Annotated in this window: 56 protein-coding genes (1 of these 56 cut by a window edge); 22 read left to right on the forward strand and 34 right to left on the reverse strand. The window is 59.4% G+C overall.

The genetic code is table 11. From position 1 onward, the window contains the following. Positions 1-194 (forward strand): hypothetical protein (locus OJ996_RS19745; protein ID WP_264515390.1); only part of this gene is annotated, 194 nt, incomplete at its 5' end. 346 nt (positions 195-540) lie between these two features. Here OJ996_RS19745 and OJ996_RS19750 read toward each other — a convergent pair. Continuing rightward, the gene (locus OJ996_RS19750; protein ID WP_264515391.1) at positions 541-2,970 is read right to left on the reverse strand and encodes an autotransporter outer membrane beta-barrel domain-containing protein; all 2,430 of its coding nucleotides are present in this window, start codon (positions 2,968-2,970) and stop codon (positions 541-543) included. 254 nt (positions 2,971-3,224) lie between these two features. Then, a complete protein-coding gene (locus tag OJ996_RS19755; RefSeq protein ID WP_264515392.1) occupies positions 3,225-3,797 on the reverse strand; it encodes a hypothetical protein in 573 nt (190 codons plus the stop codon). A 185-nt stretch (positions 3,798-3,982) separates the two neighbouring features. Here OJ996_RS19755 and OJ996_RS19760 point away from each other — a divergent pair, with 185 nt between their 5' ends. Both OJ996_RS19760 and OJ996_RS26440 read left to right on the forward strand, forming a co-directional pair. Next, complete coding sequence (locus OJ996_RS19760; RefSeq protein ID WP_264515393.1) at positions 3,983-4,633, forward strand: ATPase; 651 nt, start codon at positions 3,983-3,985, stop codon at positions 4,631-4,633. A 900-nt stretch (positions 4,634-5,533) separates the two neighbouring features. Then, positions 5,534-5,839, forward strand: a complete 306-nt coding sequence (locus OJ996_RS26440) for a WYL domain-containing protein (RefSeq protein ID WP_345783796.1) — start codon at positions 5,534-5,536, stop codon at positions 5,837-5,839. A gap of 82 nt (positions 5,840-5,921) precedes the next feature. Here OJ996_RS26440 and OJ996_RS19765 read toward each other — a convergent pair whose 3' ends face one another. From OJ996_RS19765 to OJ996_RS19775, 3 genes are all read right to left on the reverse strand, one after another. Next, entirely contained in the window at positions 5,922-6,428 is a 507-nt protein-coding gene (locus OJ996_RS19765) for a hypothetical protein (RefSeq protein ID WP_264515394.1), read from the reverse strand. Positions 6,429-6,978: 550 nt separating this feature from the next. Further along, complete coding sequence (locus OJ996_RS19770) at positions 6,979-7,188, reverse strand: hypothetical protein (RefSeq protein WP_264515395.1); 210 nt, start codon at positions 7,186-7,188, stop codon at positions 6,979-6,981. A 6-nt stretch (positions 7,189-7,194) separates the two neighbouring features. Further along, positions 7,195-7,419: a hypothetical protein gene (locus OJ996_RS19775; RefSeq protein ID WP_264515396.1), complete on the reverse strand. Its 225-nt coding sequence runs from the start codon at positions 7,417-7,419 to the stop codon at positions 7,195-7,197. Between the two features lie 131 nt (positions 7,420-7,550). Here OJ996_RS19775 and OJ996_RS19780 point away from each other — a divergent pair, with 131 nt between their 5' ends. Further along, entirely contained in the window at positions 7,551-7,910 is a 360-nt protein-coding gene (locus tag OJ996_RS19780; protein ID WP_264515397.1) for a hypothetical protein, read from the forward strand. 172 nt (positions 7,911-8,082) lie between these two features. After that, positions 8,083-8,442, forward strand: coding sequence for a hypothetical protein (locus OJ996_RS19785; protein WP_264515398.1), 360 nt, complete (start codon positions 8,083-8,085; stop codon positions 8,440-8,442). 78 nt (positions 8,443-8,520) lie between these two features. Here the strand turns inward: OJ996_RS19785 and OJ996_RS19790 are convergent, their stop codons facing one another. From OJ996_RS19790 to OJ996_RS19805, 4 genes are all read right to left on the reverse strand, one after another. After that, entirely contained in the window at positions 8,521-8,982 is a 462-nt protein-coding gene (locus OJ996_RS19790; protein WP_264515399.1) for a type II toxin-antitoxin system VapC family toxin, read from the reverse strand. An 82-nt stretch (positions 8,983-9,064) separates the two neighbouring features. Continuing rightward, positions 9,065-9,904 (reverse strand): hypothetical protein, encoded by an 840-nt coding sequence (locus tag OJ996_RS19795; protein ID WP_264515400.1) that lies wholly within the window; start codon positions 9,902-9,904, stop codon positions 9,065-9,067. Positions 9,905-10,191: 287 nt separating this feature from the next. After that, the gene (locus OJ996_RS19800) at positions 10,192-10,464 is read right to left on the reverse strand and encodes a hypothetical protein (RefSeq protein WP_264515401.1); all 273 of its coding nucleotides are present in this window, start codon (positions 10,462-10,464) and stop codon (positions 10,192-10,194) included. 282 nt (positions 10,465-10,746) lie between these two features. Then, on the reverse strand, positions 10,747-11,187 hold the full coding sequence (locus OJ996_RS19805; protein WP_264515402.1) for a cytochrome C oxidase subunit IV family protein: 441 nt from the start codon (positions 11,185-11,187) through the stop codon (positions 10,747-10,749). A 485-nt stretch (positions 11,188-11,672) separates the two neighbouring features. Between OJ996_RS19805 and ku the strand changes: the two genes are divergently transcribed. Then, complete coding sequence (ku, locus tag OJ996_RS19810) at positions 11,673-12,557, forward strand: non-homologous end joining protein Ku (protein WP_264515403.1); 885 nt, start codon at positions 11,673-11,675, stop codon at positions 12,555-12,557. A 208-nt stretch (positions 12,558-12,765) separates the two neighbouring features. On the opposite strand, the gene OJ996_RS19815 is transcribed toward ku, so the two are convergent. Further along, positions 12,766-15,909: a DNA polymerase III subunit alpha gene (locus OJ996_RS19815; RefSeq protein ID WP_264515404.1), complete on the reverse strand. Its 3,144-nt coding sequence runs from the start codon at positions 15,907-15,909 to the stop codon at positions 12,766-12,768. Between the two features lie 572 nt (positions 15,910-16,481). On the opposite strand from OJ996_RS19815, the gene OJ996_RS19820 reads away from it, so the two are divergent. After that, positions 16,482-17,318, forward strand: coding sequence for a hypothetical protein (locus OJ996_RS19820; RefSeq protein WP_264515405.1), 837 nt, complete (start codon positions 16,482-16,484; stop codon positions 17,316-17,318). 16 nt (positions 17,319-17,334) lie between these two features. Here OJ996_RS19820 and OJ996_RS19825 read toward each other — a convergent pair whose 3' ends face one another. Continuing rightward, positions 17,335-17,763, reverse strand: a complete 429-nt coding sequence (locus tag OJ996_RS19825) for a hypothetical protein (protein ID WP_264515406.1) — start codon at positions 17,761-17,763, stop codon at positions 17,335-17,337. 231 nt (positions 17,764-17,994) lie between these two features. Here OJ996_RS19825 and OJ996_RS26445 point away from each other — a divergent pair, with 231 nt between their 5' ends. Next, complete coding sequence (locus OJ996_RS26445) at positions 17,995-18,297, forward strand: DUF4326 domain-containing protein (RefSeq protein ID WP_345783797.1); 303 nt, start codon at positions 17,995-17,997, stop codon at positions 18,295-18,297. A 10-nt stretch (positions 18,298-18,307) separates the two neighbouring features. Here the strand turns inward: OJ996_RS26445 and OJ996_RS19830 are convergent, their stop codons facing one another. From OJ996_RS19830 to OJ996_RS19850, 5 genes are all read right to left on the reverse strand, one after another. Then, a complete protein-coding gene (locus OJ996_RS19830; protein ID WP_264515407.1) occupies positions 18,308-18,706 on the reverse strand; it encodes a hypothetical protein in 399 nt (132 codons plus the stop codon). Positions 18,707-18,718: 12 nt separating this feature from the next. Then, complete coding sequence (locus OJ996_RS19835; protein WP_264515408.1) at positions 18,719-19,024, reverse strand: hypothetical protein; 306 nt, start codon at positions 19,022-19,024, stop codon at positions 18,719-18,721. Between the two features lies 1 nt (position 19,025). Next, the gene (locus OJ996_RS19840; protein WP_264515409.1) at positions 19,026-19,271 is read right to left on the reverse strand and encodes a DUF433 domain-containing protein; all 246 of its coding nucleotides are present in this window, start codon (positions 19,269-19,271) and stop codon (positions 19,026-19,028) included. 21 nt (positions 19,272-19,292) lie between these two features. Next, positions 19,293-21,638, reverse strand: coding sequence for a DNA ligase D (gene ligD, locus OJ996_RS19845; protein ID WP_264515411.1), 2,346 nt, complete (start codon positions 21,636-21,638; stop codon positions 19,293-19,295). Between the two features lie 438 nt (positions 21,639-22,076). Further along, positions 22,077-22,757: an SOS response-associated peptidase family protein gene (locus OJ996_RS19850; RefSeq protein WP_264515413.1), complete on the reverse strand. Its 681-nt coding sequence runs from the start codon at positions 22,755-22,757 to the stop codon at positions 22,077-22,079. A gap of 105 nt (positions 22,758-22,862) precedes the next feature. Between OJ996_RS19850 and OJ996_RS19855 the strand changes: the two genes are divergently transcribed. Next, positions 22,863-23,165, forward strand: coding sequence for a hypothetical protein (locus OJ996_RS19855; RefSeq protein WP_264515414.1), 303 nt, complete (start codon positions 22,863-22,865; stop codon positions 23,163-23,165). Between the two features lie 8 nt (positions 23,166-23,173). On the opposite strand, the gene OJ996_RS19860 is transcribed toward OJ996_RS19855, so the two are convergent. Continuing rightward, positions 23,174-23,434: a hypothetical protein gene (locus OJ996_RS19860; protein ID WP_264515415.1), complete on the reverse strand. Its 261-nt coding sequence runs from the start codon at positions 23,432-23,434 to the stop codon at positions 23,174-23,176. A 1,054-nt stretch (positions 23,435-24,488) separates the two neighbouring features. On the opposite strand from OJ996_RS19860, the gene OJ996_RS19865 reads away from it, so the two are divergent. Beyond that, positions 24,489-25,625, forward strand: coding sequence for a PQQ-dependent sugar dehydrogenase (locus OJ996_RS19865; RefSeq protein WP_264515416.1), 1,137 nt, complete (start codon positions 24,489-24,491; stop codon positions 25,623-25,625). A 1,469-nt stretch (positions 25,626-27,094) separates the two neighbouring features. Further along, entirely contained in the window at positions 27,095-27,532 is a 438-nt protein-coding gene (locus tag OJ996_RS19870; RefSeq protein WP_264515417.1) for a DUF2383 domain-containing protein, read from the forward strand. A gap of 302 nt (positions 27,533-27,834) precedes the next feature. Here the strand turns inward: OJ996_RS19870 and OJ996_RS19875 are convergent, their stop codons facing one another. Together OJ996_RS19875 and OJ996_RS19880 are read right to left on the reverse strand one after the other, a co-directional pair. Next, positions 27,835-28,719, reverse strand: a complete 885-nt coding sequence (locus OJ996_RS19875) for a glucose 1-dehydrogenase (RefSeq protein ID WP_264515418.1) — start codon at positions 28,717-28,719, stop codon at positions 27,835-27,837. A gap of 93 nt (positions 28,720-28,812) precedes the next feature. Then, on the reverse strand, positions 28,813-30,651 hold the full coding sequence (locus OJ996_RS19880; RefSeq protein ID WP_264515419.1) for an alpha-amylase family glycosyl hydrolase: 1,839 nt from the start codon (positions 30,649-30,651) through the stop codon (positions 28,813-28,815). Positions 30,652-30,884: 233 nt separating this feature from the next. On the opposite strand from OJ996_RS19880, the gene OJ996_RS19885 reads away from it, so the two are divergent. The 4 genes from OJ996_RS19885 to OJ996_RS19900 are packed head-to-tail and all read left to right on the forward strand — an operon-like array spanning position 30,885 to position 33,150. Then, positions 30,885-31,382: a DUF892 family protein gene (locus tag OJ996_RS19885; RefSeq protein ID WP_264515420.1), complete on the forward strand. Its 498-nt coding sequence runs from the start codon at positions 30,885-30,887 to the stop codon at positions 31,380-31,382. Beyond that, complete coding sequence (locus OJ996_RS19890) at positions 31,379-31,999, forward strand: DUF6766 family protein (RefSeq protein ID WP_264515421.1); 621 nt, start codon at positions 31,379-31,381, stop codon at positions 31,997-31,999. Before OJ996_RS19885 ends, OJ996_RS19890 begins: the two co-directional genes overlap by 4 nt. Before the next feature lie 12 nt (positions 32,000-32,011). Then, positions 32,012-32,548 carry a hypothetical protein gene (locus tag OJ996_RS19895; protein ID WP_264515422.1) on the forward strand — a complete coding sequence of 179 codons (537 nt, stop codon included), beginning with the start codon at positions 32,012-32,014 and terminating at the stop codon, positions 32,546-32,548. 47 nt (positions 32,549-32,595) lie between these two features. Then, positions 32,596-33,150 (forward strand): cysteine hydrolase family protein, encoded by a 555-nt coding sequence (locus tag OJ996_RS19900; protein WP_264515423.1) that lies wholly within the window; start codon positions 32,596-32,598, stop codon positions 33,148-33,150. Here the strand turns inward: OJ996_RS19900 and OJ996_RS19905 are convergent, their stop codons facing one another. After that, positions 33,151-35,904: a PAS domain S-box protein gene (locus OJ996_RS19905; protein WP_264515424.1), complete on the reverse strand. Its 2,754-nt coding sequence runs from the start codon at positions 35,902-35,904 to the stop codon at positions 33,151-33,153. Between the two features lie 706 nt (positions 35,905-36,610). On the opposite strand from OJ996_RS19905, the gene OJ996_RS26645 reads away from it, so the two are divergent. The 3 genes from OJ996_RS26645 (at position 36,611) to OJ996_RS19920 (ending at position 39,550) form a co-directional block, all read left to right on the forward strand. Further along, a complete protein-coding gene (locus OJ996_RS26645; protein WP_264515425.1) occupies positions 36,611-36,778 on the forward strand; it encodes a hypothetical protein in 168 nt (55 codons plus the stop codon). 85 nt (positions 36,779-36,863) lie between these two features. Next, a complete protein-coding gene (locus tag OJ996_RS19915) occupies positions 36,864-37,556 on the forward strand; it encodes a response regulator transcription factor (protein WP_264515426.1) in 693 nt (230 codons plus the stop codon). Positions 37,557-37,861: 305 nt separating this feature from the next. Then, a complete protein-coding gene (locus tag OJ996_RS19920; RefSeq protein WP_264515427.1) occupies positions 37,862-39,550 on the forward strand; it encodes a 4-alpha-glucanotransferase in 1,689 nt (562 codons plus the stop codon). A 319-nt stretch (positions 39,551-39,869) separates the two neighbouring features. On the opposite strand, the gene OJ996_RS19925 is transcribed toward OJ996_RS19920, so the two are convergent. Then, entirely contained in the window at positions 39,870-40,697 is an 828-nt protein-coding gene (locus OJ996_RS19925; protein WP_264515428.1) for an SDR family NAD(P)-dependent oxidoreductase, read from the reverse strand. Between the two features lie 36 nt (positions 40,698-40,733). On the opposite strand from OJ996_RS19925, the gene OJ996_RS19930 reads away from it, so the two are divergent. Next, positions 40,734-40,943, forward strand: a complete 210-nt coding sequence (locus tag OJ996_RS19930; protein WP_264515429.1) for a hypothetical protein — start codon at positions 40,734-40,736, stop codon at positions 40,941-40,943. 148 nt (positions 40,944-41,091) lie between these two features. Here OJ996_RS19930 and OJ996_RS19935 read toward each other — a convergent pair whose 3' ends face one another. Continuing rightward, positions 41,092-41,388, reverse strand: coding sequence for a hypothetical protein (locus tag OJ996_RS19935; RefSeq protein WP_264515430.1), 297 nt, complete (start codon positions 41,386-41,388; stop codon positions 41,092-41,094). A gap of 609 nt (positions 41,389-41,997) precedes the next feature. Continuing rightward, positions 41,998-42,288 (reverse strand): hypothetical protein, encoded by a 291-nt coding sequence (locus OJ996_RS19940; protein ID WP_264515431.1) that lies wholly within the window; start codon positions 42,286-42,288, stop codon positions 41,998-42,000. 140 nt (positions 42,289-42,428) lie between these two features. Between OJ996_RS19940 and OJ996_RS19945 the strand changes: the two genes are divergently transcribed. Continuing rightward, positions 42,429-42,620: a hypothetical protein gene (locus tag OJ996_RS19945; protein WP_264515432.1), complete on the forward strand. Its 192-nt coding sequence runs from the start codon at positions 42,429-42,431 to the stop codon at positions 42,618-42,620. A gap of 204 nt (positions 42,621-42,824) precedes the next feature. Here the strand turns inward: OJ996_RS19945 and OJ996_RS19950 are convergent, their stop codons facing one another. The 4 genes from OJ996_RS19950 to OJ996_RS19965 form a co-directional block, all read right to left on the reverse strand. After that, complete coding sequence (locus OJ996_RS19950; RefSeq protein WP_264515433.1) at positions 42,825-43,490, reverse strand: EF-hand domain-containing protein; 666 nt, start codon at positions 43,488-43,490, stop codon at positions 42,825-42,827. Positions 43,491-43,712: 222 nt separating this feature from the next. After that, positions 43,713-44,315: a GAF domain-containing protein gene (locus tag OJ996_RS19955; RefSeq protein WP_264515434.1), complete on the reverse strand. Its 603-nt coding sequence runs from the start codon at positions 44,313-44,315 to the stop codon at positions 43,713-43,715. A gap of 158 nt (positions 44,316-44,473) precedes the next feature. Further along, a complete protein-coding gene (locus OJ996_RS19960) occupies positions 44,474-44,944 on the reverse strand; it encodes a GNAT family N-acetyltransferase (RefSeq protein ID WP_264515435.1) in 471 nt (156 codons plus the stop codon). A gap of 22 nt (positions 44,945-44,966) precedes the next feature. Then, positions 44,967-46,856, reverse strand: a complete 1,890-nt coding sequence (locus OJ996_RS19965; protein WP_319800705.1) for an FAD/NAD(P)-binding protein — start codon at positions 46,854-46,856, stop codon at positions 44,967-44,969. Positions 46,857-46,944: 88 nt separating this feature from the next. On the opposite strand from OJ996_RS19965, the gene OJ996_RS19970 reads away from it, so the two are divergent. Further along, positions 46,945-47,487 (forward strand): MOSC domain-containing protein, encoded by a 543-nt coding sequence (locus OJ996_RS19970; protein WP_264515437.1) that lies wholly within the window; start codon positions 46,945-46,947, stop codon positions 47,485-47,487. A gap of 53 nt (positions 47,488-47,540) precedes the next feature. Here the strand turns inward: OJ996_RS19970 and OJ996_RS19975 are convergent, their stop codons facing one another. From OJ996_RS19975 to OJ996_RS20000, 6 genes are all read right to left on the reverse strand, one after another. Continuing rightward, a complete protein-coding gene (locus tag OJ996_RS19975; RefSeq protein WP_264515438.1) occupies positions 47,541-47,897 on the reverse strand; it encodes a hypothetical protein in 357 nt (118 codons plus the stop codon). 9 nt (positions 47,898-47,906) lie between these two features. Further along, on the reverse strand, positions 47,907-48,470 hold the full coding sequence (locus OJ996_RS19980; RefSeq protein WP_264515439.1) for an HD domain-containing protein: 564 nt from the start codon (positions 48,468-48,470) through the stop codon (positions 47,907-47,909). Then, complete coding sequence (locus OJ996_RS19985; protein WP_264515440.1) at positions 48,470-49,669, reverse strand: zinc-dependent alcohol dehydrogenase; 1,200 nt, start codon at positions 49,667-49,669, stop codon at positions 48,470-48,472. Before OJ996_RS19985 ends, OJ996_RS19980 begins: the two co-directional genes overlap by 1 nt. Before the next feature lie 22 nt (positions 49,670-49,691). Further along, the gene (locus tag OJ996_RS19990) at positions 49,692-50,474 is read right to left on the reverse strand and encodes an alpha/beta hydrolase (protein ID WP_264515441.1); all 783 of its coding nucleotides are present in this window, start codon (positions 50,472-50,474) and stop codon (positions 49,692-49,694) included. Positions 50,475-50,490: 16 nt separating this feature from the next. After that, entirely contained in the window at positions 50,491-52,593 is a 2,103-nt protein-coding gene (locus OJ996_RS19995; protein WP_264515442.1) for a catalase, read from the reverse strand. Between the two features lie 598 nt (positions 52,594-53,191). After that, the gene (locus OJ996_RS20000) at positions 53,192-54,475 is read right to left on the reverse strand and encodes a site-specific integrase (RefSeq protein ID WP_264515443.1); all 1,284 of its coding nucleotides are present in this window, start codon (positions 54,473-54,475) and stop codon (positions 53,192-53,194) included. A gap of 319 nt (positions 54,476-54,794) precedes the next feature. On the opposite strand from OJ996_RS20000, the gene OJ996_RS20005 reads away from it, so the two are divergent. Next, the gene (locus OJ996_RS20005) at positions 54,795-56,003 is read left to right on the forward strand and encodes an OmpA family protein (RefSeq protein ID WP_264515444.1); all 1,209 of its coding nucleotides are present in this window, start codon (positions 54,795-54,797) and stop codon (positions 56,001-56,003) included. A 47-nt stretch (positions 56,004-56,050) separates the two neighbouring features. Here OJ996_RS20005 and OJ996_RS20010 read toward each other — a convergent pair whose 3' ends face one another. After that, positions 56,051-56,590, reverse strand: the 3' portion of a protein-coding gene (locus OJ996_RS20010) for a LamG-like jellyroll fold domain-containing protein (RefSeq protein WP_264515445.1). 4,428 nt of this gene lie beyond the right edge of the window; the window shows 540 of its 4,968 coding nt (coding positions 4,429-4,968); the start codon falls outside the window, past its right edge; it ends in the stop codon at positions 56,051-56,053.

A 56,590-nucleotide genomic window follows, 5' to 3' on the forward strand; every position in this document is an offset into this window, starting at 1 on the left:
GGTGGTTTGTTTTCTCCGGCCCGCTCGCCCCGCCGGTTCGCGTGCGAGCCGGTTCATCCGAAGAACCTCGCGTAGAGGTCCCATGTGCAGAAAAATATCCAAGTTTTCCGCCCGTCAAGAGGCAGGCGAAAAAAATTCTCAGAGTGGTGGAGATGTTGATGCGCCAGCTAGCGATTAGCGAGGACGATTCCTGAATGGCGACCAGTCTTCATCGCTTTCCACGTGCACCCGACGCCGGGCACAGAGTTTGAGAAGTTCGTGCGGCGGTCTTCGGCCCAATGATGACGAAGGGAAGGACACGTGGGCTTTCGAGCTCTAATCTTTAGGTCTGAGTACCACTCTGCCCCGGGGAGCTTCGCAGGGAACGCACGACCGATTGAGGCCAAGCGCCTTCTAACGCCGTGCTGTACAACTTGGCGTCTTGCTTCTCGCGGGAATGGGGTGACGAGGCAACTTATAATGACAAAGGCACCCGGGCATTTCCCGGGTGCCTTGCAAATACTAGCCTCCTTCTCTACCGGAGAAGAATCAGAGTTCTAATCAAATCTCGCTCACCGAGAGTCGGGCGAAATGCCTCGGTGAGGTCATGGGGATCTCAGCCGAAATGGCCGAAGCGTCGTTAACGATGTATGTGGTGACCGGAGTCCAAAAATCGGGAGCCGCCCCTAGGGTAGTGGACTCCTCAATCGCATAGGCAACGTCCCCATTCGCTACAGCGATATCGCGTTTGGCGAAGCTGATAACGCCATCAACCAACGTTCCGGGGGATGCGTCCGGAGCAGTGGGATCCAAGCCCGCGATGGCATACTCCAGGAGATTGCTGAGGCCATCCTGATCTGGGTCTGCGCCAGGAAGCTTCTCCGCCTCGCTGAGTCCGGGAAACTGGTCCATGAACGCCGTGTAGCCACCTCCCCCTGATTTTGTCAGCTTGATCTCCTTCGCGGTTGTGTCGTGTTGGAGGATGTATCCGGCGGGTACGTTCAAGCTAGAGACATCACCACCAAATGAACCGGTATAAGTAACGAGGGTATACGACGTTGCGGTCGGCTCGGAAAGAACATTGAAGGTTACATTGTCAGGCGCGAAGCCGACGTCGCCAGAGATGTCTACCCGATCGGCATTAGCGCCGGAGATATCCACGTGGAGCTTTCCGCCTGACGAGAAGGAGAGATTGCCGGTAATTCCTAGATCTCCAACAGCTGTGGTTAGACCGGCAGTGAGTGTACCCCGTCCGCCAATTTGAATGCCGTTGCTGGAGGAAATGGCGCCGCTGCCACCCAAAAGCCCGGTGGCGTTCGTATTATCAACACCATCTGCGTTCCCGTTGCCGACACGTATTGGGTTCGTCCCGTTGCTCTTGCTGAGTGTTCCGTCAACGATCAGGGAGCCGCTGGAACCCTCGTTTCTCCCAACAAAGAACTGCCCGGCAGCAGCCGAGGTGTCTGTGAGAGTCGCACCGGCACCGATGATGAGAGTCCCGCTACCGGATTCGCCGACACTGATATCGGACCCGGTGTGCACCGCGATTCCGCCGGCAAGGTTATAGGTTCCAGAATGGCCGGCAGCAAGGCCGACAACCAAAGCTCCGCCCACCTCGACTGCTCCTCCGCTTTGGTTCAGAGTGGCGCTGCCGGTTCCTGCGCTCGTGGTGGAGTCACCGCCCAGAAACAAACCTCCACGCACAGTAAAAATGCCATCACCCACCGTGATGAGCCCAGTTCCGTTATTCACGCCGGCCCGTATCCCGCTAACGTTGGTGATCCCATCATTGTGGTTGAAATTACCGGTGCCCTCCGCGCCGATCACAAGATTCGAGGAACTGGTAATTTGGTAGATGCCGCCGTTGACGTTGACGGTGCCGTTTCCAGTGGAATTCTGCCCAAGCCAGTCCCAATTGCCCGATGAATTGTGGTAGAGTGCGTCGGTCTGGACATCCACCACACCAGTACCATTGAAGCCAATTCGCATGTCGCCCACGTTTCCTCCATCCTCGCGGCGGAACTCCCCGCCGGATGCGATCGTTAAGGTGCCGATACCAGTGCCATTTCGACCTAGGAACAAATCTGACCTAGCCTCGATCGTGTTCGTGCGGGAAAAGATCGCTGAGTTCTCCACGGTCATCGCGCCCGTCCCCGTGAAGCCGATGGTGAACTCTCCATCGGACATGTCCATCCGGGCTGACTCACCATTTAGATGCAGCAGGCCTTTCGCGCCGCCGCCGGCTCCTACCTCCACATTACCCCGCGCGTTTACTTGCCCACCCGGATTCACGGTGAGTGAACTTTGAAGGTCGGATGTCGATTGCCCAATCCGTATGTGAGGGTTCAAGACCGCGGTGGCCCCGTTCCAAGTCTTCTGATCCCCTTCAAGGACCCCGTCGGAATTAATGGTGACGACACCAACAGTCCCGGTGCTGGGGGCGAGGTTCATTGAAAACGCTCCGCCGTTGGGCGAAAGATCCACGCGGTCGCGGAGATTAAGCACGGCGCTGCCGTCAGCCCCGACAGAGTCGCCAACCTTGATGGTGCCGTTGCCATTGGTTTCGACGCCGACCTGAAGGTTAGTGCCGCCACCTGTGGAATCAGTTACGTGGAAGCGTCCATCGTTAATGTTCAGGGTCCCGGCGCTCTTGTGGCCGATCCTAACCCACCAGCCGCCTTCAGCTTGGCTGAGAACACCCCCATTAATATTGACGGCGTTGCCGTTGCCTACACCGAAGTCGTTCGAACCATCTAGGCCGGCAAATGGAGCACCATTGGTGTAGATGACCGTATGGCCGGAAAGGATGTTTGCAGTATCCCCGACGCCGGTCTGAGGGACGACTCCACCAACCCAAGTTGTGGTGGCATTCCAGTTACCCGAAGTGGACGAGTCAATTGGCACAGCGGTGGCAATACCCAAGGGCAGGAAAATCAGGGCAAATGATGACTGCCGCGATAACGAAGAACGTAAAGTGTTGGCGGGGTTCATGGGGTTCATAGGAACAAGCTACTTGGAGCCGGCCTTACCCGGCGTCAACGGGAAAGGTAGTCACGGCGGCACGGCCTCGATGTATTGGCAATTAACAATTTCGGTGGGTGCTTTGCGTGGAGTCGTTGCGACGCGATCCGCGCAGAATTCGAAGCGTCCTAAATGGAGTTTCCCCCGAAATTCCGGGACGGGTTTCAAGACGCGGGCAAAAGAAGCCCCAGCCCCATCGGTGCCGGGGCGATCATTGAGGCGGATCAGGTTGACGGAGCTTCGCGCCAGGCTTCCCGGATCGCTGCCAAGGAAGCTTGGACGGCTGCGGGATTTGCCGAAGGTTCATCCTCTGCAAGCTCCTCACCCACCACCTGCGGGAGTTCGCGGGTAAGAAGTGTCACGGTGGGAGCACAGCCCTTCAGCCCTTCTTGGGCAATCGCCTGGAGTTCCGAATGTCCGGCGCTCAAGGCCAACGTGAGCAGCATTCCATAGGCAGTCGCTGCGGTCGTCTGCGCTACGATGTCGTCCCGAACCATGCGGGAGACGGAGTGCTCGCGCACCTTCCCGTAGAGACCTGCTAGCACTCCCGTCGCTGTCGTCACACTCTCCTTCAACGCGGCGCCGAGAGCACCTCCCTCGCTCTTTGAAATTGACTTGAGGGTCTCGATCCGTCGCTCGCTCGCAGTGGCTATCCCATCGAGCAGCGCGGTGAGAACTGGCCGGCGTGTTACCCGGTCATCGTCGAGCTGCCCCCGAATCGCTTTGGAGATGTCGGTTTCCAATCCGATCATGTCGTTCACATACTGGCGGATACTGTCTTGGTGCTTCGTGCTCATCGCCAAACTCGATCGCAGAGGGCGTGCCGCGGTCACGATCGTGCTGCAAAGCCTGTTCTTCCAATCCTGCATGTGCATGATGCATCTCGCTTGCACTTGGACAGGGCATTTTTCCGCCGCCCCGGTGTTCGATCCTCTCGGGCAAACAGCCTTTCCTCAGCTCCTCTCTCTGATAAAGCTCCCGCGTGTCCTCGCCCACGCTCTACCTCTTCGGCGGCCCCAATGGATCGGGGAAAACCACGTATGCCCGGGCGTTCCTTACCTCACAGTTTGAGCACCCGCTTCGCTTCCTGAACGCCGATGAGATGGCCCGAGGCCTATCGCCCCTGTCGCCTGAGTCCGTGGCGCTGAAAGCCGGGAAGCTTCTGCTCCGAGAGATCGACGAGTGCATCGCGGCCGGCACTTCGTTCGGGCTTGAATCTACCCTGAGCGGGTCTGCTCAAGTTCGAATCCTTCAGCGCGCCAAAGCGAGGGGCTATCTGGTCGAGCTCCACTTCTTTGCCCTCCCGTCACCGGAATTGTCTATCGCCCGGATAGCCCAGCGTGTCGAAAAAGGTGGCCACCATGTTCCCGACGACGATGTCATGCGCCGCTACCCGCGGAGCCTGGGAAATCTCGCGCGCATCTACGAACCTCTCTCCGATCACTGCTTCCGCTGGAATAACGTCGCCGTTCCCGCCGCCCTTGAACCCGCACAATCGAGAACCGTGGATGCGTTTTCGGAACCTGCGACCGCGGCCGCTCGGGTGATGGCTTCAGACCTTTTGGCCGAGCAAAAGAGATGGCGTCTCCCTCTCCTCACTTGGAGAGGCGGTGCACTCTCGGAATTGACGTGAAGTCGACGGCTCTCAGGCCCGCAGTGCGGCCGTGTTGCGGTGATGTTGAAAGCCTACCCAATGATCCATTGCCAAAGCGCGCTTCCGCCGAGGATGGCCGCAGCTACCAGCCAAGAACCTGCGACCATCTTCAGACCGAGGCTGGCCTGAGGAGGATTTTCCGAACCGTATGCCTTGGACGCATTCATAGACCTACCTAACCAGCCAACTGGCAAGCTGCCACAAGGCCATCTACGTAGGGTAGCACTCTTCGCGCGCAAAATCGCGGAAGGCTGAGAAAACTGCTCTCCATTTCACTGGGCGCCCCAATGGATATCGACAACATCCGCAAAGGGGACCCGAGTGACCAAGCCGCCAGAGACATCGTTGTGTCACGAATCGCAGAATAACGCGGGAGGGGACCTCCTCAGCTCCACCTCCCGCGGCCGTGCGTTGACACAGCACTGTTTGTTAGAACGGTTTTTGCTGCTGGCAACTGAGCATGATGCGCAGTTATACGCCTCCATTCTCAAATTCGGACTCGATCTAAGCAACACACCTAAGAGTGTCGAAACAGTTTGCGCTAATGGAACTCGCGAGGCATGGTGCGAACTTTAGTTTCTTGCACGTTCTGCTCCTCTTCCTCTGAGCCCGTTCTCCCTGGCGCTCTCACCGGTAGCGGCCCACCTCTTGCCAATGCCGTTATGGAATCCACTGTGACAGGCGTACTACGTACGTCGCCTGAATGCTGCTTACCGGGGGCCTGGATACTCCCGGAGTCGGTGCCGGACTGGGAATGAAGCGTGAAGCCGCGTGTGGTCACGTGCTACGGCTTGAAGAAGAGGGAGATCGTCTTTCGCCTGGTGGGCCGTGTCGGCGGCCACCATCTCACCGCGTGGCGGCGGGTTGATAGTTTGAATGATGAAGCTACATGGAAAAGTTAATGCACCGGGCACGCTGGGCCTTGTCCGTGCGGCCGTAGAAGCAAGCCGGGAGCTCACCATTGGATATCAGGGTGAGATCCTCACGGTGCAGCCGCACGCCCTCCTTCAAGCCCCCAAGACCCATGCCTACGTCTTGGTTGCTTGGGATCCTCAGGCAGGCGATTGGGGTTACTTCCGGTTCGCTCTGATCCGTGGATTAAAATTCGAGTCCCGCGCCTTCGTGCCGAAGGGTAGGATTCCGCGGGCGGTCCCTCGCGGCTCCACCATGAAGAGGGCCAACTGATTTCGGGCCGGGCCCCCTCAACGAAGCCCGGCCCGTCCGGAGCAACTGGGCGCTACACTGCCGTCCCTTCCATATTGGAAGGTTAGAAAGAACCAGTCCTGCCGGGAAGCTTGCGGGTCGGGCTGCCCCTAGGAAGCCCGACCCGCTGGCAAGCCGCCCAAGCCATACGGGCGACGATTCTTGATATCCAGCTCGCGCCCGGTTTCAAGAATCGGAGCGTACGAGGATCTCTTATTTTTCCGGCCGGCGGCGGGACTTCCCACCCGTTGCGCTGGAGGATCCATTCGTAGTGGTCTTCCCAATAGCTCTTGGCGCGCTCCGGGATTCGAGGACTGAGCCCGCGGGCCCACGCCAGCCGCTTCAGCACGTAGCGCCGAACCCGCTCATCCGGCTCCCTGATCCATTTGCCGCACCGGGTTTGATACTCTTCGCCGATCTCGATGTTCCACCACGGGACCTCCCAGCGCTGACCGTTCACTTCGACCACGAGCCGCTGGGGCTCGGGCTGGTCCACGATCCGGTACCGGACCCTATCGGGCAGCCCGTCGGGAAGCGGATAGTTTTGGCGCGCGCAGGTCCACTCGTCCATGCCGGGGAGCGGGTGAATCGGTCGCGTGCCTGCCATCCGGGACGGTAGCAACGAGATCGAGACTCGCAACGGACAGCGCGGTCATCCCAGACTGAGCCCGTGAAGCTCGCTCTGCATCGCTCCGTCACCTTCTGGTCCGGCCTCCTCGTGATGGGGTTCATCTGCTGGGCGTGGTGGGATTCGCACGGCCACCTCTCATGGGTGCGCGGTAGGGAAGGAGGAATTTTGAGTCGCGCCGCGCTGGTTCAAGCGGACTGGGGTGACGACTCATATTCGGGGCTCTCGGGGATAGGTCGCAAAGTGCTGAGAGATCCACCGGGCAGGATTGAGCATTTTACAGCGCCTGCGCTTATAAACGGCTCCAACGCTTATTTAGACGTGCGTGAGTATGGAACCGTTCGCGAGTTGGCGGTGGTCTTTGCGCAAAGCAGGTCACCGGGGACTTGGACTCTGATTGCCCCCTTTTGGCTCATCCTTCTCTCTTTCGCCCTCCCATGGTCCGCCCTGCTGCTCTGGCGGGTGAGGCGGAGGAGGCCAGCCTACCGGCGGCTCAGGCTCGCCCCTTGATGAGGGAGGAGTCGCTGACATCCAGCACTGCCATCTGGTCCTCCTCTACCCACGAGGATCCGTTCTCCCGCTTCACGAGGTAGAGAAGGGTGCCCCCGCTGATCACCTGATCGAGCACCACTCCGCGCTTACCCTCGTTGACCCCTGACGTAATCCGCACGGGATCATTCTTTTGGTATTTCGGAAGAGTCACGGCCACCTAGCGCACTTGGTTTCCGATGATGCGGGAAATCTCGGCTGTCAGCTTCTCACGATCATTCGTCTTCAGGTTTTCATAGGCCTCGTCGAGCGCTTCCTCCACAGCCGAGCGGACCAAGCCAGGGTGATCTTCAATAAACTTGTCGACCACGTACCGTCGCTCGTGATCCTGCTGAAGGGCGACGCGCTGGCGATCCTGCGAGGTGTTACCTTGGGTATCACTCATACTACCTTAAGCTCGCACCTCTGGCCGGCAGCACGATTTGATAGAACTAGGCACCGACTCCTGAAGGAGTTTAAGCGAATTACTCAATTGGACCGCCTTGTAACACACTTGGGGGGGAGCTACCCTCCTCCATGGGTACGCTTAAGGAGGCCGAGGGACTCGCGGAGCTGGGTCTTTACGCAGAGGCGTGGGATGCCCTTGATAGCCTCCCTGCGGTAGAGCGCGTAATGCCGTCCGCCCTGAGAGTCCGGATTGACTGCTGTCCTCATCTGAACGCTTGGAGCGATGGCATGCAGATCGCGAAATTCCTTCGCCATGGAACTGACATCAACCGATTGGCCTCAGCAAACTTCTACCTTGAACTGGCAAGGTTCTGCGTCGAACACGATGAGCTGGCCGCCGCGAAAAAGGCTGTGCACGATTTCGCTGCAACACTCCCGGATGCCCAAAAGCATCTGATGAACGATCCGCTCGTGAAGCTCCTACTTTGAACTGCGGACCGGGGGTTTGACCCCCTAGATTGAAACCACTCGCCCTAAGGCCCCCGGTCCACGGGGATAAGATGGACCTCGCCGTCTCAGAAGCAACGCCGGGCGTCTAAGCGCGCCGCCTAGGTGATTTCCGTTGCGATCGCTGGAGCTTACGCGTTGGTGCCCGTCTCCCATGACGACTATCACCGAGGCCGAAGGATTTGTGGAACTGTCGATGTGGGAGGATGCTTGGGAGATCCTCGAATCCCTTCCTCATGCTCGAGGCAACGGGTTCAAAGCGCTTCGCCTCCGAGTGAAGTGCTGCGAGCACTTGGGCCGGTGGTCCCTGGGCTTCCACATCGCCGTAATGCTGGGGGAAGGGCCGGCACGAGACCGCCACCACGCTGCACGGTTCCTGCATCTTCTGGCCACGCGGAGGGCTGCGGACGACGATCTAGATGGTGCGGTTCTCGCCTTGGTGACCGCAGCGTCCATGTGCCCCGCCTACCGCCGGAGTCTGTTGGAGGACTCTGATCTATCCGAGTTCCTTTAAAGGCCCCCGGCCCGCGGCTGCAGGGTAGCAGAGGGGTCAAGGGAGAGGATCGCGAAGTTGCCGAGAGAATTTAGATCATCAGAGCTTCTCCAAACCAGGAAGCACCGCTTGATTTGGGTCAGCTTCTGGCTCCACTGGCTTTGGAGCCTCCGGCTTCTTAATGACCAACTTATCCAATAAAGGGTGTCCACTAAGATTCAGGAGGGAGCACTTGTCTTTGTCCACCTTTCCGCCATCGAACGTGTGGATTTCATCAACTCCCAGGATCATTGCTGTCGCCACATGGATAGCATCGGGGACCGAGATTTTGAAAGCTGGCTCAGCCTTGTGGAGGTCCGCCCGCAGTCGACGGGCTTTCGTCATCACCTTAAGCTCAGCCCCATAAAGGCTGTGGTGAGATGCGTTGAACGACCGCTGAAATCGGTCCTCTAGATCCTTATCGTCAATGCAGGAGGTTACCTCAAGCAACGTGATGGTGGACGTTACTATGATCGCATTCCGGCTCTCGGCGGCCTCAGCAAGCTCGATGATGTCTGGCAACCATTTGATGTTTGCCGCATTTCGGTGAGAGTCTGGATATAGCCGTGTGATGTAGACACAAGAGTCCCAATAGTATTTGGGCTTACCAATCATCGTCGATATCGTGCGGGGAGGTTCCGTCGATGAAGCTTTCAGGGCTTCCGACCAAGGTGCTGAATTTGACTACGGATGAGGGGTGCAGTTCCTCGATCTCCGATAGCTCCATCATGTATGGGAAGTCGGATTTTTCCCGGTAATGCATAAAACCCGAAATGCGGACATACTTGTCCGCCAACTCCAGAATCTTCTTCCGAAAGAGGAGATTGAAGGTGCACCGAATCTTCTTAGGTCCGATGGGGGGGTAGACATAGCACGAGTAGGGCCCTGACCCATGGACGTTCAGCGCCTCCAGTTGGCCGTCAAGGGTGCCATGTGATACCAGTTCGCTGTTGATCAGCTTGGATACGTTAGATGAGAACTGCTGATCCAAGTCGAGCTGCGTATCTCCGTAGATCACGGACGACCGCGCGATGCCATTCGACGAAGATGGCGCTACTGCCTTAAGCGATACGAGCACTTGAGGGTCAACCTCATCTGAGACGCCAGCCTTATCCTTGATAGACCGAAGTTCACTCATCAAGCGTCGTGGTCTGTTTTCGACCTTGGGTGGCTTATAGGTCGGCAGGGCCTGATTCTTCGGGAGCTTCTTCTCGCGTCGCGGCAGTGCGACTGGCTCAAGCTCGATTGTTGCGGGACTCGAATGGCTGAGATTGACGACTCGGTAATAGACCTCTGGACGTCCACCTGGACTTTCCATCTGATCGAACTGATGGAGGATCTTCTTCCATTCCTCTAGTGCCTTCAGAAATTCACTCAGGCGCAGGTGCCCTTCCTCTTCGGGAAGACCCTCCAGCCGGATGAGAATGTTTCTGCGCGAGTCCATGGGTTAAAGGACTATACGTCGGAACACTATGATCTCAATCGATCCGGCACGAGTCATTGGGAGGTGGCACCAGCCTAGCGTGACTGTCAAGCCACCCAAAATCGGTCAACACTTCCTCTGCATCTCCCGCGCCACCCTTCAAGAAAACCAGTTGCGCGACGGGCATCCGGCATTACAGGTGCGGCGGTCGCCAAACCGAACCGGCGATACTCCTCCCCTCCACACTTAGACCCCGCCCGGCACGCCGGTCCCGGGGTCATTTCTTTTCCATCTACCCGCGCCACCCCTCAGAACCGCGAGCACCACAGCGCCCCGTGTGCCAGATGGAAGGCGTTAAGTGGCTTGGGCACTTCGATGCGGACCTCGACCGGCCTGACCTCCTTGTCCTCCCCGTTCCAGTCCCACTCGTGGCGCATGAAGTTCACCAGCATGTCGCGGGCGATCCGCTCGGAATCGTTGGGCGGCGTCTGGCCGTTGTACGCTGAAGGGTGAAGCTCGACCACCATATCGAGCGCGAAGTCATCGCGGATTCCGATTTTCAAGTAGTGTCTGGGGTTCATGGGAGTGAACGCCCGGATCGCTACGACCGAAAAAATGCGCCGTCAAGAGGGGCATGGTAAGGGTATTACTTAGGGCTCCTCAATTGACCGCCGGGCGCTCACCTTCATAGCCTTTCTTCAATTCATTCTCTGGGGAGAGAAGAATTACTGGACCAGCAGTCCAGGAACGGCGGCCCGCCTGAGAAACGGGTCGCCGTTCGAGTTCCAAGGCTTTTCCATCTCCCTCGCCACCCCTTCGAGGATGCGGCCCTGAGCTTCGATCGCCTCGGTCTGCATCTCTACTCAGGGTCCAAACGTCCCGGGTCCCTTGGTCGCATCTGTCTGCGGAAACGGGCCGCGAGAAATCGAGATCCCTCCGGGATCATTTCCGCGAGTACCGTGGAAGAAGTTGGGATCCCGAATGGTGTCGGCCTCGGCGAGCAGAGTGAACGCCACCAATCCGACGCAATGGACCGAGGCGAGAATCGCGAAAAAATAGATCAACTTCCGCTCATGGTTCAGATGCATGAACACCAATGCCACGAGTGACGATTTGAAGGTGGCGATCAGCAGCCCAAGCACCAAGTCCGCGGTGTCGAATCCGTGGCGACCGAAATCTAGTGCAGGAATGGTGGCAACAGCGACCGTGGCCAGCGTCCCACAGAAGAGAACAAGGCCGATGAGTAGATACAGTCGCATCGATCGGCGGATAGCGGAAGGGTCGAAGGAAGTATCGGCGTCCATTAGATTAGGCATATCACTTCGCAGATCCCGTTCCCGGCTCTGGCGCCCCTCCCTGCATTCCCCGGCGATGCCAGCGATTGCATTAACGTAAACGAGGATGCAGAGGGCACTCGCTAACCCGAGATCCTACACTCCATGGAGCCACGGAAGACCGCCGCGGATTTCTACACGCGGCGGCCTTCCAAGATGAGGGAGTGGCACCTCGCCGCACCAGCGTTCTCGCGTTGCGGTTTACTGAGCGGCGCTGACCGAGGTAGCGCCTCCGACTGTCCATGCAACACCTGGCGAATAGGCGATTTGCTTATGTACATAACGAAGGGGGCATTTTAAAAATATTAGCCGAAGTCGCGGGCTCGAATCGCAAAAAACCTCCTGCCGTTGCAGAATGCGGGCATCATTATTTAACCAATCCGTAAGACTTGAGCTCGGGACCGCAGAAGCGTGATCGATATACCTTAGGTACAATTCGCGCGGGCGTAGTCATCATGGCACGATCAATCTGGAAAGGGGCAATCGCTTTCGGCCTGGTCAATATCCCCGTTGGCCTTACCAGTGCCGAAGAGGGATCGGAGGGTGTGAGTCTGAATCTGGTGGACAAGCGAAACAACGCGCGGATCCGCTACGAGAAGGTAAACGCGGAGACAGGTGAGCCGGTGCCATCTGACCAGATTGTGAAGGGCGTTGAGGTGGAAGAGGGGCACTTCATCCTTTTCGATGACAAGGAATTGGAGGGCATCCAGCCGAAGCTCACCAAGACGATCGAGATCGAGCAGTTCGTGAAGCTGAAGGAGATCGAGCCGCTGCTGTTCGAGAAACCCTATTATCTGGAGCCAGAGAAGCGTGGGAAGAAGGCCTACGCGCTCCTACGCCAGACCCTCTTGGAGACGGGGATGGCGGGAATCGCTCGGGTTGTGGTTCGGACCAAGCAATACCTCACTGCAATGTTCGTCCGCGGCGACGCTATCGTGCTCGAGATGATGCGCTTTCCCCAAGAGATCAGGCCGGCGGACAAGCTCGATCTCCCGGAATCCACGGAGACGGAGTATCAACCGAGCAAGAAGGAGTTGGATCTCGCCAAACATCTGGTGGCGAACATGACCGAGGATTGGAACCCGGCTGAACACCACGACGAGTATCAAGCCGAGCTGCAGCGCTACATCGATGAGAAGATCGCGACCGGCGGAGTTGCCCGTGTTAAGGGTGGGGAACGCGATCGCGAAGGCCCGGTTGCCACCAACACTATCGACCTTGCCACCTACCTCGAGCAGAGCATCAAGGGGAGCAGATCCGTGGCTAACGGTCCGCCCAAGCCTGCGGCGAAGAAGGCCGCGAAGAAAGCGGCCAAGAAGATGGCGAAGAAATCGGCGTAGCCATAAGGGACCACGACTACGAAAGAGCGGACGAGGATGACCGGCTGCACTTCATCCAGTGCTCGGTCTGCGGCAAATGGATCGACGTTCGCGATCTCGCAGAGGTGATGGAGCATTATGAGCATGAGCCACCCCTGAGTGTTCAGGACCCTGTTGGTTCGATAGAACGGTGAAAGGCCTGAGTAACACGCGCTGCGAGCGACAGGAATCAGTGGAAGTCGTGGCTGGTTGAGGCGCTCAAGCTTTCCCGACCCTGTAGCGTCCGAACTGCGGTGACATAGAGTGTCGCTTGATCCCCTTCCCCTTGCTGCACCCGTCCTTCCGCGAGGATGAATGACTCCGCCACGATCACCATCCGATAGGCTCGGAAGGTCTTCACGTTGACAAATAGGTTCGCGATGCCCGTTTCGTCCTCGAGCGAGATGAAGCAGTGGCCGTGTGCTGTGCCCGGGCGCTGGCGGCAGATGGCCATGCCGGCGATGCGCACGGGGAACCCATGGGGAAGGCGGCGGAGATCGCACGCTCGCACGACATCCTCGCCGGCGTGTGCCTTCCGCCAGAGCTTCATGGGGTGGGGCCCGGTGGAAGCTCCTTGGGTTACGAAGTCGGCCGCCAAGAGTTCCGCGGTTTCCATCCGGGCCAGCATCGTCTCCCCTGGTTCGTCCGGAATGAGGTCGTGGTGAAGCTTGAGCTCGGATTGCCAGAGTGCATTGCGGCGGTGCTCGACCTCGGGGAGATCGTTCAAGGACCCGGCTTTAGCCAGCAGGCGCCGCTCCTTATCGTTAGGCCTACATCGCGCGAGGAAGTCGGAGAGCGAGGCGAAGACGTCTCCAGCACGCTCTGCGGCGATCCTCTCGAGGGTGTCCTTGGTCATGCCCTTGATCCGATGAAGCCCCAGGCGGATCTCCCTATCACTCACCACCTCCGTCGCGATACCACTCTCCACCACCGATACGGGCCGGATCTGTAGCCCTCGCCGTTTGGCGTCCTGGATAAGGGTGTGGACCGAATAGAACCCCATTGGCTGATTGTTGATGAGCCCCGTGTAGAACTCCGCGGGGTGATGCACCTTCAGCCAGCAGCTCGAGTAGGCGATCAGGCCAAAGGAAATCGCATGGCTTTCCGGGAAGCCGTAGAGCGCGAAGGCTCCGATGCTCTGGACGATCTTCTCCTGGGCGGCCGGATCGAGGCCGCGCTCGGCCATCCCGCTCCGCAGCTTTGCCACCACGCGCTGCATCTTCTCCTGCGAGCGCTTCGAGCCCATCGCCCGGCGAAGCTCGTCGGCCTCAGCACCGGTGAAGCCCGCCACCTCCATCGCGATCCGGAGAATCTGCTCCTGGAATAGAATGACCCCGAGCGTGCGCTTGAGGATCGGCTCGCAGAGCGGGTGGATGTGATCGATGGCCTCCTTTCCGTTGCGGCGGTTCAGGTAGGGGTGGCGCATCTCGCCGACGATGGGGCCGGGCCGGATGATCGCGACCTCGACGGCGACATCGTAGAAGCAGCGCGGCCGCAGAATGGGTAAGGTCGCCATCTGGGCCCGGCTCTCGATCTGGAAGGTCCCCACGGTATCAGCGCAGCACATGAGGTCGTAGACCGCGGCGTCATCGTGCGGGATCTTCGCGAGATCGACCGGTCGTCCTCGCCGGCTGCAGATGGCGATGGCGTCCTCCATGGCCGCCAGCATGCCCAACCCGAGGAGATCGATCTTCACGATACCGAGGTCCTCGCAGTCGTCCTTGTCCCACTGTACGACGTGGCGGCCCGGCATGGTTGCCGGCTCCATTGGCACGACGCTATCGAGGCCGCGATCGCACACGATGATTCCTCCGGAGTGCTGGCCCAAGTGCCGCGGCTTGCCGAGGACCATGTTAAAGAGCATCGACAGCGCCGGGAGCCGTGGATGCGAGGGCGGCAGCAAGCGGCCCATCGCCTCCTCGAAATCGAACTCCCGGTCCGCGTGCTCGTCGTCCACCTGACCGTCGGCGCGGTAGCCGCTGCTCTGCTGGGAGAAGCGGTCTGCAATCGAAGGGGGGAAGCCAAGCACCTTGCTCATTTCCCGGAAAGCGCTCTTCGGGCGGTAGGTAATGACGTTGGCGGTCATGGCAGCGCCGTGGCGACCATACTTCCGGAAGACGTGCTGGATCACGTCCTCGCGGCGATCCCCGGACGGGAAGTCGATGTCGATATCCGGCCATGCCTGCCGGTTCTCGGAGAGGAAGCGCTCGAAGAGCAAGCCGCTGGCGATCGGATCGAAGGCAGTGATGCCGAGGCAGAAGCAAACCGCACTATTGGCGGCGGATCCCCGGCCTTGGCAAAGGATACCCTTGCCCCGCGCATACTCGACGATCTCGCGCACGATCAGGAAGTAACCGGAGAAGCCGAGCCGCTGAATCATCGCAATCTCGTGCTCGAGCTGGTCCTTCACCTTCCGCGGTATGCGCCCCGCGTAGCGCCGGAAGGCTCCCTCGTAAGTGAAGCGGCGAAGCATGGTCCCCTGCTCCGCCTGGGAGAGCGGAAAGCCACGGCCGTCCGGGAAGTCAGGGAAGCGATAGCCGAGGTTCTCGAGTGTAAAATCGATGCGATCGAGGAGACGCCGGCCGTTGTCGATCGCCGCGGGTAGGTCCCGGAACAATTCCACCATGGTTCCCGGCCTCCGGATGTGCCGGTCGGCATTCGGCTCAAGGAGCAAGCCGGCGCCGTCGAGTGAGGTATGATTTCGCAGGCAGGTGAACGCATCGGCCAGCAGGCGATCGCGGCGCGTCGCGAAGAGCGGCGAATTGGTGGCCAGCAGTGGAAGCCTGAGATGCCCGGCGAGCTGGATCAGGTGCCGGTTGAGGCGGGCATCGTCGCGCAGCCCGTGGCGCTGGATCTCGACGAAGACGTTCCGGGCACCGTAGATGGCCACCAGCCTCTCCGCCGCCGCGAGCGCGGCCTTGGTGTCGTCTTGGAGGAGCGGGCGAACTACGGGCCCGTCCCGGCCGCCGGTGAGTGCGATCAAATCGCCGGAGGCCGCCCCGAACTCGATGGCGGACTCCCCGAAGTGGATCCGGGTAAGCTGCCGGCTGAGGCTCTGATAGCCCTTTCGGCTGGCGCAAAGGACCGGGAACGCCCCCCCGCCCGCTTCGTCAGCCTCCAGAGAGGCCCCGACCAGCGCACGGATCCCGCATTCCTTCGCCGCGGCGTGGGCTCGCGCCGATCCGTAGAAGCCCGCGTGATCCGGGATAGCGATCGCCGGGTAGCCGAGCTCCGCCGCTTTCATGACCATTTCCTCCGGCTGGCTGGCGCCATGTAGGAAGGAGAAGGCGGACAGAGCGTGAAACTCGCAAAAAAAGGGACCGGAATCGAGCACGGCGGAGCACCGTGCGCGGAAATTCTAAAATGTTCAAGTGAACACTGCTTCCGCGGAGTCGGATCACTCCTACTTTTTTCACCTCTGACCGCAAATGCCTACGAGCAATCCAATAAGAATGCCGGCTCCCACGGCAGCGGCGACGGCTCCATAGGGGTTCTCTTGGATTGCCACGGCGAAGCAATCCCGATGCTGCAGAGGCTGGCGAGCCGCGGTGGGTTCCGGCTGTACCCGCTCGGATCTGGCTCGTTCCAATGCGTCCTCGGGGTTCTCGCGCTCGATGTTGAGGGATGCGCCGGAGAGTGGGTTGCCTGCGGCACGAGGGCCCGGATGAGACCCGGGAGATTGAGGTTCAGATTCCATGTAGTCGCCCTTGCACACGGGATGCCACCCGCCACTGCCGAAGGAATGGAAGAATGTTCGGTGCGAGGCTTACTCGCAGGCTGTGCAGTTGGCATCTGCCAAGGGCGAAATGCAAGGGGCGGTCCCGGGTAGCGACGGTGCCCACCTCGGCCTGAATCGCGTGGCACATTGAACTTGCTCCGCCTCGGCTCGAAAACATCCTTCCATTCATGGGCTGGCAGGAAGATCTCGCGGAAGGCGAGAAGTGTCTCGATCAGGAACTGTGGAAGGAAGCTTACCGGATTGCGGAGAAGCTCAACCGTGACCTGACAGTCCTCCCGAGCGTCCGGATGTTCTGCTTCATGTTCAAGTCCGCCTGCATGGTTCGCGCCACGGCTTGGGCCGACGCGCTTGCCAAGAAGATGGCAGTGATGAGCGAGGACCGGGCGAAGTTCACTGCCGCATCCTGGTATCATACGCTTGCGGCCGAGGCATGGGCGGGCGGGCGTCAGGAGGATGCGTATGCCTACTTGGACGAGTGTCTCGCCATTGCCCCGGGTCACCGGGCGACGTTCCTCGCCGATCCTCGACTCGGGGAGATGTTGCCGGGATTCGATAATCACGAGAAGGGATTGAATCCTCTCGCCGTCAACCCACCTCCGCCGAAGCCGGATTACGGGCCCGTGCCCCCGCTCGCGATTAAGGCATACACGAAAGCTGCCGAGCTCGTGAAACGGAAGAGATACCCGGAAGCGTGGGAGATCATGGGCCGGCTCCGCGTGAACGATTTCCACCGGCGCGAGCCGCTTATCTTGGCGTTCCATATCGCGTGCGGGATGCAAAACGGACAGCTCGCCCTGGGCCTCTGCGAGTTGCTGCGCCGGGGAGACGCGCATGAGCGTGAGCTGGCGGCCGACTTTTACCGGCGCCAGGCAATCGCCGCGATCGAAGCGGGCAAGAGGGACACTGCGGGGTGGATCCTCAAGGATGCACTGAAGGGGATGGCCGATTTCCGAGATTATTTCTCCGAGGACCCGCGGCTCGCCGTCTTAATCGCATCCCTGTGATCCGCGGGGCCGGTTGTCAGAATCTCACCACCTTGAGGCCGAACCGGGTCCGGAATATCTCGGGAAAGCGTTCGTCGTCTCGCAACGCTTCGAGTTTGCGAGGGTCGGCAGTAATTGCAGCGGAGGCCAGTTTGATTGCCTCTGTTTCACGGCCACGCTTGAGAGCTTCTGCCGCCAGGGTTTGGAAGGCATCCGCAGCGGATATCCGGTCGTCCTCATTTCCGTCCTTCATGGGCACGGCAAGCTTCAAAGCCCGCTGCCAAAGTCCGAGCGCCAGGGTGGCGCGTAGTTCCGCGCGGCACCCGGCTCTTCTTTCCCTGACTTCCGCCGGCAAGGCCTCAATAAGCCGCAGCCCTTCATGGTACATTCCGAGGTCCAGAAGATCGATCGCATGCGCGAGCGACGCGCGCGGCCCTTGGGATTCAATCGTTGCGGAGGAGCTCATGGTGTTAGATCGGTTAGAGCAGTACCGTTAGGCCGCAAGAGGTATTCTCGCAGCAACCTCAGCATTTCTCCGGAAATGGGTCGCCCATATTGACGGGGTTGCACGGGGTGCTTCGTTCGGCGCGTCATGAGCAAGGGCGCCAGCCTGACACTGCGCGTTCCTTCCCGGCACGGAGGGCGCTCTCGACAAGACTCGGGGGCGTCCTCCTTCGCCGCCTCACAGCCCTTCGCCATGGTACCGACTCGCCTTCAACTCAGCCGCCGGAAAGGCTTCCGGTTGCAAGAGGCGTCCACCCTGATGAACGGGCTTCCGGCCGCAAAGGTTGCCCGTCCCGGGCCTTGGGGTAACCCGTTCAAGGTGGGGATTGATGGCGATGCGACCGAGTGCGTCCGGAGATTTGAAGAAATCACCCGCCGGCGGCTTGAGACAGAGCCCGGCTTTCTCGCCCCGCTCCGGGGCAAGAACTTGGCGTGCTTCTGCTCCCTTCAAGCCCCTTGTCATGCCGACGTGCTTCTTGAGCTTGCCAACCGATAGGGGCGGCCGCCTACTCGGGGATCCACTCCAGTTCTCCGAGATCCAGCTCCAAGTCGCTCAGGTATCCGGAGAGATCTGTGCCCTCTTTCTTCGGAAATAAAGCTTTGACCCGGACGTAACCGGACAGATTGCCTCGTCGCGTTTCCGCTTCCTTCTCTTCCGCGCCCTCCGCTTGGATTGCTTCCACGAAGTTCCCTTGGACGAGCGCGGAACCTTCCTCATCGACCACGCTCAAGTCGGAAAGGGATAGATCGAGAATGCTGCAGTCGATCACTTCCCCGAAGACCGCTTCGTCTCCAAGACGGATCATCTTTCCGCTCCGGGATTTCACTGCGGCGCGGTTCACGTGGTCCTCGAACTCCTGGGATTCGAGATGCTCCAGCAAGGGCCGTTCAATTTCATCCGACATATGATTCAGGAATTAGGGGTGCAAGGGTTGCCGCTCCGAGCCATCGGGATCATCGCCCTCCAATTCCGGCAATCCGAGTGCCTCCCGAAGATCTCTCTCCAAGAAGACCGCAGCGTCATTGCCATCGAGAGGCGTTACAATCCCGTCGAAGATCAGCGGCTCTTCAGGAGGAATTTCGACTTCAAGGACACACCGGGCGGAGGGACTTTGCATCCACACAATCTCGACCGGGCAGGCCGGCGGCCATTCGCTCGCGAACGATGCGGCAAGCGTGTGCTGCGGCCCCACGAGGGTCCGGGAATTGAGGGTGATTCTCATGTCACTGGATGGGTAGATCGGGCTGCTCTTCGACGCCCAAGGCCTTCTCCACTGCCGCGACGAGGGCCTCGCGCGATTCCGACGGTGCGATCGATTGCGCCGCCTCGTCGAGGACCGCTTCCACGTCTTCCCGCGTGAGTTGAGGGTGATTGCGGACGATCTGGTCGATGAAGTACCGGCGCTCGTGTTCCTCGGAGAGGGCAACGGTGCGGCGGTCTTGGGGCGTGTTTCCTTTTTCGTCACTCATGGTGGTGTTGGTGGGGTAAAGTCAGGCGAGGCCGAATTCCTTGATATGGGCCTTGGTGATGCGCTGCCGCTTGAAGGCGGTCCATTCCGCGGGGGCCTGCGGCGGTTCATCGATTGTGAAACCGGCGGGAGTCACCTGATGCAGATCGTCCCATGAAACAGGCATCGATATCGGAGCCCGCGGCCTGGCCCGCAATCCCCATGGAGCGATGCAAGTGGCTCCACGTCCGTTGCGCAGATAATCGATGAAGATCTTACCCTTCCGGCGGCTCTTCGAGATGACAGTCGTGAACTTCGGGGGATTGAAGGCGGCGACGGCTATCGAAACCTGCTTGGTGAACTCTTTCATCAGGTCCCATCCGTAAAAAGGTCTTATGGCCAGTTGGATGTGCAGCCCCTTGCCACCTGATGTTTTCACCATCGGCTCTAGCCCCCGCGCGTGAAGAAAATCACGAAGTAAGAATGCTGCCCCCATGACCTCGGGCCACTCCACCGACGAATCCGGGTCCAAGTCCCAGATCAGGAAGTCCGGCTTGTCGCCCTCCGGATAGGCTGCCCCCCAAGGATGGAGCTCGAGCACACCGAACTGAGCCAAGGATACGAGGCCCTTGACGTCTTTGACGAAGATTGTCTCGGTGCCATCCGAGAGCGTTTTGGCGTAGACGTTTGGCGGCTGTCCTTTGTCGAATGACTTCTGGAAAAACAGCTGCCTCCCCACACCTTCCGGCGCCCGGAGAAGTGCGAGAGGACGGTTTGTCAAAAACGGGAGGATCAGTTCGCCGGCGCGCTCGAAATACTCCGCTACCTGAAACTTGGTGACGCCGTCGCCGGGAAACACGACGCGGTCCGGGTGAGTGATCGTGATGCCATGCACCGTTGAACCCCTCGAATCTGCCCGGGCCTTTTGGACGCCTTCGAGATGCACCTCCTTCGCACTCTTGTCCTCGCGCAACGCGATGAAGCTGGCCTGCCTCACCGAGCCATCGCGGGTGATCTCGGCGTACTCCACCTCTGCAACAAGCTGCGGACGAATCCAGACGACGTTGCGCTCGTCGAACTTGAATGCCGGAGTATCGGTGCGGAGCCGCTCCAGCTTCCGGAGCAGTTGCCGGCGGCTTTCGTCGGAGAAGCCGGTGCCCACCTTACCGCGGGCAACGAGCTTTCCGTTCTCCACCGTGCCAAGAACCAGGGACGAAAAGGCCGGGAGGGAGCTCTTCGGAGGAAGATATCCGCAGACAATGAACTCCTGCCGTGGCCGGCATTTGCTCTTGGTCCACTCGCGCATGTCCGGAGCATAGGGCTGGGTGAGCTTCTTCGAGATGATTCCCTCGAGGTCCAGCCTGCAAGCTTCCCTGAAAAGATCGGCCCCGGAATCGGACGTCCAGACCTTCGAACGCCGGATTGATCCGGTTTCACCGATCGGGAGTTTGGATAGCCAAGTGAGACGCTCGGAGAGCGGGAGCGGCCGGAGATTGAGGCCGTCGAAATGGAGGATATCGAAGGCGACGAAACAAATCTCCACGCCCGGCTTGTAGCGGGCGCGGACACCGAGCGCTTCCTGCAACAGGCCGAAGCTGGACCGGCCCTTCTCATCGAACACCACCGCTTCGCCATCGAGTGCGAAGTCGTTCGTCGACAAGGCATCCAATCGCTTGGCCAAGGTCCCGAACTTGTCCGTCCAATCGTGGCCGTTGCGGGTGAAGATCTGGAGCTTGCCCGCCGCCTTCACCGCCTGGATGCGGTAGCCGTCGAGCTTCAGCTCGTGGATCCACTCGCTTCCGGAGGGAACGGTGGGTACGACCTTGGCGAGTTGGAAGGGGACGAACTTGGCCTTCTCACGCTCCAGCTCGACTGCAGCTTCAAAGGGGGCCGCGTCGGAGATCTTCCTCAAAAGCCAGTTCGGCTCTTCCGTGCGGATCAAGAGATACTCTCCGTGCAGGCGCGTGCCCCGGAGGAAGAACTTGAGTTTTCCCTTCTCGAAATCCTTGCGCCATGAGCGCCCTTCCGGCTCCCACTCGCCTTTGTCCCAAATTTTCACGGTCCCCGCGCCGTAGTTGCCTTTGGGGATTTCACCCTCGAAGGATCCGTATTCGAGCGGGTGATCTTCCACATGCACCGCGAGCCGCTTGGCCTTGGGTTCCTCCGGGATTCCCTTCGGGACCGCCCAGCTCACCAGCACCCCGTCGATCTCGAGGCGGAAGTCGAAATGATGATGGCTCGCGTGATGTTCCTGAATGACGAAGGAAGCGCCGGCTTTGCGACCAACCTTGCCCGCAGGCTCCGGAGTCGCGCCGAACCTCCGCTTGTCCTTGTACTTTCCCAGCTTGGACCTCGTGGTAGCCACGCCGTCTCCATTCGCAGGAATCATTCCCGAGCGTCCGAACGGGGAATTCCGCCTCGCGTCACGATTGTCCGTTGCGGGTCTGCAACCAGACCATGCCAAATGCAAACGATTGGGTCGCAGGTGGCACATCAGCTTGAAGCCGGGGGCTCATCGGTGGATGATGCCTCGGTGGAGCGCGGCGAACTATCGGAATGCGAGATCGGAGATTGGGTCTCCATCATGACCGCCCCCGAAAACTGGGAGCTATCGAACAGCCCATGCTCCTGGGTGTCCGCCGAGGGCGCGGTCTGGCATTTTGGATGGACTGAAGCTCCGACAATCGACCAGGAAGGGGACGATGGCGAAGTCGGATCGGCCTTCGTTTGGATGCGATTCGATCCCGCGGGGCCTCCGCCACCCGTCAGGGGAGAGCGCCCCACGCGAAGAGGACTGGACGATTCATCTGCGGCCGACTGGTGGAAATCAGAGTAGCTCGCCTTGGTCCGGGTCAGGTTTCCTGCCACGTGACTTCGGTGCCTTCGATGCCGGCGGTTTCGAAGCCTTCTTCGCAGCGTTAGCCTGCTTGATGAAGTTCTCCGCTTCGCTCCATTCAAGAGGCTCCGCGGAAGGACCGAAGGCGTGGAGGCTTCCCTCGAGGTACGGCCGGAGTTGTTGCTCCGTGAGCACGGCGGGCATCCGGTCGTGCACCGGCTCGATGGCGGTAGTCGGCTCGGTGGTGATCATCGAGAACCATCGCCCCCAATCCTCTTTCTCTCCCCATATGCCCGCAATCCACATCCCGCGCTTCCCTGGTCTCCGGAACCGGAGCGGGACGGCATTCCCGAGCGGGCCCGTCGTCCATTCGTAGAAAGCCGCGGCAGGAATGATACAGCGTCGCTCCTTGAACGCCTGGCTCCAGAGGGCAATCTTGAGCTTGTCCTCTCTGGTGTTTCCCACCCAAAGCGGCTTCTTCGCTCCCCAAGGGGTGTGCCGGAATCCCCATTTCAGAAGCTCCGCCCTTCCGTGCGGCATGATTACCGGTGCCATCAGCGTGGGCCGGATGATTTGGTAGGCCCCCTCATCGAACATCGAAGCCTCGAACGCATCGGCCACCAGCCAATCGACGTCGAAATCCGTCGTCCCGATCTCGTAGGCAGTGCACATGGCGGAAAGCTAGCATCAGGGTCAAGGAACGGCGCCGCTTGACTCGGTCCGGCCAGGGGCGAGGGATAACGCATGGATTTCCCAGACGGATTCGATCCCCTCGGGGTGAAAGTGCTCACCTTGAATGGGTGCTATTTCGGGGACATGGACGCGGCCGTGGAGCGTTTTGCCGGGTTGTTCCCCAATGCGGAGCATCGTTACATGCTCTTCGAGGATTTCCCGGATATGTGCATCGCCCGGATCGAACCGGACCCGGGCGTTTCGGAACCCGATCACGCCCGGCTCCTGAAGCAACTTGAAGCGGTGGTCGCTGACCTTAGAGGATACCCTATCGAAGGAGGAGAGCTAGGCCCGCCTATTGGGGAATGGAAACCCCGGAACGCGGACGCGTGGAAACAAGACGACTAGCGCCCAGTTCAATACCGGTCCTCCGCTGTAGCCGGACCAATCACGACCCGTCCCTCTCTGACCTCGATCATCCTCTTTACTGCGGCAGCCATTTGGTCATGCGTCGCATCGGTGCCCATCATCTCCAGCGCGTCGTCGAGGACCGGTGCCACCGAGCGAAACCGGATGTGGCGGTTCTCCGCCATGAAGCGATCAAGGAAAGCACCGAGGAAGCCGAGGGCTGAAACGCGATTCGCACTCCGTGCACTGCTAGAAATCAGAATGTTCATGGCGGGCCCTGTCGCAATTGCCATGCCTCGGCTCTAAATCGTCGGTTCAGGGGATTTTTTGGGAGTTCTGGTGGCAAAATTCACCCCGCTATTTGCAGGTCGCGCGATCCCGAGGCGCATTCCGCCATAAATACGTCCAGTTAGAGCTGGTATATTCTCTGCGAAGAGCGCGGGCATGTTCAAGATCCCCTTACTGCATATCGTCTCCGATCCAAGCCTGTGGATTCCTGTCGCATTGGTCGCGACCTTCGTTCCAGCGACGTTTGCCCTGCGCTCATGCGACGAAGTCGGGGAGGCCTCATCCGCCGCAGCGTATGTGGCAGAGCCTTCCACCTCTACCCCTACCCCCGACCTCCCCCAAAAATGAAGCTCGCCCGACCCGACTTGGAGGCCGAAACGGTGAGCGTCGGCGGCACCGCGAGGACCTCTCCTCATGAATGTCTGCCCGGTGACTGGATCTTCGCCGAACTTGTCCCCGAATGGGGGCCAAGCGGCATCGCTACCTATGTCCATCCTACCCCGGGCACAAGTTCAAGCGCTTCGCGCGGCGTCTGCGGCCAGATGATGACGAAGAAAAGGACGCGTGGGTTCTCAAGCCCTAGGACCCAAATCGGAGGTTATGACCCGCGGGACACACTCCTCTCGACTACGGCAAAGGCTGAGGCATCTCACGATGGGTGGTTATCGCAACAATATCTAAAGCCGCGAACTAAATCATGAAAACGGCATGTAGGCATTGCCCCAGTGCCCTGCAAATCTCAAAGTGCCCCCCGTCCGAAACGACCTGAAAGTCCATGAAGATGCCTTGTCAAGATTGACCTGTCGCCGACACTGCTCGCATCGTCGCTGGCCAGATCGCCGGGCCCTGCTTGCCCTTATTGAAGCTAGGCTGTTCGGCGCGGATGGAAGGAAGTTCAAAATCGGCACCTTCGCAGGCAGTGCAGATCGAAGCACCACGGTGCATGCTGCGCGACTCGGATTGGCTACGTGCAATCATTCTCTTAGTAGAATGCCTTAGCTGATGTGACTACAGAGATGGCATCGAACCGGTAAAGTGAGCAATTCATCGATGATTATTACCCCACCTACCACCCTAGCCGTTACCCTTGTTTTAGCGCTCCCCGTCTTCTCCGAGGAGCCGACTACATCGACGATCACTGGCAACATCTTCAGGCCTGTCCAACTAACGGCAACCGATGAGAGGATTGCCGGGCTGAAAATTGCCGACGGTTTCAAGCTTTCGGTATTCGCACGCGATCTCGACAAACCTCGAATGATGGCCGCTGACTCCCAAGGCCGTGTCTACGTCACACGCCGCGGCGAGAAGGGAGATATTCTCCTACTCGAAGACCCAGACAAGGATGGGGCGGCCGAGGCGCCTCGCAAGGTTCTTGAGCTGCCACACGTCCACGGGATTGCCATCAAGGGTAGCACGGTCTTTCTAGCGACGATCAGGGAAGTGTACTCAGCTCCGCTATCCGACGACGGAGGAATCGGACAACTGAAGCTCCTCTACGAGGGGTTGCCGGACGCCGGACAGCACCCGAACCGGACTTTGGACTTCAGCCCGGATGGCGAACTGTTTCTGTCGGTGGGAAGCGCAGCGAACGCGGCTGCGGAACCCAACAAGGAGAGCGCCACGATGCTCTGGATCGATCTTGAAGGGAAGACGCGGGATATCTTCGCAAGCGGACTTCGAAACACCATCGGATTCGATTGGCATCCCGTGACAGGAAAGTTCTATGGGATGGATCACGGCATCGATTATCTAGGAGACGACGCGCAAAAGGAGGAGCTGAACGAGCTGAAGAAGGGCAAGAAATACGGGTGGCCTTTCGTTTATGAAGATGGGAAGGCGAACTTGGAGGACGATCCGAAGGAAACCACCGGAATGAATTGGGATGAATATGCGGAGCTTTGCGAGCCCAGTGTCCTGACCGCCACCGCTCACAGCGCGCCCATGGCGCTCCTGTTTCCATCCGCAACGAACTTCCCGAAGGCATTCCACGGTGATGCCTTGGTTACCTTTCACGGGTCGTGGAACCGATCCAAACCGAGCGGCTACTCCGTAATGCGTTTACGCTTCAAAGACGGAGCACCGGACAAGTTTGAAGATTTCCTGACAGGGTTTGTCCGTGGCGACGGGCAGTTCGGTCGTCCCTGCGGACTCCTGGAGTTGAAAGACGGATAGGTCTTGCTGAGCGACGACGGCGGCGGCGTAATTTACCGGATTACAAGCGAAGGCGACGCGGCATCGGCGGAATAATGCCCAACGATTACTATAAAGACCACCGACCTTTCAGAGCAAGAGAGGCTGGAAGAGCCGAAGTCACTGCGGATCAGTGATGAACTAACGCTTACGCAAAACATACCCATTTTGTCGGAGGATCTGCAGGGAGGGATTTAAATTTGTTGATGAGACCGGGGACTGCCCTCGCGTCCCAATGGAATGCGATCGAACGGTTTATTAGGGTTCCATGCTCGAATTGGGGTTCGGAACAATGGTCTCTGATTCGGTCGCTTCGGCACAACTCTGTTCGTGCAATCTGCCCGCGCTTGAAACTGCGCATCTAATCCCCTTGTTAGATCCGGATGTTAAGCGAGCTTCGACACGTTCTTTCCCCGGATCAAAGGACTCGCTGGCACCGTATCCCCCATGGTGCCAGCGGGTTCAACCCTAGCAGATGTCGCTTCCTTAAAGGGCGACCGGTGACCAAAGACTCGCCTCCCCAGGAAGCCCTCGACACCCCGGCCGCAGATCGCTCATGACAGCCTGCAAGCGCCCTGAGTCTCCCGCGTCATCTATAAGAATTTAAGCGTTTTCGTGGCATGTCGGCATCATCGGCTAGCTCCCAAATCGCTCCGCCACCCACGTCGATGTGCAAAGCGGCCACCGGCGGTTGGGCCGGTGACCGCTCGCGACGGCCGGAGAGTCCCCCCGGATATCGCCGGCCTGTCGTGACTATCCCGATAGGGACCATCCCCTCCGATTTAACCGCTCCGGTAGGCGATTCAAGTCCATTTGATTAAGCAGATTTCGTATTCTCTCTTTGTTGCCTTTCGACTCACGAGCCCATAACCATCAACGGTCTTTTCTCGTGGGACCGGAAACCTACTTTCAATCCCTTTGAAGGGCAAAAGTGGTGTAGTGCAAGCTGGTTGCCACGGGGCGGGCCGGTCCCGTTGGGGGTGTCCGGCCCGCTTCTCCTCCATCAATCGCTGCACCTTTCCCTATCCCTCGCCTCCAACCCTGCGCTCCATGCCCGGCCATCGGCCTTCGGCACCCTAAACGCCGCGCAAAAGTAGCCAGGGAGCAGCCATCATCAGATGGCCACCGATGATCAAGATCACGGCAACTGCTAACCGGCGCGACCACAGGCGGAGCAAGAATCGGCTGGAACGAGTTGGCATAGCTTCCCCGGAGACGTCGGGGGAACGATTTTTCTAACAGTGATATGTTTCTCCGCTAGGTTCATCTCTTCGCTCTTTCAGCGTTAACGGTTCCTGAGCTCCTATCAGTGCAGCTTGCCACCCCACGTATCGCATCCTGCATCTGGAGCAATCCGTTTCTTCGTTCTGGAGCCTGTTGCTTGCTGGCCCTCCTCCTGCTCATCACCCGGACTCCGGATTCCCCGGGCCTAATACGAAACGATCAAGTCAATGAACTCCACCGAAGACTGCATCGACACCTTCAATAGCCTGCTCCGTGGCGAACTCTCCGCCGTTGAGAACTACAACCAAGCTATCGAGAAGTTCACCAACGAGCCGGAACTAGGCGACTTGCAGGCCATTAAGGCGGATCACCAGGAAGCCGTCGGCATCCTTCGTCAGCATGTCTCCCATATGGGCGGCACTCCGGCCGAGGACTCGGGCGCATGGGGCACCTTCGCGAGGGCCGTCGAAGGCGGAGCGAAGCTGCTTGGCGAATCGCTGGCCCTTTCCGCTCTCATCGCCGGCGAGGAGCACGGCATCTCCGAATATCAGGAAGCACTCGAGCAGCAGGGGGCGATGGAAGAAATCAAAGAGCCCATCCGCTCCAAGCTGCTCCCCGCGCTCGAAAAGCACATCAACGCTCTCAAGCGCCTGCAGCACCTCTGATTTCCCTCCATTTCATGGGTAGGTGGCGGTAAGGTCCGTCTTATCGGCCGAACCGGCCACCGAACTCTCCCCTGAGATTACCGCGTACCAGGTGGGGAGGCAGTACAACGCAATCTCGGCATCCTCCGGGGGGACCAGGCCCGCCATCGGATCTGGCCCTCCAAATAACGAAAGGCCTGATGTAGCGACGCATCCTGATAACGAGCCGCGAATTCCAACTAGAAATCGCAGAATGCGTACGCTGCCACGCTGGCGACCCGTCCGCCGGCCCCAGCTTGGGGCAAGATCCTATCTGAGCAACCCTACCCGTTAATGATCTCTCCCCCATTGGGATGGAGAACTTGACCGGTGATGTAGCTAGCGGCGTCGCTAGCCAAGAAGACGAAACACTCGGCGCATTCCCAAGGTTCCCCAGCACGACCCAGCGGGCTGTCCGATCCAAAAGTCGCCACCTCATCCGCTGGAAACGTTGCCGGGATTAATGGGGTCCAGATCGGGCCTGGTGCCACCGCATTCACCCTTATTTTCTCTTTAGCGAGTTGCCCGGCCAACGACCTGGTGAAGCTTACGATTGCTCCCTTGGTCGCCGAGTAATCTAGCAATTTCGGGCTTCCGCGATAAGCCGTTACCGATGTGGTATTAATGATTGCCGCTGCACGTGATTTCATAAGCTCCGGGAGAGCCGCGGCGGTTAAGTGGAACATGGCAAAAATGTTCGTGCGGAACGTCCTCTCCAATTGGTCTTCGGTGATGTCCGCAATGGATTCCTGAGGATGCTGCTCCGCGGCATTGTTAACCAAGATGTCCAGCTTGCCGAAGGTCTGAAGGGTGACAGCGATCGCCTCTCGGCAAGCTTCCCGCTGACCGATGTCAGCTTTGTGGAGAAGGCATCGTTGTCCCTTTTCATGGATCAAAGCAGCGGTGGCACGGGCGTCCTCATCCTCTTCCAAGTAGATGATCGCAATGTCCGCGCCCTCACGCGCGAATGCCACCGCCGTCGCCCTTCCGATACCGGAGTCGCCTCCCGTGATGATCGCGACGCGGCCAGCCAAGCGCCCGCTGCCCCGTAGTTCCGGGTTCTCGAAGACCGGCGATGGATTCATCTCACCCTCACGTCCTGGCTGCTTGGCCTGCTCCTGCTCGGGACGCTGAGGGTGCTCGTGTTCACCTTTGGATTTGTTGCTCATCTGTTCGGCCGAAATTGCGTTGAAGATTCCTGAAGTGGATTCGTGGCCATTAATTGCATCTACCGTGCCGATGGCTTCCTGAGCTTCGGATGCTTAGCTCCTTTCCCAGTTGTCTCGCCATTTGGCGCAGCGGTTGGCGAGAATGAGGCGACGGCGGACGAGGAGATTTTCGCGGCAAGGGGCAGCATCGCGCTCCGGGGGGAGGATGACGTACTTGTAGCCTGCAACCTTGCCGGCGGAGGCTTTGAAGACGAGTTCGCCGAACCATGTGTTGTTGTTGATACATTCGAGCTCAATGCCTTCATTGAGGTCCCATGAGCCCAGTTCCTCGCAATCGCCGATGACGAGGACGCGGTCGCCCGGGTTGGTGGGGGCACCGTTGAGAAGGAGGCGGACCTTGGTGTCGCCCTGCAGGGTCTGCTCGGGGCGGGAGATCACGATGGCGGATTCCTTGCCCAGTTCGAGGGTGGCCTTGCCATCCTGCGTGACGACGCGGGCATCGCCGAGTAGACAGCGATACTCGCCGTCTGGCAGAGCCAGATTCTCTAGTTCCAGAGTGCGGGCCTCGCCCTTGTTCAAGATGACGAGGCAGCAGGATGATCGATAGGAACGCTCGAACACGTAGGTGTTTTCGTCGATCCAGCGAGGCCGTTGGCCGCCGAACTGTATCGCTTCGTTCTGGCGTCGTTCCGCGGCGAGGATGCCGATGATGCGAGTGGCCTCAGTGAGCTCCCAGCGTTCCATCATCGGGCGGTTGTAGGGGTCATTGCCGCCATCGGTGTCGTTATGGAGGTACTGCTCGCAACCGTAGTAGAGGCAAGGAATGCCACGGGAGAGGAGGAGTAGCACCAGGGCGAGTTCCAACTGCCGATCCGAAACTCCGAGCGACTGGAGGCGAGGCATATCGTGGTTCTCGAAGAAGGTGACCAGCTCGGTGGCGCAGGAGTATTTGCCGTCGCATTCCAGAACACGGCTCAGGGCATTGAAGCCACGCCCATCCTGCGCCGCGAAGCAATCGCGGATGGCGTGGCAGAGACCAAAGTCGAGAATCGACATGCCGGAGCGGTTGGAGAACTCTACCGAGAGCTCGTCCTCTGGGTCACTGTTGATCCATTCCCCGAATCGGAAAACCTCCGGATTCGCTGCATCGGTGTCTGCACTGAATTCCTGCCAGAACCAGAGCGGCATGTGCTTCACGGTGTCGATTCGGAGGCCATCCACCCCCTTGCCGAGCCAGAGCCTCACCGCTTCCTTGATGTAGTTGCGGAAGAGAATGTTATTTTCATTGAAGGTAGCCAGCCCCCCGATCTCCTTGTTCTGAAGCTGCCATTCGTCACACCAATCGGTGACCTCACCGTAATGGTGATACCAATGGTCCACGTCATTGTCGAAGTCCGCGACCAGCTTGCCGTCGTCATAGAGCTTCCCCTTCCCTGCCGCAGTCTGCGGCGAGCTGTGGTTGCAGACGAAATCGAGAATGAACTTCATCTCCTGGTCATGCATGCGCGCCAAGAGTGCATCAAAGACTGTGTCGTTGCGCGTGAAGATGCGTTTCTCCTCGGGGTGATTCATCCAGCGCGGGTTGATGCGCTTGAAGTCGCTGGTCCAGTAGCCGTGGATGGGAGCGCGCGGCTCGGAATCGCCATTCGTCATTGACTCCACCTGCTCGAAAAGCGGGGTGCTCCACAACGCCCCGATGCCGAAAGAGCGGAGGTAGTCCAGCTTGTCGAGCAGTCCTTGGAGGTCGCCGCCCCAATACTTGTTCCACTGCTTGCGTTCGGGATCTAGCATGCCGTCGTTTTCGCGGGGCTTGTCCGGTGAGCCCTCGTGGAATCGATCGAGGACAATGAAGTAGATGGTCTGGGCGCGGAACTCAGCATCCGAGCCGGTAAGCACTTCAAGTTCGCTGGTATCCGGGGTGCTGGTTGACATGGCTTCGGGAAACTCGAGGGCTCGCTATCGCAGGTGCCGTACCGCGGGATGAAGCCCATATCTTGTTAGATCGGGTCCGGGCGTGAGGGCTGTCAGCCAGTGCGAGTTGCACGTCCAAGGTGCTTGCTGCACGCGCTGGCGTCCTTTCCCGCCCCATTCCATACCCGAGGGTCTAGGCCTCCGGGACGTGGGCCGTTTGGTATTGCCGCTGCGAAGGGACTCCACCGCAGGCCATGAAGATTCAAAGCAGTGAAGACGTCCTAAAAGACCAGCTCAACGATCTCCATAGCTGCGAAACTCAAGCAGACGAGAGTTGGCCGGACCTGGCCAAGGCGGCCACGAACGAGGCTTTGCGCTCGAACCTGCTCCAAACCAAGGAGGCGGCGGCAAGGCACCTGCAAACGCTGGCTTTCGTCTCCGAATTGGTAGGTCACCAACCTTCAGGGGACCCGTGCAAAGCGATGCAGGGATTAATCGAGGGAGGCGACGAGCATCTTGCGATCGCCGAAGCCGCAGCGACCCGCGACCTGCTGCTGGTCGCCCACTGCAATCGGATCCTGCACTATGAAGTCGCCGCCTTCGGTTTTGCTTCGGCCTTGGCCCGCTCGGTTGGTTACCGAGAAGCCGCTGAAGCATTGTGCGTAGTCTTCTCGGAGAAACTGGCCCAATCAGCGGAACTCGCGCATGTGGCAGCCGCCGAGTTCGGAATCAACCTGGGAGGTAGCGCATGAGGCGCGCACTCAGGGACCATGGGCTAAGCCTTACCCTCGGGTTCCTGTTTCTCCTATTCTGGGCCTGCCAAGCGGTGGCCGGGCACGCGGTCTTCAACGAAGATCTAGAAACGCACGGGCAGGCAGCGATCTCGCTGACGGCGTATCTCGCCAGCGGCCACTTCTGGCAAGCTACGGGCGAAAACTGGGAAAGCGAGTTCCTCCAGATGGGGGCCTATGTGATCCTGACCGCTTACCTCTTCCAGCGGGGATCAGCCGAATCCAATGATCCCGACCAAGCCGACAAGATCGCCAAGGAGCGGCAAAGCAAGCCCGCCCCTTGGTTGTACAGGAACTCCCTATCACTGGCTTTCCTCGGCCTATTCCTCGTGTCCTTCGGCATCCACGCCGCAGGAGGCTGGAAAGAATTCAATGCCGAGAGGGTCGAGCACGGCGAAGAACCCGAACCCTTCGCGGCGTTCCTAGGCGACGCCGAATTTTGGTTCCAGTCGTTCCAGAACTGGCAGAGCGAGTTCCTCGCGGTGCTCTCGATCGTTATTCTCAGCATCTTCCTGCGCCAGAACGGGTCTCCGGAAAGCAAGAAGGTGAACGACCCCGACTCCAAAACCGGCACCTAGCCTTCAATCATTATGGACGACAAACTAAGCCGTTATCTCAACGATCATCTGGCCGGATCCGCCGGAGCCGTGGACCTCATCGAAGCCATCGCCAAGGCGTGCGAAGAAGACGAGGACATCGGCTTCTACCGCGAACTCGGTCGCAAAGTTGAACAGGACCGGAAGGTGCTGCATGAGCTAATCCTGGCCACGGGCAAGAAGAGCAGCAGGGTGCTCGAAACAGCGGGAAAGATCACCGCCAAGGCCGGACGTCTCAAGCTGATGTGGGAGGGTCTGGAGCCGGGTGATCTGGGACTTTTCGAAGCGCTGGAGATGCTGGTGCTGGGCATCCAAGGCAAACGCATCCTCTGGGTGGTATTGCGGGAACTCCAGCCGTGGACCCCGGAATGGGAAGATATCGACTTCGCAGCCTTGGAGGCGGAAGCGATCGCGCAGCGGGACGCGGTCGAGGAACGGCGGGTGACCGCCGCCATGGATGCGCTACTGAGCCCGGAGCGGCGCGCCGCCAAGCTTCCAGAGATGGAGACGCAGGTTCTATCCTCCCGATGACAAGCGGGCGGATGCAAGCGCGGTGATCCGTGCGATGTTTCAATGCCATGAAGATTCCAAGTCGCCATGCGCTTCTCCTGATCGACGTGATCAACGACATGGCCTTCCCGGAGAGCGAGGCCCTGCTCAAGCATGCCCTGCCAGCGGCCAAGAAGATCGCCGCGCTGCGCAAGCGGCTGAAGAAAGCCGGGGTGCCAGTGATCTACGTGAACGACAACTTCGGGCACTGGCAATGCGACTTCCAATCGCAGATCAAGCGCTGCAGCTCGCCCGAATCTCCGGGGAGGGAGGTCGCGAAGCTGCTGCTGCCGGAGGATGACGATTACTTCGTGCTCAAGCCGATGCACTCGGGATTCTACTCCACCTCCCTGGACGTACTGCTGCGTTTCCTCCAAGCGGAGACCCTCATTCTCGCGGGTTTCGCCGCGGATATCTGCGTGCTGTATACGGCAAACGACGCCTATATGCGCGACTTCGCGCTGGTGGTGCCGACGGACTGCGTGGCCTCCGAAGATGCGAAGGGCACGCGGCAAGCGTTGGATCACATGAAGAACCGGCTGAAGGCGCGGGTGATGGAGTCCCGCTACCTGCACTGCGGATGATCAAAGTGCAGGCAAGGGCAGCCCAGCACGAATGGTGGTACCGGCGCCGGGGGCTGACTCGATTGCGAGCGAGCCGCCGAGCGAGTTCAAGCGCTCGCGCATGCCCAGCAATCCCAAGCGACCTTTTCCACTGACGGGCTCGAAGCCGCGGCCATTGTCCGAGATCATGAGCAGGACTTCCCCGTCTGCGTCAAGATGCAGGTCCACCTTGGTAGCCGAGGCGTGGCGCGTGACATTGGCCAGGGCCTCTTGGACGACACGATACAATGCGATTTCAGCATCGGGCGGGAGACGCAGGTCGCTCCAAGTGCCGGTGTGCAGGTGCGAAGCGATCCCGGTTTTATTGCTCCAATCCTGAAGATAGTGCCGAAGCGCGACTTCCAAGCCGAGATGGTCTAGCTCGGAAGGCCGTAGCTCCCAAGCCCGACGGTGAACCGCCCGGATCAGTTCATCCACGCGGCCCATGAGTGACTCGAAGACATCCTTTTGCACCAGTTCGGGGTGCTCGTCGGTGAGTTGCCTGCGCAAGTTATCGATCTCCATGCGCATGGTCACCATGTGCTGGGACAGGTCATCATGCAGATCGCGGGAAAGCCGGGCCCTCTCTTCCTCCTGAGAACTGACCAAGCGGGACAGCAAGGTGCCGCGCTCCTCCTCCAAGCGCTCCCGCTGGCTGACCTCCCGCTGGAGGTCCTGCATCGCTTCGCGCAGTTCACGGGTGCGATCCTGAACGCGGGTTTCCAAGAGATCGTGGGCGGCTTGGAGTTCCTGGGCCTGGATCTTGCGCTCGGTGATATCGGTGGCGGTGCCAAACCAGCCGATGACGAGTCCCTGATCGTCGAAGTGGGGAACATTCCGGACAATGAACCAGCGGTAGCTGCCATCGCAGGCGCGCAAGCGCACCTCCGCATCGAGGATCCGGCCTCCCTGCAGCGCGGAGTTCCATTCCTGAAGCAAGGCTTCCGCATCATCCGGATGAATGAAGGCCTGCCAGCCGGAGCCGAGAGATGCGGCGGGATCGGCAGCGGTGTAGTCGAACCAGCGGCGGTTAAAATAGGCGGCATCGCCGGCCGGAGTATTCGACCAGACGATCTGCGGCATGGAATCGGCAAGGAGGCGGAAACGTTGCTCGCTGTCGCGAACCGCGGCTTGGGCGACGCGTTGCTCGGTGAGATCGCGAGCGACCTTTACGTAGCCCTTCACCAGATCTCCTTCTTCCAATGGTGACATCACCCCGGAAACCCAGAAGCGGCGACCGTCTTTTCGCAGGTGCCAGCGTTCGTCGGCGGCATGGCCTTTCGTTCTCGCAATGACAAACTCGGCCTGCGGGATGCCCGCCGCCTGATCCTCGGGAGTGAAAATCATGCCGACATGGCGACCAAGGACCTCTTCCGGCCCGTAGCCAAAGATGTGCCGCGCGCCCGTGTTCCACCCGGTGATGAGGCCTTCGACATCGGTGGTGATGATCGCGTAGTCCCGGACGCTATCCATCACCAAGCGGAGATTTACCTCGGAAGCCAAGAGATCGGCCTCCATTTTCCGGCGCTCGGTAAGGTCGACCGTGACGGCAAGGATGGAAACCTCCTCACGACCCGGGACCTGCAGCGCGGAGAAAGAGCTATTCGCCCAGACGATCCTCCCATCCGGCCGGACATAGCGCTTATCGATCGAGACAGGATGGCCGGTTTCCAAGACGCTGCGGAAGCCGGCGAGGGTTTCGCCAACGTCATCGGGATAAGTCACATCCGCCGGGCGCAGGTGCATCAGATCCTCCCGGGAGCGGCCCAAGAGATCGCAGAGGCGGTTGTTCACCCGCAGGAAGGAGCCCTCCGCGGAGACTTCGGCAATGCCGACCGGAGCTTCCGCAAAGATGGCGGCGAGCTGGGCCTGCGATGCCCTAAGATCTTCCTCGGAGCGGGCGCGCTCGATGCAATCAGAGGCGATCCATGCAAGCAGGTCAAGGTGGCGGAGCTCGTGCTCCTCGTAAGTGCGCGCCTCCGTGGCGTAGGTGGAGAGCAGTCCCAACAGGCGACCTTGGCTGGAAATAATCGGGATGGCCTGCACTGCCCGGATATCCTGCGAGAGAAGCAAGCGGATCTCGTCCGAGTGAGCCGTCTCCTGCTCTGCGGCGAGATCGCCGAGAAAGTAGTGCCGTCCACCTGCAAGCTCCGCTTGGCAGGCGGGAGCCAAGGTGATGGCCCCCAAGCCGGAGAGCAGGGGCGCGGCGAGGCCGGAATGAGCGGCGAGGTCCAAGCGGCCGCCCGGGTCCAAGAGGCGGATGCAGCCGCCCGTCATGCGGGAGATGAAGAGCGTGGCCTCGAGGATCTCCGTCAGCATCTCCCCCAGTCTACGGCTCCGCATCAGCCTGCGGTTCAGGTCGTGGAGGCGCTTCATGCCTTCGAGATCGGCCAAGGCCTTATCCAACTGATCCGGAGGTTCCGCGGAAGAGGAGAGCGGGACGAAGAGAATGCGACAGAGTATGCGGGAGGGATCCGGCACGCGCCGGGCCACGATGAGGTGACGCCGTGGCGGCAAGCCGATGCTGCTCTCAAAAGCGACAGAAGGCTCATCGGCAAGAATGGGTCTCAAGCGCTGCAACCACTCTTCGTCCCCATGCGCGGGCAGCGACTGCGATAGCAGGGTGCCCCGGGCGAGTTGCTGCCCCTCCGCTCCGGAGGGAAGGACATTGCAACTGATGACCCGCCAATCCCCGCCGGGCATCTCCGGGGTGGTGACTGCCTCGCAAAGGAGCACGCTCAGAACTCCGATAGGAAGCCAATGCTCCCCCTCCATTCCCGACTCCATAGGGGTCCGAACAGGGTGGCCCCGATCTGGGAGAGAAGTCACTCGACCCTACCCTAGACCATAAGGGGGGCCGCGCCAAACCAGAATGTAGCACGCGGATCAGGAAGTTAAGCACCCGCGAGGCGGAAACAGAAATGGCGGGCGGGCCGGCGACAGAAGGAAGTGATACGGAGAGCCATGAGCCTGAGCCTGTCAGGCATATTGGGGGGCGTCTCTAAGGGAAGTCTACAGCCAGATCTAAGCGAAAACCTTAGGCTCTCGATTCGAGCTTTGAAAATGAAGGTGAAAGACGGGGAACAAACCCTGCAAGCATTGCAGGAAACGTGTTCGCTTAGAAAAAGTAAGCGATCCGCTTAGTTGAGATGATGGGATTCGCTTACGTGCCGCAGGTTGCCTCGGGGGTTATGAGGCCCTCAAATGCTACCCAGCCCCATCTCGACCGCCTGAAAGGTTAAGGTTGAGTCCCGCCTCGCTCATCCAGTCCGCTCCAAAACCTCTTCTCTACCCAATGCACGTCCTACCTTACGCCAATCTGGAGGACGTTCGCTATGCGATCCGCCATCGCTGTTTAATCTCCTTCTCCTACAAGCGGGAGCGGATAACAGCCGAACCTCACTTGTTGGGAAACTTTCAGAAGACACATGCCTTAATTCTCGTGGCATGGAAAACGGAGCCGGAGGAAGGCTGGGATCACTACCGTTACGCTCAGATCCGCGACTTCGAGGTGCTCAGGGAACGTTTCTACCATTTCAGGACCGGCTTTACCCCCCATGACCGGAAGATCGTGGGCATCGACACGATGGTGAGCGGTTACCCGCGCTAAGGGCTTTCACGCGACGGCGACGATCCTTGCAAGGCTGCTCCTGCGCGGCTATGGATGAAGATTCGCGCCGGAGCGAGCACTGATCATGAATACGATTTATCTCGTCGACGATCACCCGATGCTCCGCGGGGGATTGAGCCATATCGTCCAGCAGGACGGCCGCTTCCAGATCTGCGGAGAGGCCTCCACCGCGATGCAGGCGATGAATGAGATCCCGCAACTGCGCCCGGACGTGGTGGTGATGGACATCACTCTTCCGGACAAGAGCGGGCTGGAACTCATCAAGGACCTGCTGGCACTGCACCCGACCCTGCGGGTGCTGGTCTTCTCAATGCACGACGAAATGCTGTATGCGGAGAGGGTGATCCGCGCAGGAGGCAAGGGCTATCTGGTGAAGGGATCCGACAGCGAGCAATTCACGCAAGCGCTACGCGAAGTGATCGGCGGCGGGATCTACCTCAGCGAGCGAGTCTCAGCACATATCCTGAACCGGATGTCGGTAGGGCATAACCGGGAGCCAGCCTTCGGCCCGGCGACGCTGACCGATCGCGAGCTGGAGATCTTCCAAATGCTCGGGCAGGGCCTAGGGACGCCGCAGATCGCGGCGAAGCTACACATCAGCCCCCGCACAGTGGATGCACATCGGAACAATATCCGGATGAAGCTCTCCCTGCCGGATGCGGCGGCAGTGCTGCGGGAAGCGGTGATCTGGGTGGAGTCGGGGGGGCTCGAAGGTTCCACGGCTGAGTCGTCCAGAAGTAGCAAGTCTGGGGAATGAAGTCTGCCTCAGAATACGATGGTGCTAGTAGCACGCATCGAGCTTCTTCCGTTTAAGAGCAGACCGACGTTCCTCCGGGGCGGAGCGGAATTGGGCGGACTGGTCGCGCGCCGCAGGATGCAGAATGAGGATGGGTTAGCGGCAACCTGCAAGAATGAGGGGCTTCCGAGTTTCGCTGCGCCCCGCAGATACCGTTGGCGCGGTTCATGCGAGGTCCGGAGTTCGCGCAACACCATGCAGAGCCTCGAGATAAAGGGCGTGCGCCTGCCCCCGCCGAAAGACTTTCCCAAGCCATGAACCAGACGATGCTCAATCGACGACGTGCCGGCCTCCTCGTGCCGGTGTATGCGCTGCGCCGGGACGGCGACTACGGCATCGGTGATACTGCTGCGGTGAAGGAGGCAATCGATTTCTGCGCGGATCACGGATTCAGCGTGCTGCAGATCCTTCCAGTGCACGAGACGATCGGCGATCATAGCCCATACAATCCGATCAGCTCGCGCGCCCTCGCGCCGGCGCTGCTAACGATCGCTCCGGAGGAGGTGCCCGGCCTCAGCGAGGAGATGATGGCGCAGGCAGCACCGGAGGCGTGGCTGACCCAGCTGCGGGAAGGCAAGGTGCGGCAAGAAGCGGTGCACCCGTTGAAGGCCCAGATCCTTCTGGCGGCCTCGTATCAATTCAACGCGCAGGGTGAGGTCGCGCTGCGGGAGGAATTCGAATGCTTCCTCAAGGCGCAGGCCTCCTGGTTGGACGCATACGCACTCTTCCGGCTGCTGGTGCGGGAATATGAGGGAAATACGCACTGGGATGATTGGCGACCGGAGCACCGCTCCTACGAGGCGGCGCAGAGCTGGCTGTCGCAGCATCCGGCGCGGGAGGATCTCGAAGAGCTCCGGAGAGGCTTCTCCTTCATCCAGTGGGTGGGCTACCGCCAATGGAAGGCAGTGCGCCGACATGCAGACGCACGCGGGATTCTGGTGATGGGTGAGATGTCCTTCGGCGTCGGCCAAAGCAGTGCGGATGTGTGGGCGAATTCCACACTCTTCGACACGGAATGGAGCATGGGAACACGGCCGCTGGCACACTTCGACACGACGAAGGATGCGGAGCGGTGGGGGCAGAACTGGGGGCTGCCGCCGTATCGATGGGAAAACCATCGCTCCAGCGGGTTTGCTTGGCTGCGAGGGCGCGTGGAATGGGAGAAGGAGTTCTTCCACGCATGCCGGATCGATCATCTACGGGGCTATTTCCGTGCTTACATGTTCCCGTGGCGTGGCGGGGCGGCCCATGTCGAGTTCTCCGCGCTGACCGAAGAGGAAGCGGCGGAGAAGACGGGCGGGCTGCTGCCGCGCTTCGTGCCCGGACCGGACGAAGATCCGTTGACGGCGGGGATGAACGAGCTGCAAGGGCGGGAGGTGATCGGCCAGATCATCGATGCGGCCGGAGAGATGGATCTGGTGGCGGAGATCATGGGCGAGATGCCCGATTACATGCGTCGTACGCTGGACGAACTCGAGTTGGCGAACCTTTCTTTTCCACAACTGCTGAGAAGGGCAGACGAACGGGTGATCGCTCCAGAAGCTTTTCGAGAGTTCAGCCTGGCCACCTATGCGAACCACGATAACGCGCCGCTCGCTTCGCTATTCCACCAGCTTTCGACGGAATCGAGGGACGATCCCGAGGGAAAATCGGCGGAGGACCTGGAAGCGCTTTTGACCTTCGCGGGTCTGCACGAGCACGGCCCGGAAACCTTGGATGATGTGAGTCTAGCAGCGCTGCAAGCGGCGCTCTTCCAGACCCGGGCGAGACTGGCGATACTGATGTGCAGCGATCTCTTGGGAATCCCGCTGAGATTCAACCTGCCGGGGAGCTATGGCCGCGGAACCTGGAGCGACCGCTTGGAGATGCCTCTGAGAAGCTATGCGCTTCATCCGGTATACGGGCCGAGAATCCGCGCGGCGGTGACTCATGCTAGCGAGAGCAGACGGGTGTAAAACGAAGGATCTCACGGCGGTATCTCTGGGTACTGAACTGCCGGAGAACCGCCGTGAGCCTCGGGGGGATGGTGCAAATGGATTACGGGATATTACTTCTTAGCTTCCTTGACGACGCTATGGATGGCATCGTGAAGCCAATCATCCTCTTGCTGGAGGGCTAGATGGAGTCCCACTTACCGCAAGACGCTGCGGATCTCAGTAAGTGAATATTCAGGATGGCGGACCTGAAACGAAGTTAAGAACGCAGCTTCCGCGCCGGAAGGGGCTGTTTCCGGCGGCGTTTCGTGAAGTGGTGAGGAGTCACTCATTGCAGAGATCAGGTTTGGTTCTCTTTGTCACCACGGGCGCGGGTTTGCTTCTCCGGCGGAACCTCTTGATACATGGCTTCGTTCAGCTTTGCCTGGGCGTGCTCGGTGAGCACGCGCCGGCCGGCCACGAGCGCCTTGTTCATCGCGCCGGGTATCACAAGGAGTTCACCTTCCATCACGCCTGAATAGCCTGCCTTGGCAACCTCCTGGGGTGCCATGAGATTACCCTTTTGGAATCCGACAACGCCGATCATGTCGGCCTTCGGGAAGAAGTCGGTATCCGTGGGGCCGGGGCAGAGAGCAGTAACTGATACCCCGGTGCCTTCCAGTTCGACCGACAGGCCCTCGCTATAGGAGAGCACAAAAGCCTTGGTGGAATGATACACGTTCAGCATCGGACCAGGCTCGAATCCGGCGACGGGCGCCGTATTCAGGATTCTCCCGCTCCCTTTCGCCAGCATCGGAGGGAGGAATAGCTTCGTCATGCGCAAAATCGCCTCGATGTTGAGACGGACCATCGAGATATCCTTGTGCAAAGGAATCTCCCAGCTTTTGCCTCGGAAGCCGTGGCCCGCATTGTTGACGAGAATGTCGACCTCGGTGCCCTCGCGTTGCAGTCGATAGAAGATGTCCTCGGCGGCATCCTCGTGTTCGAGATCCTTGGCTACAGACACAGCTGCTACTCCGAACTCAGCCGATATACGGTTGGTGAGAGCTCTCAATTCAGAAGCATCCGGCGCAACAAGCACCAGAGGATGACCGTGCGCGGCGAATTCGTGAGCAAGGTGGAGGCCGATGCCGCTGGTGCAGCCGGTAACGAGAGCGGTTTCTTTCATGGTGATCTCCCTTTCGCACCACGCGTGCCACGCGAGATGTCAGGTTTCCTCCTCTTCGTTCGCGATGGCAGCGGTATCGGGACGATCGAATTCGGATTCCTCGTCGGAGAAGTCGCTTATAGTATCGGTATCCGAAATTCGGGCAGAGGCCTCATAGTCATCAGCCACAGCTTCGCGCTCGGTAGCGGATGCTACTTCGGCCCCCTGATCCTCCGAGCCAACCCGGGTCTGCTCGGCGCGGGTTAGAGGTGTTGATGACTTGCCCGGCGGTAGAACCCTTCTCCTTATCTTCCGGTTTCATGCCGGTCATCTCGCAGAGCGGATGCCAAGAGTTTTCCGATCATGAGCCTCGGCGGCTTGGGAACGGCCGCTTGTGAGTCTTTCATGAAGCGCATTACGCAGCTGCAGAATGCAAATCGAGACGGCTGGACTGCTTAGCGCTCGCCTTCCGCATCCGGTCGGTCGCCTCCTGCGGTGGGAGCTCCGTGCGGATTTCCACCGGCATTGCTCCCGGCACCGACGTGATCGCCGGAGCTTGGTCGTTGACCTCCGACCACTCCATTACCGCTTCGCGTTTCGGAGTCTCCAGTGGCTTGAGCTCCCTGCGGGATTCTTTGTCCTGTTGGTTGCGTCCGCTGATCTCCGGGGGGCTGGCGGTAAGGACTGTCGGCCCGCAAGGGAGGATAGTCATCATCACAGCCGCAAAGGAGTAAGGACGGAAGGAGTAGCAGTTTCTTGATCATTCGACTCCGCTCGCACGCCTCATGCCAGAGAGTTCGTTCCCGCTGGAGCCTAAGCGTATTCCTTAGATCCGGGGAAGCGGACGGTTTTGCAGCCGGTTTCGGAGTCACCTCTGCTATATAGGAGGAATGCACGCTTCGGTCACAAGCTTCATCATGGGAGCCACCAGGTTGGGAGCCCGGCCGAGAACGACTCAATCAGCAATTTTCTTCGATCGGCTCGCCTTGGAGATCATACCCTCCGTTAAAGCGAATGAGCCGACAACCCTGGAGCTGATTTGGCCCTGCAGCGAGCACGGCTATGATGTTTACGCGGCACTGCTTTACTCGGCTATTCTCGGACCGGAGTGTCACTTCAGTGATTTCATGACATCTGCCTGCGCGAGGATGTCGGGTGGGTGCGGATATTCTGAATCTCAAGGCGATTGGGCCGTGAGAATGTATAGCCGCCGGGATCACTTTTGTCTCATGTTTATGGATATGGGATCCTTCGACTCACGGGGCCACAGTTCCCGTAGATCCACCTAGGCGGCCGAGGCGGAGAACCTTGATTCCTCGTATCATGCCTGTCCGCCCAAGGCGGCGAAGTCGTCGCGCCAATCGCGATCAAACTTCGCTTGGTAGTCGCCCGGATGGAGGGCTCCGTAATCTTCGGTGAATGCGTCCACCGACTCTTTTGCCAAGCTAAGCGACGATCCTTCGCCATCATCAAACACCAGCAAACCATCCCGCGAATTGCTCCTAAGCCATAAGCGCAAGTGCTCCGCAATCGTGAGATCATCGTTGGCCTTGGGTGCGACCGGTTCTGCCAAAGTTTGCTGATCGGAAAGTTCCCTGTTTCTATCGCTCATAGGGGACTTGTCTTGCAGGACGCGTTCCTCAATCGACTGGAGTGCTGCTCCGTGACTAAATCGGGGAAAACGCGCTTTGACTTTCGCCACCCCAGTGCGACCGCTGCGTCGCTTCCAAAATTCACGGAAGCCCTCTCAAAATGAAAACCGCCTACTTCCTTGCTGCTGCAGTCGCGTTCACTTTCGCCGCCTGCGAAAAAAACGATACCGTTAAGGACAAGATCAATGATGGACTCGACCGCCGTCCCGCCGAAGGCATCCAAGATGCCGGCGAGGACATCAAGGGCGCCGCCAAGGATGTGAAGGAAGACGTGAAGGACGCTACGAAATAATCCTCTCGATTCGGCAATTGCGCACGAGGCCGACGTCCCGCTAGGGAGTCGGCCTTTCGCTTCTCGGATTCCAGCGCGTATCGAGTCGCGCACCCGAAGGGACCGCCCAATCCGAAACCGAAATGCCCGCCGCGGCTTAGCGCGGCGGGCATATGCCCATTTGAGCGAGAACGACCGCCATCCGTAGCGGAGTCTCCAAGCAAATCAGTTGTTCCGAACTCCCGGATTCCACTCGCTGGTGGTCAGGAAGCCATCCGAGTTCGCGTCGAAGCGGGTAAACTTCGTCTGGATCTTGGTCTCAGAAGCGCCCTGGGCGAAGAAGTACCCGAACTCGGTCAGGTTCACCTGCGCATTGGCGTCAAAGTCCGCGAGGACGTAGATCGAGTCCGTGTTGGGAGAGGTCTGACCACGGCGGAGAGAGTTGTATTCCTGCAGACTCACCGAGCCGTCCAAATTCACATCCGAGCGCAGAAAGTTCCGGCGGATATTAACGTAGGACGTGCGCGCACCGTAGGTGCTGACAAATTCATCCCAGCTAAGCGTACCGCTCAAGGAGAGGTCGCTTTGATAGAAAGCCGTCTCGATCTTGTTCTGCGGCTGGATTGCGCCGCGGAAGATCAGGAACTCGTTCACTTGGATCGCCGCATCCCGATTGTAGTCGGCACGGCGAAAAGACTTCGCTTGGGCGCGGACACTCAGTCCCGCCTCGAGCGTGGTGTTAAACTCGGTGGTGCTGAGGCCGCCCGAGAGGTTCACATCGGCAAGGACGAAGGCCGAGGTATCAAGGCTACCGGCCAGAGAGGTTCCTGCGGCGACGAAGGACATGGCGAAACCCGCGAGGGCTGCTTTTGCGTGTGAGGATGTTTTCATGGTCGTCGCCCCTCAAGCAATTTGAATACCCGACGTCAGGAAGGCGCGAACGCCTACATGCTACATGATTCTCCCAAGCATATCCTCTTGCAGCGCTTTCTGAAGCAGTGCGTTGTGCTTTGCACACATGCAGGATGCGATCCCCAAGCATTTTAACGTCGTCATGCTCAAATGCGTAGCGCCCTGAAGTAATGCTGCTGTCACCGGAGGCTCAGCGTTTGCTCAGTTCGGACCAGGAAGGCTTTTCAGCAGCTCCCTCAAAGCGTCGCTTTCGCTTAGAATGCGGAATGACGAGGCCGCAAAGTCGCTCAGATTTTCAAGCAAGCGGCGATCTTCGGCATCGAACTTCTGACCGGGCTTGTGAATCACAGCCCAGACAGTTCCTACCGGCTTTCCGTTCATGTAAAAGGGCACAAGCAGCACTTCCTCAAGCGCGGGCTTGATCGGAGCCAAATAGGTGAAGTAGCGTTGAGGCTGACGAAAGAGAACCGGCGCATCGCGGTCCAGCACCGTGCCGCAAGGGCCAAAATCGGCGGGCGTCCCGGCGCCGACGTAGCGCGCCAAGCCACCGGTGACGGCCGGCCAAACGAAGATTCCCCGCGATTCGTCCAGCAGGCTGATCCCTGCCGATTCGGCATTGGAGAATTTCAGCACCGCTGCCACAATTTCCGGAAACAGGCTCTCCGGGGCTTTGGCGAGTTCCTGCACCAACTCAAGGAATGCAGCTGTCTCGGCCGCCTCATCAATTGGCCGCGACGGCCTCGCATCCAGCTGATCGGTAGCGATCACAATTTCCAATTCGCAGCCGGGGGAACTGTTGATCATAGGGCGGGCCCACTTTTGGATTAGATCCGCATTTTCGCAAGTGGCGATGCGATCCTTCGCTCTTGCTGATTCTCCGCGCCCCACGGCGCGGTGCAATGGAGATCCCCTGCCCATGCCCTGCAGTCGAAGCCTCGCTCGCCAATGGAGTATTTGTTCGGCTACCCATCTGCCATGAGAGCCGGATGCCAGTGAAATCGCAGCTTGATGCGGGAGCCTCGCTTCAAGTGAGGATCGCCGGGCGGAACCGAGATCTCCTCGCCCTGATTGCCCGTCAATCTCTCAAGCGTCCGGCGGGACGCGTGATTCTCTGGATCGCAGGTCAGAACCAGAGGCGAGCCAATGGTATGGGCAAAAGGAGCGAGGGCTTGGCAGGCCAGTAATGCAAACCCATGCCCGCGACACCGCTTGCGGATGCCGAAACCGACGTGACCCACGACCCTCCGTATGTGCTCGCTATCCCCCACCCGCAGGTTGATGTGCCCGACATCCTTGAGCGCGGAGAGAATCCGGAAATGGTAGTAAGGCGCGAGATGCTTGCCCACCGGGACGACCGCCTTGGCGAAGCGAAGGGCAAGAGGACCCGAGTGCAGTGCCTGCGGCGGCGGAGGTGGCAACGGAGGCGCAGGCATGAGAACAAAGGGGGGTAGAAGATCACTTCTGATGATCTTCGCCGATCTTATCGTAGACCCGGGTGTAGTCGGCGACATCGGCCTTTACCGGGTGACCCTTTTCAAGTTCCTCCAGCCATGCTTGGACCACAATGGCGCTGGTGTCGCTGCATGCCTGAAGGCCGTAAGAATAGGGTCGGAAACCGGTGGTGTGAGGAAAGGAGATCTCGTGAATCCGGGGGCTCGATTCGCCATTACGAGCGACCAAGCGGTAGGCGCCATCGACGCCCACGCCACCCACATGATACATTATCTCGCCTTCTCTTTGGAGCAGATGCTCCCTCTTATCTGCATCCAAAGACTTTGCGACTTCGGGATCCACGAACGGAACCCGGGCACGGCTTGCCGTGTGTGTGCTCACCAAGCCGGGAAAGGGGTATTCATCAAGTTCCAAGGGCTTCTGCCCGCTACAATCGACAAACATCCGGTAGTTCGTTCCGGCACCCTCCCCTTCCCCGTCTTCGATCACCCCCGTGGTGTAGCCGCCGTGAGGATCCTTGCCGGTGACCTTGGCCTTCCCCGGTTCGAGTGCGAGCTTACCGGCATCGTAGAGAGCCAGCAGAGTCTCTGCGGATGAAAGCGGCATAGCCGCAATGACGTTCATTTGAAAAGGCAGGACTACCTCCTGAAGCGTGAGGTGATCTTCCGCAGGCATCAGTTCGGCATGGAAGTTCAGCGTATACATGAGGTCATCGATGAGTTCCTTCCAATGGATCGGCCGATGACCGATCACCGACCTGCGTGCCTCCTGCATCTCGCGGCGCATGCCCTCGAATGCGTTTGCATAGTCGTGCCGGGTGGTCATCTCCTCGACGAAGTCGCGAAGACCGAAGGACGGTTCGGATAGCTTGGAGACCAACTCCGGCATCCGGTCACGCTCAAAGGCTTGGATCAAATGCGGCCTGCAAACGTGGTCAAAGTAGGTATCGATGCGGAGAAAGCCTTCGGCGTCCAAGAGGTCGAGTAGTTCTCTCCTCCGAACGTGACGGTAAATCTCACGCATGGCCTCCACCTGATCGAACTGCAGGTGCGGTAGCAGGCCCTGCGCCGAGTGCATGACCACCTTAAACTCCTCTGTCCCCGGCGAGGGGTGGTAGATCATCGCGCCCCCCGGAGCTTGTTCGAATGTCCCATGGCGATGGGCGAGGGATGCAATCACATCGAAGGCGCTCAGGGAGGCGCCCAAGGTGCCGACAGCAAAGTCAAACTTCTCCCCGGCGCGAGGGAGCAGCTTCGAGATCGGCCAAGGCGAAGCAAAGTAGCCAGCAGGTACGCAATCTTGATCCGGCCAGCGGTGACCAGTGGCTAACACCACCCGGTGGAAGGCTTCCTCTTTCCCATCCGCCGTAACGACTAGAACACTTTTTTCCCTTGGCAGATCCTTCACGTCGATGACCTCCAACCCTGGGCGTTCGCGGACATCAATTCCCTGTTCACCGAGCTTGCCCACGATCAAGCGATACTGGGACTGCAAGTAGCGGCCCAAGGCGATACGCGGGTAGATCGCGTCATCCTTGATCGCGAGGTCGCCAATACCAAGCTCCAGCAGCGTCGAGGAATCCTGCGCGCGAAGCCAGTCCGCGAAGGTTTCCACGAGAGCCGGGATCTCTTCCGAGGAGATGTTCGACATGTTGTGGCGGTCCGACATCTGCGGGCTGTAGGGCATGCCCACGCCGAGGATGGAGGCCTTTTCAATGACGGTGACTGTCGCAAGGGATCGCTGCAACACCCCGGAATTTTGCAAAATGTGTCGTAGGAGGTAGATCGCCGAAGGACCGCTTCCGACGATGGCGAGGGACTGGCATGGATTCATGGAGGACGTGGTTAAAACTTGGCCTGATGGAGCGTCAGTCGGTTCTTGGCATCTTTGCATGTGCAAGACGTTTGACCGCCACGCAAGCGGTTCTACGGTTCAGGCTGATACCTTCTGCGCGCCCATGGAATTCGAACCGCACTGCCAAATGGATCAAGCCGAACGGACCTCGCACTGCGGGAGTTCCTCTGCCGTGGCAGCGGTGCCGGCATGGACGGGACGCCTTGTGAAGATCTACATCTCCAAGGGCCACGACTACTGGGGCAGAAGCGGAGAGGGTCGGCTCCAAAGCGGCATCGATGAGCTGAAAGAAATCGAATGTGTCGCTGGCATGGGACTGCGGGGAGACCGCTACTTCGGAACCAAGCCCGGCTTTAAAGGCCAAGTCACGTTTTTCGATCAGAAGGTGGTCGATGAGATGCGGCAGCAATTCAAGCTCGCGAAGCTGCCCGCTTCGGTCTTCCGACGTAATCTCATCGTAAGCGGAGTTGATCTGAGCGAATGGCTGGGGAAGCGCTTCTGCTTTCAAAACATCGAGTTCGAGGGGGCTCAGGAATGCCATCCTTGCCACTGGATGGACCGGGTTGTCGGACCGGGCGCTGCCGGGTTCATGAAGGAAGGATTCCGCGGTGGCTTGCGTGCCAGAATTCACGGCAACGGGTTCTTGAGCGTGCAACCTCATGGTGGGTGAAACAGGCATTTTAGTGGAGGCTTCAGACCATTACTCACGCCCTTGTCCTGAACTCAGTTGGGATCGGGCGAAATGATCGAATCATTGACATCGTTAAAATATTCCGTATCCGAAGCGAATTCCCGGGGAACTCTCAACGCAGGATGGTGGTAGCCACCCATACCCCGGGTCCATATTACATATTGGGAGGAGGTAGGAAAGATTGCTACCACCGTGTCGGCACCCTCCTCCGGCGGATGAGGTATGCCTACCTGAGCAAGATACTCGCAGTCGTCCCTGCGATAACGCAGAGCGAAAAGGAGAGCGGGAGTGACGGGCTGGCCGATGTCTTCAGCGCATACTCGCGCAAGGGCTCCGTGTACTTCGGTCGCGAGTTTTGGATTATCGATGCCGGGTACGAAGAATTTCATGCCGTCTTGCTACTGGGGATTGTGAAGCGATGAGAGTGCCTCAATCGCATCCCGAAGCGCAGCTGATGCGCGCTGGATTTCCGGCTCCGCCGAAGTCGCCAAGGCAAGTGCCTTGTGTGCCGACTTAAGGCGCTCGGCGAGATACTCAGGAGGTCCATTAAGATGATCGAGGGCGTCCGCCATCTTTACTAGACGCGCTTGCCACGGTGATGCAGCAAGCCGTTGCCAGTAGATCTTTTTCTCATCCGGGGAAGTCTTGGAAAGATACTCCACCCAAGAAGCGACATTCGCGCCCATGGCTATCGCCATACCTTCCCGATTCACCTTGGTCTTCTCAAGCACATCGTGAAGCAGTGCGGTGGCCAAGACCTCCTGATCATGGCAGCCGAAGACCGCCGAAACGATGAGAGCGACACGCGAGGGATGAGCGAAGTAGGGCATCCCGGATCCGGGGGGCGTTTGACCGTCGTGGGCCTCCGCCGCCACCGCCGCCGCGTATTGCCAAAGGAACGCGGCTGGCGAGAGAGATAGCAGCGGAGTGGGTAACATGGCGTAGAATTTCTTGGCTTTCATCATGCAGGCACCTGCGCGGTGTCCATGCCGGGCTTGATGACGACCTTGATACAGCCGTCTTCCTTTTTTCGAAACTTCTCGTAGGCATCAGGCGCAGCTTCGAGAGGGATGCGGTGGGTAATCACGAACGAGGGGTCGATCTTGCCTCCGTCGATCATCTCCAGCAGCGGGCCCAGATATTTCTGCACGTGGGTCTGGCCGGATTTCACCGTGAGCCCCTTACCCACCAGCGCGCCGACGGGGATCTTATCAAGAAGACCGAAATAGACACCCGGAATGGAGAGCGTTCCACCCTTGCGACAGGCCATGATGGCCTGTCGCAGCGCATGCGGCCGGTCCATGGATAGTTTCAGTGCCTGCTTCGCGCGATCAACTACGGCATCCAATGAGCCTGTCCCGTGGGCCTCCGCACCGACGGCATCGATGCAACGGTCCGGCCCTCTTCCACCGGTCATTTCGATAAGGCGATTGTGGATGTCCTCCTCCTGGAAGTTTAGAACTTCCGCGCGGCCGTGGACACGAGCCATTTCCAAGCGCTCGGGGACGTGATCGATGGCGATGACACGTGCCGCACCGAACATCCATGCGCATTGGATGGTGAACTGACCCACCGGCCCGCAACCCCACACGGCCACGGTATCTCCGGCTTCTATGCCGGCATTCTCGGCCGCCTGATAACCCGTAGGGAAGATATCGGAAAGGAACAGCACCTGCTCATCGCTGAGGCCAGAATCGATCTTGATTGGGCCAACATCCGCATGTGGCACCCGCAGGAACTCGGCCTGCCCGCCGGGATAGCGCCCCATCATCCCCGAGTAACCGAAGAGCCCCGCACCCGCTTGGCCCATCGCGGCCTTCTGGAGATCTGCGCCGGGGTTGGTGGTATCACAAGCGGAGAAGAGCTGCTTCTGGCAGAAGAAGCAGCATCCGCAGGCAATGACGAAGGGAACCACCACACGGTCGCCCTTCTTGAATTTCTTAACCTCCCCGCCCACTTCGACAACGATACCCATCGGCTCATGGCCTATGATGTCCCCCTCCTCCATCGTGGGTGTGAGGCCGTCGTAGAGATGGAGGTCCGAGCCGCAGATGCCACTCGCTGTGATCTGAATGATGATGTCCTTCGGATCCAAGATTGCGGGATCGGGAACGCGATCGACGCGCACGTCTCCCACGCCATGCCAACAAAGTGCTTTCATATGATTTTTTTGTTCGAGGGGTTCAAGCGCGGATGGCGGAGAGATGGCCTTCCAACCAATTCGAGACGGAGACCGCGACCTCGTCCCAGCCGGGCTCACCGCAGATGAAGTGCCCGCGGCCGTTGAATTCCTTGTATTCGTGGTGCGAGCGCTCGTCCTCGTAGGCGTGTGCGTTCCGCCTCACCAAGGGCGCAGGGATAATCTCGTCCTTCTCCGCACCGATAAGAAGCAGGGGATTGTGCGGAAGGGAGAGATCGATCTCACCATCGGATCCCAGGATATCGCGCATCACTTGCCGGCTCTCATGGACTGCATAAGCCTCCCACGCGGCATCGCTATCGGTGCGGCTGAGCGCATTGGCGAAGTTCCGGTGGAATAGTTCCGGCGTCATTTCGTAGGGATCATTACCTGCGAAAGGATTGGTGATGGAGGCGCTGTTGCGCAGGAACCCCCAATCCAGCGCGAGCATCTTGTTTGGCGCCACCGAGGCGATGCCCACCGCTGCGCGGACCAGGCCATCTGCCAACAGCTTCTGCGCAACCAGACCGCCGAGAGAGTGGCCGATCACTACCGGCGGCTCGGGCTCCGCGGCTGCGAGCGTATGAAAGTGGCCATAGACCTCGGCCAAAGTCAGGTTGCCGAGCCCGGCGGGGATGTTCGCGCGGATATCGGACGGCTCGCCCTCGTGAAGTGGCCATGCGGGGGCAAGGGCTTCGAAGCCCGTGGCCTCGAAGAACGAGACCCACTCTCGCCAGCTCTTGGGGTTTTGGAACATTCCATGGATGAAGATGATTTTCGAATTCATGAGTTGATCTGGAGGGTCAGCCGATGCTGCGGAGGGTTGGCTCGCGATCCCAGCGGCGGCCTTGTTTGGCACTGCGAACAAACGTCTTTCCGGGATTCGCCCCCGCGAGGAGCACTGTGCCGTCATCGGGTTCGACACCAGCGGCCTCCATCAGCGCCGTGGCCTCCGGTGAATAGCCGATAACCTTCAGGTGCCCGAATGCGTCGCGGACCCAATTCACCGCCGCAGCCTCTCGCACCAAGTCCCCGATCGCTTTCTCCGAGGCCAGGATAACGACGGTATCGAAGAGCACGGACGGGGCACCGGAGAGGGAATGGTGGACCGCAATCGCCGATCCATTGGAAGCGGTAACTCCGCCGATCTTCGGCGCGATCAATTCGACCGCGGCTTTTTCATTCGAGAAGGCGGCTAGCAGCGCCTGGAGTGTTGAGGCATCTGTTCCCTCGGTAACTAGGATCCCGGCTTTGCGACCCTTCAGAGTTTGGGGGTCCTTAGCGATCATGCTGAGTGAGGGCGAAAGCGCGAGATCGCGCGGGGCGACCGCTGCTTGAATCTTTACGCTCTCCTTCACGGACATGCCCAGGGCGTCGGCCACGGTCTGCTGCAAGACCGGATCAATGAGCGCGAGATGACCGAGCATACGCTGCCGGATCCCGACAATCTCTACCTTTGCCAGTTCGAACGCGAGCGCGCTCGCGATATGGTTCTGCTCCGGCACTGTCATCGAGCGATAGAAGAGGCGGGCTTGGGAATAGTGATCGGCGAACGTATCCGAACGCTTGCGAATCTTCTCACCCGTCTCTGCCTCGGGGTGAGTGCGGAAGCCGTGCATGGGACACTCGCGCGGAGCCGAGGGCGGAGAAATCTGGCTGGGCTCATAGGCGACACGGCCCTTGTGAACGTGCATCTGGCGCAGTCCATCTCGCTGGTTGTTCGCGAAGGGGCAGCGGGGCGCATTCACTGGAATCTGGTGGAAGTTCGGGCCGCCCAAGCGGCTCAGCTGTGTATCCAAGTAGGAGAAGAGCCGACCTTGGAGCAGGGGGTCATCCGAAAAACCGATCCCGGGAACGATATGGCTGGGGCAATAAGCGACCTGCTCGGTTTCGGCGAAGTGGTTGTCGGGATTTCGATTGAGCACCATCTTGCCCAGCATCCGAATGGGGATGATCTCTTCCGGAATCAGCTTAGTGGGATCGAGCAGATCGAAGTCGAGATCCGCTGCTTGGCCTTCTTCGATCACTTGAACGCCGAGCTCCCACTCCGGAAAGTCGCCGCGTTCGATCGCCTCCCACAGATCACGGCGATGGAAGTCAGGGTCCGCACCACTGATCTTTACCGCCTCATCCCAAACGACGGCGGCGCTGCCGATGGTGGGTCGCCAATGGAACTTTACGAAACGGCTGACGCCCTTCGCCGTGATGAAGCGGAAGGTGTGTACGCCGAAGCCCTCGATCATCCGCAGAGAGCGCGGGATGGCGCGATCGGACATGGCCCACATGATCATGTGCATGCTTTCCGGCGTCAGAGAGATGAAGTCCCAGAAGGTCGCGTGGGCGGACGCGGCTTGGGGAAAGCCGCGATCCGGCTCCATCTTCACGGCGTGAACCACATCCGGGAATTTCATCGCATCCTGGATGAAGAAGACCGGGATATTGTTGCCCACGAGATCGAAGTTTCCCTCCTCGGTGTAGAACTTCACGGCAAAGCCCCGCACGTCGCGAGGCAGATCAACGGACCCGGCGCCGCCGGCCACGGTGGAGAAGCGGACAAAGACCTCGGTTATCTTCTTCGGATCTTGGAGAAAACCCGCCGAGGTGATATCCGCGGCGGATTCATAGGGCTGGAAGTAGCCATGTGCGCCGGATCCCCGCGCATGCACGATGCGCTCGGGGATGCGCTCATGGTCGAAATGCGTGATCTTCTCGCGCAGGATGAAGTCCTCTAGCAGCAGCGGGCCGCGCACTCCCGCCTTCAAGGAATTCTGATTGTCAGCAATCGGCAAGCCTTGGTTGGTGGTCAGATGAGGCTCGCCATCAACCGCGACTTGGTGCAACTCGGCGGGAAGCTTTGTGGGTTTGGCATCTGACGATGGTGCTGGAGGAGATTTTTTGGCGGACATGGCGGATAAGCGCCACGATGAGATTGCGACCCGTGGCGCCGTTCCTTCGCACGCCATATGCCCGACCTCCTGCTCGGGCTTAGCCCCACTAGATCGGGGACCTGAGATCCCGCTCATCACCTCAAGCTATTCAATTTGCCCGGTGACCGCGCATTGTGCGTTATCACAACACGTCACGCCCAGAACTGCTTCTAAGCGATCTGCTTAGAAGCTACCCGGATCCTAAAAACATCTCGCATTTGAAAGGCTCCCCGGGCCTACAATGACGGGTGACTTTCGAGATTTACCGTGACACGAAGCAGCTCTATCGATGGCGGCTCGTCAAAATCGATACGGGAGTCACCCTCGCGGAGTCTGCGAGCGGGTTTCCCCAGATGGTTGTGTGTGAGGCTTCAATCGACTTGGTGAAGTCCATCGGACGATCAACTCCGATCCGGTTTCTCACAGAGTCGGAGGTTAAAGAGGTCCGAGAATAGGGTGTAAGATTGCAGAAGCCTTACCCCCGGTTTACCCACTCATTTTGCGGAGAAGATCTCGTCGGGCATTTCTCCGCTACCCGCAGCGAAGCCATTTCTCCGGTCACCAAGATGGCTTCTTCTCAGATTACCCTTAAGGACGCTTCTGTTTGCCCTCGTGATTGTCTGAACATCGCTCGACGTCTGACCCGGTCATGACCGATTCGAAAGAATTTCTCTCCGTCTTCCCGAGGGTGAACATTCAGGTAGTGACGTTTCACGATGCTCTCGCTGTTTCCCGCCTGCAGGGCAGCATCACCGATGCTGCGGTGGAGGGCTACATGGTAAGAAATAAAGCTGTGACGCGGTTCGTCGTGGGTCAGCTCGAAATGCTTTCGAACCATTTTGGCCAGGCGATCGTAGTTCTTTGGCAACAGGCTCCCCGGGAAAGCCTCCAACCATTCCGCAAGGTTAGGCGCGATCGAAACCTGCCGGTCATGTCTTGTTTTCGAAACATTTGCCGGGACGGTTATCGTCGACGTCTTGAGGTTCACCAATGCAGACCGTCTCGACGCCATACGCTTCAATTCTTCGGGGCGGATGCCCGAGAAATAAAGCATCGCGAAAGGGGGAATCATTACTCCCTGGCGCCAGCGCGAGAGTACAGAGAAGAGGCGAAGCACTTTCTCCGGATTTGTGGTGATGGGAGTATCACCTTGCTGTTCCCTGACTTGGCGGGCCGCGAACACCCGGATCCCCGAAACCGGATTCTCGAATGAAAAGGGTCGATTGCTGGGCTTGTCGGGAATAACGCACCAGCTGAAGAAAGCGTTCAGCTCGTTCCGATAGTTGTTCCAAGTTTTTTTGGTAGCTCGGTCGGTGCCGTTTCTTGCCCGGAGCCCACGTAGGAAAGCTTCCACCTGGCCCGCTGTGGATTCATGCACCCAAGGATTATCCGCAGCGGTCAAGAACTGGCTCAAAACGCTCGCAATGGCCTTCAAAGACCGGGGCCTGAGTCCGTCATGCTCCTTATCGTCGATATAAAGGGTGATGGCATCCCCCAGCCTTATCGTAAACTCGGGTGGCCGATGGTGGCGGAGGAAGAAGGTAACAGCATCGGTGAGGGTGTATGTGCTTCCAAGCCGATCAAATGCGGCCAGAGCCTCCTCATGCTGGTCATCGCTGAGTGGAGAGAGAACCATCCGCTGCGCCCGACCTTGGTTTTCAAGCTGGACTCGCAGTTCTGCCGCAAACGTCTCGGCCTTCTTTCGATCCTTGAATCGCTTCCGCTGCCACTTTCCATTTTCCTGCCAGCCTTGGACCAAGTGAAAGACATAGCCCTGAGCATCGACTTTCGAAACAATCGTGATCCCCGTGGAGGCAGTCTTGCTGGCCACGGTGCGCGTTCGTTTTGCTTTCCTGCTCATAGATGCATCGGAACGGCATGCGATGGCACTTGCAAGCTTCTATTGCATGGTGAGGCGCATGGAAATCTCCGAATTCCCGTTCTACAAGCATTGCGCTTCAGGCTCATAACCTGAAGGTCGTAGGTTCAAATCCTACTCCCGCCACCACTTGAAGGGCCGGATCTCACAAGGATCCGGCCCTTCGCCTTTTCCCGGGTGGCCGGGGCATTGTGCATCGGCGAGGGCACGGGCATGCACGGTGGCACTTTGAGTGGCCGCTTGCTTCCGTTTGCTTATCAAGCTTTTGGGATCCGGCACGCCACGAGCGATAGGCCATGGCATGAAGGCGACATCGATTTCCCGACTCTGCATCATTCTCTCCGCCGCCAGCCTCGCGGTGGCATCGGCGCAAGAACCCGCGAACCCCGATTCAAAGCCGCTGACGGATGAATCGATCAAGGCTTCTCCGGATGCCAGCAAGGTGAAGGACGCGAGCCGAGATCTCGCCAATCCGGAATCGCGGATCACCGAGCCCTTGGAGCGCGAGCTCAAGAGCGGCGAGGAAGAGGTGGTTACTGATGGACCCTCCGCCTTCGAAAGTGAGACGGCAGTCCGCGAGGCAACCACTGCAGCAGAGGCTGCGGTGCGGCAGAGCAAGCTGAACATCGCCAATGCGGATGAGGCCCGCACGATCCTTGAAGGCATCATCGGCGGGGATGGTGAAATCTCCCGCGCCGAACAGGCGCGCGGCAAGAGCCTCAGTGAGGAGGCGTCATCTGTAGCCGCCATCGTCCCGGACGAAATGCGCGAGGAAGCGAAGATCTACGTGCAGGACTACCTTCGCGGGCAAGTGACCGCGGACCGTAAGGTGCCGACCTTCTTCGGGACCTCTCTGGACCAAGAGAGCAGCGATCGGGCAGCTCTCTCCTTCGAGAACGGGAAGCGCTTCTTCCAATCCGGCAAGCGTTCCGTCCACTTCTACTCCAAGACTTCGGTGCCAGCCGTGCTGCTGGCGAATGCCACGCTCGGGAATGTGGAGCTGAACACCGCTGTTCAAGCGGCGAAGATCATGCCCGTCCCCGAGGAAAGGATCGCCGCACTTCCGGGCGGTTATCGCTCCGTGGATGCGTGGGTGATCTCTTACCCGGTGAATACGGAAGGCATGTTCAGCACCGACAAGATCAGCTTCCGTCCGAGTTCGACTCAGTTCGCGGATACGCTTTCCAAGGACATGATTGCCGTGCTGGCCGAGGCGATGAAGAATCCCTCCTTCGAAGGCCAACGCTTCGTGATCGAATCCCACACGCCGGTGGATGGGGAGTTCGAGCAGAACCAGATCCTCTCGCAGGAGCGGGCCGAGGCGATCGCCCGGGCACTCATTCGTGAAGGCGTGCCGATGGAACAGTTGATCCCGGTGGGCTATGGTGAAGCGGAAGCGCAGCATGCGCAGACAGCCGCTCCCGCCCAGCGACTGACCGACCGGCGGACGATCATCTTCCGTCTGGGCGAAAACAAGCTGGCCCAGCCAGAGCAAACGCTTTCCGAGTAAATCACGATCAAATCAAAAGGGGCCGGTTCTCACCGGCCCCTTTCTTTTCAAGGACGCGTGATCTCGAGCCGGAGGAACTGCTTCGGCTCATCTCCGATCGGCAGCAAGGAGCGGACCTTCACCGTTTCGGTTCCGTTCAGATTATCCTGCGGATAGCCCGCGACCATCACCGCTTGATTCCACGGTCCATCGGCCAAGTTGATTGTAGTACGATGGTGATAGGAGATCCCGGCGATCGCCGGCTTGGGCCTTGTATAGGTCGAGGTGAGGTAGAGCTGGCCTTCGATCAACTCCACCTCCTCTGAGGGTAGGCGGGTGGCATCCATGGCATTCGGGAGACCACCGAGGGCGGCTTCCATCAGCACGCTCAGCCCGTCGGCATCGCCGTCCGCATCGTCCTGCGCATTCGGTTGCTGCGCGGCGGCCAGGCTCCCGAAGACCGCGGTCTTCCACTGATTCATCGGCGAATCCTGCAGGGTGATCTGCGCGCTGGATGCGGCCCCGGCGACATACTTCTCCGCATCATGCAGCGCTAGGGTCACGGTCAGCGGACCGGTCGGCGTGCCGCGGTCCACCCCGGCCAAGGT

This window comes from Luteolibacter rhizosphaerae (genome assembly GCF_025950095.1).
GTDB lineage: Bacteria > Verrucomicrobiota > Verrucomicrobiia > Verrucomicrobiales > Akkermansiaceae > Haloferula > Haloferula rhizosphaerae.

Excerpts from the sequence above, each read along its gene's own strand:
- OJ996_RS19750 (WP_264515391.1), bottom strand. The coding sequence starts at position 2,970 with ATGAACCCCGCCAACACTTTACGTTCTTCGTTATCGCGGCAGTCATCA.
- OJ996_RS19755 (WP_264515392.1), bottom strand. The coding sequence starts at position 3,797 with ATGAGCACGAAGCACCAAGACAGTATCCGCCAGTATGTGAACGACATG.
- OJ996_RS26440 (WP_345783796.1), top strand. The coding sequence starts at position 5,534 with ATGAAGCTACATGGAAAAGTTAATGCACCGGGCACGCTGGGCCTTGTC.
- OJ996_RS19765 (WP_264515394.1), bottom strand. The coding sequence starts at position 6,428 with ATGGACGAGTGGACCTGCGCGCGCCAAAACTATCCGCTTCCCGACGGG.
- OJ996_RS19775 (WP_264515396.1), bottom strand. The coding sequence starts at position 7,419 with ATGAGTGATACCCAAGGTAACACCTCGCAGGATCGCCAGCGCGTCGCC.
- OJ996_RS19780 (WP_264515397.1), top strand. The coding sequence starts at position 7,551 with ATGGGTACGCTTAAGGAGGCCGAGGGACTCGCGGAGCTGGGTCTTTAC.
- OJ996_RS19785 (WP_264515398.1), top strand. The coding sequence starts at position 8,083 with ATGACGACTATCACCGAGGCCGAAGGATTTGTGGAACTGTCGATGTGG.
- OJ996_RS19795 (WP_264515400.1), bottom strand. The coding sequence starts at position 9,904 with ATGGACTCGCGCAGAAACATTCTCATCCGGCTGGAGGGTCTTCCCGAA.
- OJ996_RS19800 (WP_264515401.1), bottom strand. The coding sequence starts at position 10,464 with ATGAACCCCAGACACTACTTGAAAATCGGAATCCGCGATGACTTCGCG.
- OJ996_RS19805 (WP_264515402.1), bottom strand. The coding sequence starts at position 11,187 with ATGGACGCCGATACTTCCTTCGACCCTTCCGCTATCCGCCGATCGATG.
- ku (WP_264515403.1), top strand. The coding sequence starts at position 11,673 with ATGGCACGATCAATCTGGAAAGGGGCAATCGCTTTCGGCCTGGTCAAT.
- OJ996_RS19820 (WP_264515405.1), top strand. The coding sequence starts at position 16,482 with ATGGGCTGGCAGGAAGATCTCGCGGAAGGCGAGAAGTGTCTCGATCAG.
- OJ996_RS19825 (WP_264515406.1), bottom strand. The coding sequence starts at position 17,763 with ATGAGCTCCTCCGCAACGATTGAATCCCAAGGGCCGCGCGCGTCGCTC.
- OJ996_RS26445 (WP_345783797.1), top strand. The coding sequence starts at position 17,995 with ATGGTACCGACTCGCCTTCAACTCAGCCGCCGGAAAGGCTTCCGGTTG.
- OJ996_RS19830 (WP_264515407.1), bottom strand. The coding sequence starts at position 18,706 with ATGTCGGATGAAATTGAACGGCCCTTGCTGGAGCATCTCGAATCCCAG.
- OJ996_RS19835 (WP_264515408.1), bottom strand. The coding sequence starts at position 19,024 with ATGAGAATCACCCTCAATTCCCGGACCCTCGTGGGGCCGCAGCACACG.
- OJ996_RS19840 (WP_264515409.1), bottom strand. The coding sequence starts at position 19,271 with ATGAGTGACGAAAAAGGAAACACGCCCCAAGACCGCCGCACCGTTGCC.
- ligD (WP_264515411.1), bottom strand. The coding sequence starts at position 21,638 with ATGATTCCTGCGAATGGAGACGGCGTGGCTACCACGAGGTCCAAGCTG.
- OJ996_RS19850 (WP_264515413.1), bottom strand. The coding sequence starts at position 22,757 with ATGTGCACTGCCTACGAGATCGGGACGACGGATTTCGACGTCGATTGG.
- OJ996_RS19860 (WP_264515415.1), bottom strand. The coding sequence starts at position 23,434 with ATGAACATTCTGATTTCTAGCAGTGCACGGAGTGCGAATCGCGTTTCA.
- OJ996_RS19870 (WP_264515417.1), top strand. The coding sequence starts at position 27,095 with ATGAACTCCACCGAAGACTGCATCGACACCTTCAATAGCCTGCTCCGT.
- OJ996_RS19875 (WP_264515418.1), bottom strand. The coding sequence starts at position 28,719 with ATGAGCAACAAATCCAAAGGTGAACACGAGCACCCTCAGCGTCCCGAG.
- OJ996_RS19880 (WP_264515419.1), bottom strand. The coding sequence starts at position 30,651 with ATGTCAACCAGCACCCCGGATACCAGCGAACTTGAAGTGCTTACCGGC.
- OJ996_RS19885 (WP_264515420.1), top strand. The coding sequence starts at position 30,885 with ATGAAGATTCAAAGCAGTGAAGACGTCCTAAAAGACCAGCTCAACGAT.
- OJ996_RS19890 (WP_264515421.1), top strand. The coding sequence starts at position 31,379 with ATGAGGCGCGCACTCAGGGACCATGGGCTAAGCCTTACCCTCGGGTTC.
- OJ996_RS19895 (WP_264515422.1), top strand. The coding sequence starts at position 32,012 with ATGGACGACAAACTAAGCCGTTATCTCAACGATCATCTGGCCGGATCC.
- OJ996_RS19900 (WP_264515423.1), top strand. The coding sequence starts at position 32,596 with ATGAAGATTCCAAGTCGCCATGCGCTTCTCCTGATCGACGTGATCAAC.
- OJ996_RS19915 (WP_264515426.1), top strand. The coding sequence starts at position 36,864 with ATGAATACGATTTATCTCGTCGACGATCACCCGATGCTCCGCGGGGGA.
- OJ996_RS19920 (WP_264515427.1), top strand. The coding sequence starts at position 37,862 with ATGCTCAATCGACGACGTGCCGGCCTCCTCGTGCCGGTGTATGCGCTG.
- OJ996_RS19925 (WP_264515428.1), bottom strand. The coding sequence starts at position 40,697 with ATGAAAGAAACCGCTCTCGTTACCGGCTGCACCAGCGGCATCGGCCTC.
- OJ996_RS19930 (WP_264515429.1), top strand. The coding sequence starts at position 40,734 with ATGTCAGGTTTCCTCCTCTTCGTTCGCGATGGCAGCGGTATCGGGACG.
- OJ996_RS19935 (WP_264515430.1), bottom strand. The coding sequence starts at position 41,388 with ATGACTATCCTCCCTTGCGGGCCGACAGTCCTTACCGCCAGCCCCCCG.
- OJ996_RS19940 (WP_264515431.1), bottom strand. The coding sequence starts at position 42,288 with ATGAGCGATAGAAACAGGGAACTTTCCGATCAGCAAACTTTGGCAGAA.
- OJ996_RS19945 (WP_264515432.1), top strand. The coding sequence starts at position 42,429 with ATGAAAACCGCCTACTTCCTTGCTGCTGCAGTCGCGTTCACTTTCGCC.
- OJ996_RS19950 (WP_264515433.1), bottom strand. The coding sequence starts at position 43,490 with ATGAAAACATCCTCACACGCAAAAGCAGCCCTCGCGGGTTTCGCCATG.
- OJ996_RS19955 (WP_264515434.1), bottom strand. The coding sequence starts at position 44,315 with ATGATCAACAGTTCCCCCGGCTGCGAATTGGAAATTGTGATCGCTACC.
- OJ996_RS19960 (WP_264515435.1), bottom strand. The coding sequence starts at position 44,944 with ATGCCTGCGCCTCCGTTGCCACCTCCGCCGCCGCAGGCACTGCACTCG.
- OJ996_RS19965 (WP_319800705.1), bottom strand. The coding sequence starts at position 46,856 with ATGCAAAGATGCCAAGAACCGACTGACGCTCCATCAGGCCAAGTTTTA.
- OJ996_RS19970 (WP_264515437.1), top strand. The coding sequence starts at position 46,945 with ATGGATCAAGCCGAACGGACCTCGCACTGCGGGAGTTCCTCTGCCGTG.
- OJ996_RS19975 (WP_264515438.1), bottom strand. The coding sequence starts at position 47,897 with ATGAAATTCTTCGTACCCGGCATCGATAATCCAAAACTCGCGACCGAA.
- OJ996_RS19980 (WP_264515439.1), bottom strand. The coding sequence starts at position 48,470 with ATGAAAGCCAAGAAATTCTACGCCATGTTACCCACTCCGCTGCTATCT.
- OJ996_RS19985 (WP_264515440.1), bottom strand. The coding sequence starts at position 49,669 with ATGAAAGCACTTTGTTGGCATGGCGTGGGAGACGTGCGCGTCGATCGC.
- OJ996_RS19990 (WP_264515441.1), bottom strand. The coding sequence starts at position 50,474 with ATGAATTCGAAAATCATCTTCATCCATGGAATGTTCCAAAACCCCAAG.
- OJ996_RS19995 (WP_264515442.1), bottom strand. The coding sequence starts at position 52,593 with ATGTCCGCCAAAAAATCTCCTCCAGCACCATCGTCAGATGCCAAACCC.
- OJ996_RS20000 (WP_264515443.1), bottom strand. The coding sequence starts at position 54,475 with ATGAGCAGGAAAGCAAAACGAACGCGCACCGTGGCCAGCAAGACTGCC.
- OJ996_RS20005 (WP_264515444.1), top strand. The coding sequence starts at position 54,795 with ATGAAGGCGACATCGATTTCCCGACTCTGCATCATTCTCTCCGCCGCC.